General features: G+C 68.2%; 45 protein-coding genes and 1 pseudogene (1 of these 46 running past the window's edge). 25 read left to right on the top strand and 21 right to left on the bottom strand.

Annotated features, from left to right (window positions below):
• The 5 genes from HHX40_RS19660 to HHX40_RS19640 form a co-directional block, all read right to left on the bottom strand.
• Window positions 1-207 carry the start of a lytic polysaccharide monooxygenase gene (locus tag HHX40_RS19660; protein WP_182881771.1) on the bottom strand. 936 nt of this gene lie to the left of the window's left edge, so only the first 207 of its 1143 coding nucleotides appear in the window; the start codon lies at window positions 205-207; its stop codon lies beyond the left edge, outside the window.
• Window positions 208-314: 107 nt separating this feature from the next.
• Complete coding sequence (locus HHX40_RS19655) at window positions 315-2402, bottom strand: alpha-galactosidase (protein WP_182881770.1); 2088 nt, start codon at window positions 2400-2402, stop codon at window positions 315-317.
• 46 nt (window positions 2403-2448) lie between these two features.
• The gene (locus HHX40_RS19650) at window positions 2449-3288 is read right to left on the bottom strand and encodes a LacI family DNA-binding transcriptional regulator (protein ID WP_182881769.1); all 840 of its coding nucleotides are present in this window, start codon (window positions 3286-3288) and stop codon (window positions 2449-2451) included.
• On the bottom strand, window positions 3285-5732 hold the full coding sequence (locus HHX40_RS19645) for a glycoside hydrolase family 2 protein (RefSeq protein WP_182881768.1): 2448 nt from the start codon (window positions 5730-5732) through the stop codon (window positions 3285-3287). The genes HHX40_RS19650 and HHX40_RS19645 overlap by 4 nt, the downstream gene beginning before the upstream one ends.
• Window positions 5733-5796: 64 nt before the next feature.
• A complete protein-coding gene (locus HHX40_RS19640) occupies window positions 5797-7086 on the bottom strand; it encodes an ROK family transcriptional regulator (RefSeq protein ID WP_182881767.1) in 1290 nt (429 codons plus the stop codon).
• Window positions 7087-7264: 178 nt separating this feature from the next.
• Between HHX40_RS19640 and HHX40_RS19635 the strand changes: the two genes are divergently transcribed.
• The 6 genes from HHX40_RS19635 to HHX40_RS19610 all read left to right on the top strand — a co-directional run bounded on the left by HHX40_RS19635 (window position 7265) and on the right by HHX40_RS19610 (window position 16317).
• On the top strand, window positions 7265-8974 hold the full coding sequence (locus tag HHX40_RS19635) for an ABC transporter substrate-binding protein (protein WP_182881766.1): 1710 nt from the start codon (window positions 7265-7267) through the stop codon (window positions 8972-8974).
• 4 nt (window positions 8975-8978) lie between these two features.
• Complete coding sequence (locus HHX40_RS19630) at window positions 8979-9974, top strand: ABC transporter permease (protein WP_182881765.1); 996 nt, start codon at window positions 8979-8981, stop codon at window positions 9972-9974.
• A complete protein-coding gene (locus HHX40_RS19625; RefSeq protein WP_182881764.1) occupies window positions 9971-11734 on the top strand; it encodes a dipeptide/oligopeptide/nickel ABC transporter permease/ATP-binding protein in 1764 nt (587 codons plus the stop codon). The genes HHX40_RS19630 and HHX40_RS19625 overlap by 4 nt, the downstream gene beginning before the upstream one ends.
• Window positions 11731-12588, top strand: a complete 858-nt coding sequence (locus HHX40_RS19620; protein WP_182881763.1) for an ABC transporter ATP-binding protein — start codon at window positions 11731-11733, stop codon at window positions 12586-12588. Before HHX40_RS19625 ends, HHX40_RS19620 begins: the two co-directional genes overlap by 4 nt.
• Window positions 12589-12632: 44 nt before the next feature.
• The gene (locus tag HHX40_RS19615; RefSeq protein ID WP_182881762.1) at window positions 12633-14177 is read left to right on the top strand and encodes a cellulase family glycosylhydrolase; all 1545 of its coding nucleotides are present in this window, start codon (window positions 12633-12635) and stop codon (window positions 14175-14177) included.
• An 88-nt stretch (window positions 14178-14265) separates the two neighbouring features.
• Window positions 14266-16317: a beta-galactosidase gene (locus tag HHX40_RS19610; protein WP_259403752.1), complete on the top strand. Its 2052-nt coding sequence runs from the start codon at window positions 14266-14268 to the stop codon at window positions 16315-16317.
• A gap of 47 nt (window positions 16318-16364) precedes the next feature.
• Here the strand turns inward: HHX40_RS19610 and HHX40_RS19605 are convergent, their stop codons facing one another.
• Window positions 16365-17582, bottom strand: a complete 1218-nt coding sequence (locus HHX40_RS19605; protein WP_182881761.1) for an ROK family transcriptional regulator — start codon at window positions 17580-17582, stop codon at window positions 16365-16367.
• Window positions 17583-17765: 183 nt separating this feature from the next.
• Window positions 17766-18608, bottom strand: a complete 843-nt coding sequence (locus HHX40_RS19600; RefSeq protein ID WP_182881760.1) for a sensor histidine kinase — start codon at window positions 18606-18608, stop codon at window positions 17766-17768.
• A 536-nt stretch (window positions 18609-19144) separates the two neighbouring features.
• On the opposite strand from HHX40_RS19600, the gene HHX40_RS19595 reads away from it, so the two are divergent.
• Genes HHX40_RS19595 through HHX40_RS19560 form a run of 8 tightly spaced genes read left to right on the top strand, consistent with a single transcriptional unit; the run spans window position 19145 to window position 27341 of the window.
• Complete coding sequence (locus HHX40_RS19595; RefSeq protein WP_182881759.1) at window positions 19145-19612, top strand: general stress protein; 468 nt, start codon at window positions 19145-19147, stop codon at window positions 19610-19612.
• 21 nt (window positions 19613-19633) lie between these two features.
• Window positions 19634-21526, top strand: coding sequence for a molecular chaperone DnaK (dnaK, locus tag HHX40_RS19590; RefSeq protein WP_182881758.1), 1893 nt, complete (start codon window positions 19634-19636; stop codon window positions 21524-21526).
• A gap of 11 nt (window positions 21527-21537) precedes the next feature.
• On the top strand, window positions 21538-22038 hold the full coding sequence (locus tag HHX40_RS19585) for a nucleotide exchange factor GrpE (RefSeq protein ID WP_182881757.1): 501 nt from the start codon (window positions 21538-21540) through the stop codon (window positions 22036-22038).
• Window positions 22038-23027: a DnaJ C-terminal domain-containing protein gene (locus HHX40_RS19580; protein ID WP_182881756.1), complete on the top strand. Its 990-nt coding sequence runs from the start codon at window positions 22038-22040 to the stop codon at window positions 23025-23027. Before HHX40_RS19585 ends, HHX40_RS19580 begins: the two co-directional genes overlap by 1 nt.
• A complete protein-coding gene (locus tag HHX40_RS19575; RefSeq protein ID WP_182881755.1) occupies window positions 23024-23350 on the top strand; it encodes a chaperone modulator CbpM in 327 nt (108 codons plus the stop codon). The genes HHX40_RS19580 and HHX40_RS19575 overlap by 4 nt, the downstream gene beginning before the upstream one ends.
• Window positions 23341-25959 carry an ATP-dependent chaperone ClpB gene (gene clpB, locus HHX40_RS19570; RefSeq protein ID WP_182881754.1) on the top strand — a complete coding sequence of 873 codons (2619 nt, stop codon included), beginning with the start codon at window positions 23341-23343 and terminating at the stop codon, window positions 25957-25959. The genes HHX40_RS19575 and clpB overlap by 10 nt, the downstream gene beginning before the upstream one ends.
• Window positions 25960-25962: 3 nt before the next feature.
• Window positions 25963-26133 carry a hypothetical protein gene (locus HHX40_RS19565; protein ID WP_182881753.1) on the top strand — a complete coding sequence of 57 codons (171 nt, stop codon included), beginning with the start codon at window positions 25963-25965 and terminating at the stop codon, window positions 26131-26133.
• A gap of 56 nt (window positions 26134-26189) precedes the next feature.
• Window positions 26190-27341: a glutathione-independent formaldehyde dehydrogenase gene (locus HHX40_RS19560; RefSeq protein ID WP_182881752.1), complete on the top strand. Its 1152-nt coding sequence runs from the start codon at window positions 26190-26192 to the stop codon at window positions 27339-27341.
• Between the two features lie 187 nt (window positions 27342-27528).
• On the opposite strand, the gene HHX40_RS19555 is transcribed toward HHX40_RS19560, so the two are convergent.
• Complete coding sequence (locus HHX40_RS19555; protein ID WP_182881751.1) at window positions 27529-28476, bottom strand: helix-turn-helix transcriptional regulator; 948 nt, start codon at window positions 28474-28476, stop codon at window positions 27529-27531.
• A gap of 61 nt (window positions 28477-28537) precedes the next feature.
• Here HHX40_RS19555 and HHX40_RS19550 point away from each other — a divergent pair, with 61 nt between their 5' ends.
• On the top strand, window positions 28538-29479 hold the full coding sequence (locus HHX40_RS19550) for an alpha/beta fold hydrolase (protein ID WP_182881750.1): 942 nt from the start codon (window positions 28538-28540) through the stop codon (window positions 29477-29479).
• Here HHX40_RS19550 and HHX40_RS19545 read toward each other — a convergent pair.
• Window positions 29476-30135, bottom strand: a complete 660-nt coding sequence (locus HHX40_RS19545) for a TetR/AcrR family transcriptional regulator (RefSeq protein WP_220499342.1) — start codon at window positions 30133-30135, stop codon at window positions 29476-29478. The two genes, HHX40_RS19550 and HHX40_RS19545, sit on opposite strands and share 4 nt — an antisense overlap.
• 59 nt (window positions 30136-30194) lie before the next feature.
• Here HHX40_RS19545 and HHX40_RS19540 point away from each other — a divergent pair, with 59 nt between their 5' ends.
• The 5 genes and pseudogenes from HHX40_RS19540 to HHX40_RS19520 all read left to right on the top strand — a co-directional run bounded on the left by HHX40_RS19540 (window position 30195) and on the right by HHX40_RS19520 (window position 34139).
• On the top strand, window positions 30195-31163 hold the full coding sequence (locus HHX40_RS19540) for an NAD(P)-dependent alcohol dehydrogenase (RefSeq protein ID WP_259403751.1): 969 nt from the start codon (window positions 30195-30197) through the stop codon (window positions 31161-31163).
• Window positions 31164-31474: 311 nt separating this feature from the next.
• A pseudogene (locus HHX40_RS38255) lies at window positions 31475-31918 on the top strand (DUF932 domain-containing protein); the annotation flags it as partial.
• A 232-nt stretch (window positions 31919-32150) separates the two neighbouring features.
• Window positions 32151-33257, top strand: a complete 1107-nt coding sequence (locus tag HHX40_RS19530) for an IS110 family transposase (protein ID WP_310738192.1) — start codon at window positions 32151-32153, stop codon at window positions 33255-33257.
• Between the two features lie 19 nt (window positions 33258-33276).
• Entirely contained in the window at window positions 33277-33765 is a 489-nt protein-coding gene (locus HHX40_RS19525; RefSeq protein ID WP_182881748.1) for a DUF932 domain-containing protein, read from the top strand.
• A gap of 224 nt (window positions 33766-33989) precedes the next feature.
• The gene (locus tag HHX40_RS19520; RefSeq protein ID WP_182881747.1) at window positions 33990-34139 is read left to right on the top strand and encodes a hypothetical protein; all 150 of its coding nucleotides are present in this window, start codon (window positions 33990-33992) and stop codon (window positions 34137-34139) included.
• Between the two features lie 381 nt (window positions 34140-34520).
• On the opposite strand, the gene HHX40_RS19515 is transcribed toward HHX40_RS19520, so the two are convergent.
• Both HHX40_RS19515 and HHX40_RS19510 read right to left on the bottom strand, forming a co-directional pair.
• Window positions 34521-35372 carry a hypothetical protein gene (locus HHX40_RS19515; RefSeq protein ID WP_182881746.1) on the bottom strand — a complete coding sequence of 284 codons (852 nt, stop codon included), beginning with the start codon at window positions 35370-35372 and terminating at the stop codon, window positions 34521-34523.
• A 107-nt stretch (window positions 35373-35479) separates the two neighbouring features.
• Window positions 35480-41491: a DNRLRE domain-containing protein gene (locus HHX40_RS19510; RefSeq protein ID WP_182881745.1), complete on the bottom strand. Its 6012-nt coding sequence runs from the start codon at window positions 41489-41491 to the stop codon at window positions 35480-35482.
• Between the two features lie 435 nt (window positions 41492-41926).
• Here HHX40_RS19510 and HHX40_RS19505 point away from each other — a divergent pair, with 435 nt between their 5' ends.
• Window positions 41927-42757 (top strand): AfsR/SARP family transcriptional regulator, encoded by an 831-nt coding sequence (locus tag HHX40_RS19505; RefSeq protein ID WP_182881744.1) that lies wholly within the window; start codon window positions 41927-41929, stop codon window positions 42755-42757.
• A 736-nt stretch (window positions 42758-43493) separates the two neighbouring features.
• On the opposite strand, the gene HHX40_RS19500 is transcribed toward HHX40_RS19505, so the two are convergent.
• From HHX40_RS19500 to HHX40_RS36850, 5 genes are all read right to left on the bottom strand, one after another.
• Entirely contained in the window at window positions 43494-43847 is a 354-nt protein-coding gene (locus HHX40_RS19500; RefSeq protein ID WP_182881743.1) for a hypothetical protein, read from the bottom strand.
• A gap of 159 nt (window positions 43848-44006) precedes the next feature.
• Window positions 44007-45011, bottom strand: coding sequence for a C40 family peptidase (locus HHX40_RS19495; RefSeq protein WP_182881742.1), 1005 nt, complete (start codon window positions 45009-45011; stop codon window positions 44007-44009).
• 62 nt (window positions 45012-45073) lie between these two features.
• Window positions 45074-45277, bottom strand: a complete 204-nt coding sequence (locus HHX40_RS19490) for a PrgI family mobile element protein (RefSeq protein ID WP_310738191.1) — start codon at window positions 45275-45277, stop codon at window positions 45074-45076.
• Window positions 45219-46913: a conjugal transfer protein TrbL family protein gene (locus HHX40_RS37755; RefSeq protein ID WP_182881740.1), complete on the bottom strand. Its 1695-nt coding sequence runs from the start codon at window positions 46911-46913 to the stop codon at window positions 45219-45221. The genes HHX40_RS19490 and HHX40_RS37755 overlap by 59 nt, the downstream gene beginning before the upstream one ends.
• Before the next feature lie 5 nt (window positions 46914-46918).
• Window positions 46919-48205 (bottom strand): pilin, encoded by a 1287-nt coding sequence (locus HHX40_RS36850; RefSeq protein WP_182881739.1) that lies wholly within the window; start codon window positions 48203-48205, stop codon window positions 46919-46921.
• A gap of 354 nt (window positions 48206-48559) precedes the next feature.
• Here HHX40_RS36850 and HHX40_RS19475 point away from each other — a divergent pair, with 354 nt between their 5' ends.
• The 3 genes from HHX40_RS19475 (at window position 48560) to HHX40_RS19465 (ending at window position 50267) form a co-directional block, all read left to right on the top strand.
• Complete coding sequence (locus HHX40_RS19475) at window positions 48560-49555, top strand: DNA-methyltransferase (RefSeq protein ID WP_182881738.1); 996 nt, start codon at window positions 48560-48562, stop codon at window positions 49553-49555.
• Complete coding sequence (locus HHX40_RS19470; protein WP_182881737.1) at window positions 49552-49767, top strand: helix-turn-helix domain-containing protein; 216 nt, start codon at window positions 49552-49554, stop codon at window positions 49765-49767. The genes HHX40_RS19475 and HHX40_RS19470 overlap by 4 nt, the downstream gene beginning before the upstream one ends.
• Before the next feature lie 251 nt (window positions 49768-50018).
• Window positions 50019-50267: a hypothetical protein gene (locus HHX40_RS19465; RefSeq protein ID WP_182881736.1), complete on the top strand. Its 249-nt coding sequence runs from the start codon at window positions 50019-50021 to the stop codon at window positions 50265-50267.
• A gap of 56 nt (window positions 50268-50323) precedes the next feature.
• Here HHX40_RS19465 and HHX40_RS19460 read toward each other — a convergent pair whose 3' ends face one another.
• Window positions 50324-53500: a S8 family serine peptidase gene (locus tag HHX40_RS19460; RefSeq protein WP_259403770.1), complete on the bottom strand. Its 3177-nt coding sequence runs from the start codon at window positions 53498-53500 to the stop codon at window positions 50324-50326.
• Between HHX40_RS19460 and HHX40_RS36845 the strand changes: the two genes are divergently transcribed.
• The gene (locus HHX40_RS36845; protein ID WP_259403825.1) at window positions 53483-53755 is read left to right on the top strand and encodes a hypothetical protein; all 273 of its coding nucleotides are present in this window, start codon (window positions 53483-53485) and stop codon (window positions 53753-53755) included. The genes HHX40_RS19460 and HHX40_RS36845 overlap by 18 nt on opposite strands.
• A 38-nt stretch (window positions 53756-53793) precedes the next feature.
• On the opposite strand, the gene HHX40_RS19455 is transcribed toward HHX40_RS36845, so the two are convergent.
• The 4 genes from HHX40_RS19455 to HHX40_RS19440 all read right to left on the bottom strand — a co-directional run bounded on the left by HHX40_RS19455 (window position 53794) and on the right by HHX40_RS19440 (window position 56923).
• Complete coding sequence (locus tag HHX40_RS19455) at window positions 53794-54714, bottom strand: Ig-like domain-containing protein (protein ID WP_182881734.1); 921 nt, start codon at window positions 54712-54714, stop codon at window positions 53794-53796.
• Window positions 54711-55166 carry a hypothetical protein gene (locus tag HHX40_RS19450; protein WP_182881733.1) on the bottom strand — a complete coding sequence of 152 codons (456 nt, stop codon included), beginning with the start codon at window positions 55164-55166 and terminating at the stop codon, window positions 54711-54713. Before HHX40_RS19450 ends, HHX40_RS19455 begins: the two co-directional genes overlap by 4 nt.
• Window positions 55163-56026 carry a hypothetical protein gene (locus HHX40_RS19445; RefSeq protein WP_182881732.1) on the bottom strand — a complete coding sequence of 288 codons (864 nt, stop codon included), beginning with the start codon at window positions 56024-56026 and terminating at the stop codon, window positions 55163-55165. The genes HHX40_RS19450 and HHX40_RS19445 overlap by 4 nt, the downstream gene beginning before the upstream one ends.
• Window positions 56027-56452: 426 nt before the next feature.
• Window positions 56453-56923 (bottom strand): transposase, encoded by a 471-nt coding sequence (locus HHX40_RS19440; protein ID WP_182881731.1) that lies wholly within the window; start codon window positions 56921-56923, stop codon window positions 56453-56455.
• Window positions 56924-57671 lie beyond the last annotated feature (748 nt).

Genomic DNA, 57671 nt, shown 5'->3' with positions numbered 1-57671 from the left:
CGACTGCCATTCACTCGCCCAACGGGTGTAGCAGCCGTACTGGCGGGCGGGCGGGTCGCTGACCGCACCGTGCGCCGCGGCGGGTGACGCCAGCACAGGGCTGACCAGGAGCGCGGCCGCCACGGCGAGGGACAGACGCCGGATCAAGCCGCCCCCGGTGGACGTGGTGGCCAGGCGACGCAGAAAGTCGAGCACAGGTAACCGCATTTGCGCTTTCTCCCTTGATACTGAGGTGAAGGGAACCTAGCGACGGTCGCCGGAAGACGACTCTTATCGCCAGGAGTTCTACCGCCCGCCACCGACTGCACTGCCGCTCAGACCCGGAGGCAGAGAAACAGGAAGGCGGTGCCTGGTCTGTCGGCGAACCGTGGGGCGGGAAGGCCGATGGCGGCGAGGGCGCGGCCGGTGAGCCGCACCTGGCTCGACGCCCAGTCGGGATGACGGTCGAGCGGGCCGGACACCTCGCCGGGGATGGCCTCGACGACGTACTCGGCGTCGGGGTCGAGCCCCGGTAGTCGCATCGGCGCCGTCCGCTCCACGACGCCGGTCTCCAGCTGCACATAGGAGTACACGGCCCGGCTCCGGTCGCGGGCCACGATGCCGTGGACCCATGCGGCAGGGTCGGGGTGGTCGGCCCGCACCACCTCGCCGGTGTGCAGCAGTGGGCGTAGTTCCTTGTACAGGGCGATCCACTCGGCCAGCGCGGCCCGCTCGGTGAGCGCCCATGCGGTGATGTCGGCCTCGATCCCGGCATGTCCGAACAAAGCGGTGGCAGCCCGGAAACCGAGCGTGGTGACGCGCCCGGTGAGGTGGGATGGGGAGGAGCCGACGTGTGAGCCGATCAGCTCGTACGGCAGCAGCAGGCTGGTCCACCGCTGGATGTGCTGGCGTTCGATGGGGTCGATGTTGTCCGAGCCCCAGACACGGTCGGTGCGCTCCAGAATGCCGAGATCGGCCCGGGCGCCCCCGGAGGAGCACGACTCGATTTCCAGCGCGGGGAACCGGGCGCGCAGCTCGTCCAGCAGCCGGTAGACGGCCTCGGTCTGCGCATGGGTACCGGGCACGCCTTCATGCACGGGCTCGGCCAGGTCACGGTTGTGATCCCACTTGATGTAGTCGATGCCGTACTCGGCCACCAGGCTGCTGATCCGTTCCAGCAGGTAGGCGTACACCTCGGGATGCGCCAGGTCCAGAACGTGCTGGTTGCGTCGGGGTAGCGGCCACCGCCGCGGGTCGGCCAGCAGCCAGTCCGGATGGGCACGAACCAGATCGGAGTCGAGGTTGGCCATCTCGGGTTCGAACCACAGCCCGAACTGCATGCCGTGCTCGCGTACCCGCCGGACCAGTTTGTGCAGGCCGTCGGGCCAGACGGTCTCGTCCACGTACCAGTCGCCCAGGCCCGCGTCGTCGCTCCTGCGGTGGCGGAACCAGCCGTCGTCGACGACGAACCGCTCGGCGCCCACCTCCGCCGCGGCGTCGGCGAGCGCGAGCAGGCGGTCCTCGCGATGGTCGAAGTAGACCGCCTCCCAGGTGTTCATCGTCACCGGGCGCGCCGATCCCGGATGAGTCGCCCGGGCGCGCAGCATGGCGTGGAACCGGCGGCTCAACCCGTCCAGACCGGCGTCGGAGGCCGCGAAGTACACCCACGGCGTACTGTACGACTCCCCCTGGCCGAGCCGTACCTCGCCGGGTTCGAGCAGCTCGCCGGCGGCGAGCACGCTGTCCCCCTCCGGGAGCCGCTCGACGTACTGGACCTGGTTGCCGCTCCAGGCGATGTGCACCCCCCACACTTCGCCGGTCCGGAACCCGAACCCCGGAGTGCCGACGACGAGCGGGCCGGCGTCGAACCAGGTCCGGCCACGGCGGTTCTCTCGCGACCAGGCACCTTGGCGCAGCGGCGCCCGCTGCGGGGACCGCTCCCTGGCCCAGCGGCCGGCGAAGTCGAGCACCTCGCCGGCCTGCGCGGGCAGCGGCATCAGGCAGGCCAGGCGATCCAGCGTGTACGGCGAGATGGCGGTGTTGACGAGCGTGTGGCGCATCCGCAGCACACCCTGAGGCGTCAGCTCGATCTCGGTGGCCAGGTCGAGGCCACAGTCAGGGTCCTTGGCAAGCGCCTCGACACGGCTTCCGTCCACGGTGACGGCCTCGGCCAAGGCGAACCGGGACGGACGCCAGCCGCTGTCGTGACGCCCGGACAGCACCGGTCGGCCGAACCAGCCGTCGCCTTGGCCGGGCACCACATCCTGGCCGGGCACCGGCGGAAGCCCGGTGAGCGGTCCTGGGCAGACACCCCAGTACAACACCCGCGGCGGGCGCGGTCCGGCGAGTTCGAGGACGACGCCGACGCCGTCCGCGGACAAAGCGATCACCAAAGCTCCAAGCCAGGGGTGTCGGGTGGGCATGGCCCCGGAGAACCTGCGCCGGCAGGTGGGTGGGGTGACGCACTCCTCATCCGGCGCTCGCCGGTGCGGTGGTCCCTCGGGGGATGAGCGTGGCGGTCGGGCACCGGCGTTCCGTGACCGGGCCTCCCTCGACGAGTTCCAGCAGAGACGCGGCGACCAACTGTCCGAACAGGTGCACGTCGAGACTCATGGTGGTGAGCGGAGGCGATGCCAGGCGGCACATGCTGGAGTCGTCCCAGGCGATCAGGCTGAGGTCACGGGGAACATCACAACCCAGCTCCTTGGCCGCGGCCAGGCCCGCGACCCCCATGAGGTCGTTGTCGTAGATGATCGCTGTGGGAGGGTCGGGCCGCTCCAGTAACTTGGCGGTGAGTTTCGCCCCCGATTCCTCCGAGTAGTCTCCCTCCAGCATGACCGGCTCGACGCTGGCCGACCTCATGCTGTCGAGCAGCGCTCGGGTGCGGATCCGTGTGTGGATCAAGGCGGTGGGACCGCTGACCCGTGCGATGCGGCGGTGCCCGAGCCTGCTGAGGTGGGCGACCGCTTCCCGCACCGCGCCGACGTCGTCCGTACGGACGGCCGGGGTGTCTCCTTCCGGCTCGCCCGCCACCACGGCCGGCAGCCCGATCTCGCGAAGGACCGCGGGTCTGACGTCCTCGACCGTACGGTTCACCAGCACCACGGCGTCGACCATGCGGTTGTCCGCCCACCGGCGGTACGCGGCGATCTCGGCCTCGTGTGTGTTGACGACATGCAACAGGACGGAACGGTCGTGCTCGGCGAGCAACTCCTCGATACCCGCGATGAACTCCAGGAAGAACGGTTCCGCACCGAGCAGGCGTGGTGGCCTGGCGAGCACCAGGCCGACAGGGGTACCCGCGCTCACGTCGCGACCGCCGTCAGGGCGTTGGCGCTGCACAGCACGCCGGGAGCGGTCAGGGCGGACGGGTCGTCCAGCACCTCGGAGGTTCGCACGAGAAAGGTGTGCGACTGTCCGGCAGGCAGTGAGACCAGCATGTCGTCCACCAGGGCGTCGGCGGCGACCTTGTCGGCCAGCAGCGCGATGTCGCGGGTGAAGGAGACGGCTCGCACCTCGACCTCGTAGCCGCCGGGCAGCCTGTTGACGGCCGTGACGAGCGGCGCGGGCTCGTACACCAGGTCCCGATCCTCCGCGAACACGTGACAGACGCGGACGTCACCGACGGTCATCACCAGCACCTCCCGCTTCACGTCGGCAGGCTCGAGCAGGTCGCCGGGCAGTTCGACGGTACCCACCGACCTGGGCGGCACAACGAGGGCCAGGTCGGCGCCGGCCAGTACGTTGCCGGCGAGCGTCTGCCGGAGCGCGGCAACCGTCCCCGTCCAGGCCTCGTCGTGGTCGTTGACGGCGATCAGAACCGTCCGGCCGTCCCTCGGCTGAACGGTGAGCAGCCGAGGCGCGAAGGCGTGCTTGAGGGCGTAGTAGAGGGGCTTGGGCCGTCCGTCGCCGTCCACCGCCGCCCAGGATGTGACCGGCCAGCAGTCGTTGAGCTGCCACACCAGCGCCCCGGCCGTGCGCGGCCACCAGGAGCGGAAGTGCTCGACGCCGAACGCGACGGCGCGGGCCTGGTTGAGCTGTGCCGCCCAGTGCCAGTCCTCGAAAGCGGCGGGCACGGAAAGGTGCGGCTCCATCCCCCGGTCGAGCTTGACGTCGCCGTTCTCGGCCTTCTGATGGAGCAGGAACCCCGGTGAGTTCGGCGTCATCGGCTCGTCGTGGATCCACCTGGTCAAGGTGCGCCAGGTAGGCGGTGCCTGGAAACCGAACTCGGCGCAGAAGCGCGGGATGTGGTCGCGGTAGTGGGTGTAGTCGACCTTGTTCCAGACGGCCCATTCGTGCCGGGTGCCGTGGTCGTCGTCGTTCGGCCGTGAGTCGCCGGGGCTGTAGGGGCTACCGGGCGTGTAGGGCCGGGTGGGGTCGAGCTCCGCCACGATCCTCGGCAGCAGTTCCGTGTAGTAGCCGAGGCCCCAGGTGCGTCCCTGAACTGTGTCGCGCCAGCCGGGCCACTCCGCGAAAGCCTCCAGGTTCTCGTTGTTGCCGTTCCACAGTGCCAGCGAGGGGTGGGAGACCAGGCGGGTGACGTTCTCCCGCGCCTCGGCCTCGACCTCGCTCCGCAGCGGCTCCTCCTCGGCGTAGAAGGCGCAGGCGAAGGGGAAGTCCTGCCATACGAGCACCCCCCGCTCGTCGCAGACGTCGTAGAAGTCGTCGCTCTCGTAGATGCCGCCGCCCCAGACCCGCAGCATGTTCATGTTCGCGGCCACGGCCTGGTCGACTCTCCGGGCGATCCGCTCGCGATCGACTCGGGTGAGGAAGTGGTCGTCGGGAATCCAGTTGGCGCCCTTGGCGAAGACGGGCCTGCCGTTGACGACGAAGGTGAACGGGCTGCCTGCCGAGTCGGGTTCGGTGTCAAGGGCGATCGTGCGGAAGCCGACACGTCGCTGGGCGATGTCCACCGGCTGGTCGTCCTCCAGCAGCGTGACCGTCAGGTCGTACAACGGCTGGTCACCGTAGCCGACCGGCCACCACAGTCTCACCTGCGGTACCAGCACGGTGACTGTCGCCGCGCCGCCGGACACGGGCACCTGCTCGGAACGGCCTCCCACATCGGCCCTGACGCTGTAGCGGCCGTCGCGGACGCGGTCGAGCTCCACGTGTACCTCGACGCGGCCGGTGCCGTCGGCGTCCACAGTCACCAGCGGGCGTACGCGGGAGAGCCGGGCGCTGTCCCAACGCTCCAGCCCCACCGGCTTCCAGATGCCGGCTGTCTGCAGGTCGGGGCCCCAGTCCCAGCCGAATGAACAGGCCATCTTGCGGACGGCGTTGTAGGGGTGAGGGTAGGCGCGCATGCGCGAACCCAGTTTCTCCTCCACCTCCTCGGCGTGGTTCAGGGCGGAGCGGATCGTCACCACGAGTTCGTTCGCGCCGTCCTGCAGGATCTCGCCCACGTCGAAGCGATATCCGCGGTGCATGTTCGCGGTATGGCCGAGAAGCCGTCCGTTGAGGTGCACCATCGCGACCGTGTCGATGCCGTCGAACACCAGGTCCACTCGCTCGCCAGGCCGCGCGGCCGACGTCTGGAAGGTCGTCGCGTACCTCCAGTCGGCGCGGTGCATCCACACCAGTTCCGCTTCGTTCCGGTCCAGGTACGGGTCCGGGACAAGACCCGCCGCCATGAGATCGAGGTGAGAGCCGCCCGGCACCTGCGCCGGGATGTCGCAGTCGGCGACCGCCTCCGGGACGGGTCCTCCGGCCACCCGCAGACGCCACCCGTCGTGCAACATCTCGCGGATCATGAGCCCTCTTCCCTCGGGTGCCGAGTAGCCATCTGCGAGTACTTGCTTACTTAATCTATTGAAGTTAGTCAACCTCCGAAGCGACGAGGGAATAGGGAAGCGCGACGGGCTCGGCGTCCAGCCGCTCCGGCAGACGGGCGGCCTGGCTGAGGGGCACCAGTTCCGACTCCAGCACCAGCGCGGCGGCGCCGACGGCGGAAGCGGTGGCGGCCGAGCGTGAGAGCCGTACGTCCACAGGCTGCGCGGCGCGCGAGAAGGCCGTCCGCTGAAGCTCCTGCTGGACGACGGGAAGGTAGACCGAGCCCGCGATCGCGAAGCCCGGCCCGGTCAGCACGAGGACTTCGAGGTCCATGATGTTGGCCAGGCTGCGGGCCGCCGCCGCGATGTAGCGGGCCGACCTCTCCAGCAGCGCCAGGGCTCCCGGCTCGCCCCTGGAGGCCGCCCGGCTGATCGCGGCGAAGTCGGCGACGGTCGAGACGCGCCTCCGACGGTTCCCCAGGCCGACCGCCTCGGCCAGCGCGGCGTCCGCCTGCACGGCCGTCACCACCGCAGCTGTGCCGGCCATCACCTCCGCGCAGCCCCGGGCTCCGCACCAGCACTCAGGGCCGTCCATGTCGACGCAGATGTGCCCGAATTCGCCCGCGTTGCCATTAGGGCCGCGGTAGGTGATGCCGTTGATGACCAGGCCGGCGCCGATCCCCGTACCGAGATGGACGACCGCCGCCGATGTGGCGCCGCCGAAGCCGCCCGACCAGTGCTCACCCAGCGCCGCGGCGGTGGCGTCGTTGTCGAGCACCACCGGCAGGCCCGTCGCACGCTCCAGCGCTTCGCCCAGCGGGAACCCCTCCCAGTGCCGCATGGTCGGCGGAGCGAGACCCACCCCAGGAGCGGAGCTGCGCGGACCAGGAGAGACCAGGCCGACGCCGAGCACGCGTCCGCGCTGCACGCCGATGCTCTCGATCAGCCTGGAGATCTCCTCGGCCGTCCGCGACACGACGGTGTCCGGCTCCTCCGCGCCGGCGCCGCGCCGCACGATGCGGGCCACCACGGTTCCGGCGAGATCGGTCAGGACGTACGTCATGGCGCCGTGGTCGAGATGCACGCCCACCGCGTAGCGGGCGGTGTGGTTGAGCTGGAGCAGGATCCGCCGCTTGCCACCCGTCGACTCGGCGCGGCCGGTCTCCACCACCAGGCCCTCCTCGATGAGCCGGCGGACCAGCGCCGAGATCGTGGGCCCGGTGAAGCCGGTGGCGGCGACCAGCCCCACGCGGCTGATCGTGCCCGCGGCCCTGATCGCGTCCAGGACGGCGGCCTTGCTGCTCGCGTGCGGCTTCGCCCTTGCTCCTGCGCTCACTGCCACCCCGCCTTGGCCTGAATCCCGTCGGCCTAGGGCGCGCGTACAAGCCCGCTCCGAGACCCCATAGAGCCGCACATTACGCCGGAGCCGCCTGCTCTGAAATTTTCACGACCCGTTGACTTACTTAAGTCGGCAAATTAACAATGCTCAGCATCGTTCGAGAGGACTTCGCGCTATGTCCATCAAGACACCCCGCGCGGCGGCTGGACTCGCTGCGTTGATACTGGTCGCCGGATGCTCCTCGTCCGGAGGCTCGCCGGGGCAGGCGGCCGGAGCGAGGTCCGGGGCCGGCGGCTCGGCGGCCTCCTCCGAGCCTCTGGTCGTGTACACCGGCGGATCAGGTGACATCCAGCCCATCTTCAACCCGTACCTGCCGGGGGCCCTCGGCGGCGGAGGAACGATCTTCGAGCCGCTGTTCTTCTACAACACCGTGCGCAGCGAGGGCGCACCCAGGCCCCGGCTCGGCGAGAGCTTCTCCTGGAACGACGACGGTACGGAGCTGTCGATCTCGCTGCGCAGCGGCGTCAAGTGGTCCGACGGCCGGCCGTTCACCGCTGACGATGTCGTGTTCACGTTGAAAATGATCACGGAGCACAAGGCCATGAACGGCACGGGCTACCGGGGCAAGGCGACCGCCACCGACGCCACCCACGTTGTGATCAAGTTCGACGAGCCGGCCTTCGTGGACGGCCCGCAGGTGCTCGGCCGGATCTGGATCGTGCCCGAGCACAAGTGGAAGGACATTCCCGATCCCACGAAGGAGCAGCTGCGCGAGCCCGTCGGCACCGGGCCCTATCTGGTGGATGAGCTCAAGCCCCAGGCGTTCACGTTGAAGGCGAACCCGGACTACTGGGGTGGCGAGCCCGCCGTGAAGAAGATCCGTTTCCCCTCGCTGTCGGGTAACCAGTCCGGCGCCACCGCGCTCAAGGCCGGCCAGATCGACTGGCAGACCGGACCGGTGCCGGACATCGCGAACGTGGAGCAGAGCTATCCCGGGTACAAGCTGATCACCACTCCGGTGAACCAGATGGTGCTCGACACCTGCGCCAATGCCGAGCTGGGGTGCAAGGGCCCGCAGACCGACCCTGCCGTCCGCCAGGCGATCTACCATGCCGTCAACCGGACCCAGTTGAACGCGCTGGCCTTCGAGAACACCAGCGCCGAGATCTCGCCGAGCATGGCCCTGCTGCAGCGGGACCAGGCGGTCATCTCCGGCCGGCTGCAGAACAAGGTCGCGCCGATGCAGCCGGACGCGGCGAGGGCGCAGCAGATCCTCGAGAGCGCGGGCTACGCGAAGGGCGCCGACGGGATCTACGTCAAGGACGGCAGGCCCGTCAAGCTGACACTCAAGACGGTCGCAGGATGGACCGACTACATCACCGCGGCCGACACACTGGGTCAGCAGCTGGCGAAGGCCGGCATCAAGGTGACCGCGCAACAGCTGTCGTACAACGAATGGGCCGACGCGCGGGGGCGTGGCGACTTCGAGCTGATGCTCGACTCGTTGTACCAGGGCCCGGCCGCCGACCCGTTCTACGTCTACAGCTACTTCTACAGCACCGACAGTACCGACAAGGTCGGCGGGACACCCGGCGCGAACGTCAGCCGCTTCTCCGATCCTGACGTGGACAAGGCCATCGCCGAACTGAAGAAGATCAACGTTTCGGACACCGCGGCACGGCAGCCGTACTTCGACACGATCCAGACCCGCGTCGAGCAGTCGATGCCCTATGTCCCGCTGCTCACCCAGGGGACGATCAACATCTACAACGCCAGGAAGTTCACCGGCTGGCCGACCAAGGAGGACCTGTACGCCTTCCCGGCGGCCTGGCAGGCCCCGGACGCCTCGGAGATCTATCTACGGCTCAGGCCCACGGGCAAGTGAGCCGATGCGGTACTACCTCCGCAAGTTCGGTTTCTACCTGGCCGCCCTGTGGGCGGCGGTCACACTGAACTTCTTCATCCCCCGGATGATGCCGGGCGACCCCGTGAGCATCCTGATGGCGAAGCTTCAGCAGCGGGGCGGCTCGGTGAACCCCGAGGCTCGCAGAGCCTACGAACTGCTGCTCGGCACCGACACGGGCGAGCCGTTGACCAAGCAGTATCTGTCCTATCTCGGCAACATGCTGCACGGCGACTTCGGAATCTCGGTCAGCGCCTACCCGGTGCCCGTCTCGGAGGTCATCGCGACCTCCCTGCCCTGGACGGTCGTGCTGGTGGGCATCGCGACTGTGCTGTCGGTCCTGGTCGGCGCCGGGCTGGGAATGGTGGTGGGTTGGCGGCGGGGCACCTGGCTCGACTCGCTGGTGCCCGCGACCACGGTGCTGGCGGCGGTGCCGTACTTCTGGCTGGCGCTCGTCCTCGTCGCCGTCTTCGGGTCCGCGCTGGGCTGGTTCCCGCTCATCGGCGGCTACGACGTCGACTTCACCCCCGGGTGGAACCTCGACTTCCTCGGCTCGGCCGTCCACCACGGCATCCTGCCCGCGCTCACGATCGTGATCTCTTCGGTGGGCGGCTGGCTGCTGGGGCTACGCAACATGATGGTGTCCACGTTGTCCGAGGACTACGTGCTCACCGCCACCGCGAAGGGGCTGCCGGACAGGCGCGTGATGATCTGGTACGCCGCACGCAACGCGGCACTGCCGTCGATCGCCGGGTTCGCCATCTCCCTCGGGTTCGTGGTGGCCGGCTCCATCGTCACCGAACAGGTGTTCTCCTACCCCGGCATCGGCTCCAAGCTGCTTGAGGCCGTGCAGAACAACGACTACGCGCTCATGCAGGGCATCTTCCTGGTCACGACCGTGGCGGTGCTCGGAGCCAATCTGGTGGTCGACCTGCTCTACGGCGTCATCGACCCCCGAACCCGCGCGGGAGGGAACGCATGACCGATCCCGGTCCGGATTCCCCGGCGCCCCGGCGCGCCGTGCTGCCCCGGTTGTCGCCCAAACTGGTCACCGGGCTCGCCCTGATCACCGCGATCATCCTGTTCGGCGTCGCCGGCCCGCTCCTCGTCGGCGATCCGGACGCGATCAACGACATCGGACTCACCTCGCCCGGCGAAGGCCACGTCCTCGGCACCACGCAGATGGGCCAGGACGTGCTGGCCCAGATCGCGTACGCGACCAGGGGATCGCTTTACATCGGCGTGCTCGTCGGCGTGATGGCCACGGTCCTTTCGGCGCTGTTCGGCATCGTGGGCAGCTATGCCGGCGGCGTCGTGGACGAGGCGTTCTCCCTGTTCTCCAACGTGATGCTGGTGATACCCGGCCTCCCACTGGTCATCGTCATCTCCGCGTTCGTACCGCCCGAGCAGCGGGGGGCGTGGACCATCGCGGTGGTGCTCGCGATCACCGGCTGGGCCGGGTCGGCCCGGGTGCTTCGCGCGCAGACGCTGACGTTGCGCAACCGGGAGTACGTCCTGGCCGCCCGCGTGGCGGGGGAGCCGGCATGGCGGATCATCACCGTCGAGATCCTGCCGAACCTCCTGCCGCTGCTGGCCTCCCAGTTCGTCTTCTCGGTGATCGCGGCGGTCCTGTCAGAGGCCGGTCTGTCGTTCCTCGGGCTTGGCGCTTCGAACTCCTCCACCCTCGGCACGATGCTCTACTACGCCCAGAACGGCTTCGCGCTGCAACGCGGCGCCTGGTGGTGGTTCGCGCCACCGGGCCTGATCATCGCGCTGTTCGGATGCGGCCTCGCACTGGTCAACTTCAGCATCGACGAGATCACCAACCCCAAGCTGCGCGCCGTACCACGCCGGATCCGGCACCCGCGGCGCGAGCCGGCGCCGGTCGGGCGGCCCTCGCAGGACGTCGTGGTGAGTGTGCGGAACCTGTCGGTGACCTACGGAAACACGGTACGGGCGGTCAAGGACGTGTCGCTGGAGGTACGGCGGGGCGAGATTCTGGGCCTGGCCGGCGAGTCGGGCAGCGGGAAGACGACGCTCGCATACGCGATCAACCGCCTGCACCGGCCGCCGGCGGAGGTCACCGCCGGATCGGTCACCTTTCATCACCGGGACGGCGGGGACACCGACATGCTCGCCCTGCCGTCCGGCGAGCTGCGGGCCTTCCGGTGGTCGCAGATGTCGGTGGTGTTCCAGGGAGCGATGAACTCGCTGAACCCTGTCATGACGATCCGGGCGCAACTGGAGGACGTGCTCACCACGCATCGCCCCCAGCTCTCGCGGAGCGATCGCCGGGCGCGCTGCGCCAGGGCGGTGGAGCTGGTGGGCGTGGACCCCGCGCGGCTGCGCTCCTACCCCCACGAGCTGTCCGGAGGCATGCGACAGCGCGTCATGATCGCAATGGCCATGCTGCTCGACCCGCAAGTCATGATCATGGACGAGCCGACCAGCGCCCTGGACGTGGTGGTGCAACGAGGCATCCTCCGCGAGATCCTGCGCCTACGCGACGAGCTGGGATTCGGGATCGTGCTCATCACCCACGACCTCCCCCTTCTGCTTGAGGTCAGCGACCGCATCGCCGTGATGCTGGGCGGGGAGATCGTCGAGTGCGCGGCGGCCGAGGAAATCCTCGCCAGGCCCCGCCATCCCTATACCCGGCGCCTGCTCGAATCGTTCCCCAGCCTCACGGGTGAGCGCGGCGCGTTCGTCCGCACCGGTGAGGCCACCGGAGGTGCACGGTGACCACGCTCGACGTGCGGGACCTCGTCAAGGACTTCCGCATCCGGACCGGTCTGCGCGGACGACGGCTGCGGGCCGTGGACCACGTCTCGTTCACGCTCACGCCCGGCCGTACGGTCGCCCTGGTCGGGGAGTCGGGTTCGGGCAAGTCCACGATCGCCAGGATCATCGCCCGGCTGGAACGGCCCACCGCCGGACAGGTCGTCCTGAACGACGACGACGGCGGCCGGGTGTCCGATCGGGCGTACCGCGACCACGTGCAGATGGTGTTCCAGGACCCGTTCTCCTCGCTGAACCCCTTCCACACCGTGGAGCACCATCTGATCCGCCCGCTGCTGCTGCACGGGCAGGCCCGCACCGGAGCCGAGGCCCGGGAGAAGGCCGGCGACCTGCTGGAACGGGTCAACCTACCGGCACGCGACATCGTCCACCGCCGCCCGCACGAGCTGTCCGGCGGCCAGCGGCAGCGGGTCGCCATCGCCCGCGCGCTCGCGCCGGGGGCGAAGGTGATCGTGGCCGACGAGCCCGTGTCCATGCTGGACGTCTCCATCCGGCTGGGCGTGCTGAACCTGCTGGCGCGTCTGCAGCGCGAGGAGAACCTCGCCGTCCTCTACATCACACACGACCTGGCCACCGCACGGCACTTCTCCGACGACATCCTCGTGCTCTACCGGGGCCGGGTCGTGGAGCGCGGCCCGGCCGACGAGGTCATCCTCGCCCCGCGGCACCCCTATACCCGGCTCCTGGCCGCCGCCTCGCCGGACCCGGAGGCGCGTGGTCGTTCGTTCGACATCGATGCGGCGGCTGTCGTGGCCGCCGGCGAGGCCCCCGCCTACGACCATCGGATCCAGTCGTGAGGCGGCAGATCTCCGGATCCGCAAAGGAGAAAGAGGAAAGCCCCATGAAACACCGCGTCGCGTTAGTGACGGCGGCCGTCGGCCTCGTGGCCGCGGGCGCCGCGCTCGTGAATGCACCGGCCTCGGCCGCCGCCGGCGGCTGCTCAGTGAAATACAAGGTCGCAGGTGAGTGGTCGGGCGGCTTCCAGGGTGACGTCTCGATCACCAATCTGGGCGACCCGCTGACCAGCTGGACGCTGGAGTTCGATTTCCCCAGTGCCGGTCAGGGTGTGAACAATGGCTGGAGCGCCGACTGGTCACAGTCCGGCGCCCACGTCACCGCCAAGAGCCTGAGCTGGAACGCCAAGGTGGCCACCGGCGCCTCGGTGTCGATCGGCTTCATCGGCAAGTGGAGCGGGAGCAACCCGGTTCCCACCGCGTTCAAGGTCAATGGCGTCGCCTGCACCGGCCAGTCCCCCAGCCCCAGTCCAAGCCCCAGCGCAAGTCCCAGCGCGAGCCCCAGCGCGAGCCCCAGCGCGAGCCCCAGCGCGAGCCCCAGCGCGAGTCCCAGCCCTGATCCCGTTGGCCCCGCACCCCAGCTGCACGTCTCCGGCAACAAGATCGTGACGGCGGCCGGGAAGCCGTACCGGCTGCTGGGCGTCTCCCGCTCAAGCGGCGAGTTCGCCTGCGTCCAGGGCAAGGGGATGTGGGACTCCGGCCCGGTGGACCAGGCGTCGGTCGACGCGATGAAGAGCTGGAACATCCACGCCGTCCGCATCCCGCTCAACGAGGAGTGCTGGCTCGGCCTCAACGGCTCGCCCAGCGGCGCCGCCTACCAGCAGGAGGTCAAGAAGTACGCGGACCTGCTGGTCGCCAACGGCATCACGCCGATCCTCGACCTGCACTGGACCTCGGGCGCCTTCAGCAACGGACCGGACTGGCACTGCAAGGACGCCACCGCGACGTGCCAGAAGCCGATGCCGGACGCGCAGTACGCTCCCCAGTTCTGGACCGGCGTCGCGAAGACCTTCAAGGGCAACAACGCGGTGGTCTTCGATCTGTTCAACGAGCCGTACCCGGAGGTCGGCAGCGACTGGAACAAGACCTTGGGCTGGCAGTGCCTGCGAGACGGCGGCACCTGCACCGGCATTCCCTATGAGGTGGCCGGCATGCAGGACCTCGTCGACGCGGTCCGGGCGACCGGCGCGACCAACCTCCTCATGGTGGGCGGCCTGGAGTGGGCCAACGACATGCGGGAGTGGCTGGCGTACAAGCCGAACGACCCGCTGAACAACATCGCCGCATCCTGGCACTCCTACAGCTTCAACGCCTGCGCCACGGCGGCCTGCTGGGACAGCCAGGTCGCTCCGCTCGTCGCGAAGGTCCCCGTGGTGACCGGTGAGTTCGGCGCGGACAACTGCGGCTACGACTACATGGACCAGCTCACGAAGTGGGCGGACAAGAACGGCGTGTCGTACCTCGCCTGGACCTGGAGCCCGTGGGGCTGTAGCACGGGCGCGGTGCTCATCAAGGACTACGCCGGCACCCCCGAGCCCGGCATCGGCGAGGGCTACAAGGCGCACCTGCTCACCCAGAACCCGTACGCGTGATCACCTGTCCTGACCGCAGGTGACTGTGCCGGGCCCAGCCATCGGACCGCGGTGGCTGGGCCCTTAACGGCTCGCCAAGGAGCGTCACATGACCAACCCTCGTATGCACGCCTTCAGGAGCCGCCTGGGCGGCCTGGCCTACGGAGGCGACTACAACCCTGAGCAGTGGGACCGCGCCACCTGGCGGGAGGACGTCCGGCTGATGCGTGAGGCCGGAGTGAACCTGGTCTCGCTGGGGATCTTCGCCTGGGTCGCGATCGAACCGGAGCCCGGGGAGTACGAGTTCGGCTGGCTCGACGAGGTCATGGACCTCCTGCACGAGGGCGGCGTCAGCGTCAACCTGGCCACCCCCACCGCCGTGCCGCCCGCCTGGCTCACCCAACTGCACCCGGAGGTCTTCCCCATCATGGAGGACGGCCGGCCTCTCGGCTTGGGCAGCCGTCAGCACTTCGACCACGCCTCCCCTGTCTACCGCGAGTACGCCGCGAACATCGTCACCCGGCTCGCCGAGCGCTACTCCTTCCACCCGGCTCTCGCGATGTGGCATGTCAACAACGAATACGGCCCCACGTCGTACAGCGAGGCCGCCGCCGGCGGCTTCCGCCGCTGGCTCCGGCGCAGGTACGGCGACCTCGACAGCCTCAACGCCGCCTGGACCACCAGCTTCTGGGGCCAGGTCTACACGGACTGGAACCAGATCGAGGTGGCCAACGTCATGAACGTCTGGATGAACCCCGCTCGCCGCCTCGACTTCCGGCGCTTCACCTCCGACTCCCTGCTCGAGTGCTACCTCGCCGAGCGTGACATCCTCCGTTCCTTCCGCGACGACATCCCCGTCATGACCAACCTGATGTCCTTCTACCCGCACGCGGACTACTGGAGGTGGGCGCCGGAACAGGACGTCGCCGCCCTCGACGTCTACCCCGACCCCGGCGATTCCGAATCGCACATATCGACCGCATTCCACTACGACATGTTCCGCTCACTGAAGAACGGTCAGCCGTGGATGGTCATGGAGCAGGCCGCGAGCGCCGTCAACTGGAGAGACGTCAACCTGGCCAAGGAACCTGGGCGGATGCGGCTCGGCTCGCTGCAGGCGCTGGCACGTGGATCCGACTCGGTGATGTTCTTCCAATGGCGGGCCGCCCGGGGCGGGGTGGAGCGCTTCCATTCCGCGATGGTTCCCCACTCCGGGCCGGACTCGCGGACCTTCCGGGAGATCGCCGACCTGGGACGCGAGCTGAGCCTCCTCGCCCCGGTGGCGGGTACGACGATGCGGTGCGCCGACATCGCGATCCTGTTCGACTGGGATGGCCGGTGGGGGCTGGAGGACACCGGATGGCTGCCCCGTGACGACTTCGACTATGGCGAGATCGTGCTGCGCCACCATCGGCCGCTGTGGAAACACCACCACACGATCGACGTCGTGTCTCCCGGAAGCGACCTGGCGCCGTACAAGGTCCTGATCATCCCCAACGCGTACCTGATCGACGACGAGGGCGTCGCGGCCGTCACCGAGTTCGCCCGCGCCGGTGGCACCGTCGTCATGTCCTTCTTCTCAGGGGTCGTGGACGAGTGCGACCGCGTCCGCCCCCACGGCTATCCGGGAGCGTTCCGCCACCTCATCGGGGCAAAGATCGACGAGTACTGGCCGGCGCGTCCCGGAGAGCGGTTCGCGGTCCGGTTCGCCGACGGGCGCACCGCCACCGCGAGCTGGTGGCGGGAGGACATTCATCTGGAAACCGGCACCGCGCTGGCGAGATACGCCGACGCGCCGCTGGCAGAGCGCGCCGCGATCGTCGAGAACGCCTACGGCTCCGGCCGGGTCGTCTACTTCTCGACTCTCCTGGACGACGCCGCCTTCCATGCCGTCCTTCTGGACCAGATCCGGGCGGCCGGGGTCACGGATCCCTTCCCGGGCCTGCCCGCTCACGTCGAGTGCACGGTACGGGAGGACGATCGGAACGAGTACCTCTTCCTGCTCAACCACAGCCCCGACGTGGACGTCGCCGTTCCCCTGGACCGCGCGGGAGTCGACCTGCTGACGGGCGCCGCGGCAACCGAGGAGATCACATTGGCTCCCCTCGGCGCCGCCGTCATCCAGACGACACGGCAAACCGGCGGAGAAGGACCGCGGTGACCCCGACCGGATCCAGGCACCCCTCCTGATGGACGGCTGCGGCGACGTCAGGCTCGTACGTCCAGTTCGAGGAGGGCCAGCTCGCCCTGCAGGACAAGCACGGCGCCGCCGATCGCCGCCGCGTCCGAGCTGTTGACCGAGGTGACCACCCGGACCGGGTGCGCACGCCGGGCGAAGGTACGCCGTTGCACCTCCTCCTCGATCACCGACTGGTAGATCGACGCTGCGGTGGTGAAACTGGGGCCGGCGAGCACGATCAGGTCGAGGTCGAACAGGCTCGTCATCGTGACGGCGGCGGTACCCAGATGGCGGGCGGAGCGCTCGATCAAGGTCCGTGCCGCTGGGTCTCCGGCGACGGCGGCGGTCGCGATGCGGGCGAACCCGGTCATGACGTCGGTATCCGCAGGGTCGAGTTCAAGCCGTTGACCGAGGCTCGATTCCTTCAGCGCCTGCCTTATCACGGCGGCGGGTTCCACGTAGTTTCCAAGGCAGCCGTAGTTTCCGCAATCGCATGGTCCTCCGTTGAAGTCGATGGTGATGTGGCCGATCTCGACGGCGTTGGAAGAGACGCCGCGGTACACCTCGCCGTCGATGACGACGCCCCCGCCGAGGCCGCTGGCCATGTAGAGGCACCCGTAGGTACCGGACTCCACCGCCCCCAGCCAGTACTCGCCGATCGCCGCGGCCGCCGCGTCGTTGTCGAGCAGCACCGGCAGGCCCAGGAGTTCGGACAGGCGCGGCGCGACCGGATATCGGAACCACTCGGCGGTCGGCTGGTGGGTCAGCAGCACGCCCGCCTGCCGGTCCTGTGGTCCGTAGGTCGCCAGCCCCACGCCGAGCACTCTGCCGCGATCGACTCCGGCGGTCTCGATCAGGGCGTCCACACGCGAGGCCACCAGCGAGAGTGCCTGCTCGGGAGGCAGCAGCGCCGTTCCGGGGAACGCGGTCCTGGCCACCTGCCGGCCGGTCAGATCGACGATGACGATGATGCAGATGTTGCGTTCGAACAGCACTCCCACGGCGTACCGGGCGTGCGGGTTGATCTGCAGCAGCGTCGGAGGCTTGCCTCCGGTCGACGCGCCACGCCCGACTTCGACGACCAGCCCGAGGTCCATGAGCTCACGAACGACCTGGGTGATGGTCGCCGCCGTGACTCCGGTGTCGGCGGCGAGCTCGACCCGGCTGATGGTGCGTGCCTTCCGGATCCTGTTGAGCACGATGCCGCGGGTCTTCGGCCTCCCCGCCCCGATGGGGCTGGTCGCCATTCGGCCTCCCTTGAAGCCACCGATCGACCACAGGTGCGAGGCTCGGTGGGGACGTGTCTCACGTGATTCAGCGACAACGGTTCATTGATCAATGAACTATTTTCCCACCGTCCTATGGGACGCCGCGCCGTCCTCCAGGGGGTGCCGGAAAGGTCGAGCCGGGTGCGGGGCGGGCCGGGTGGGTCAGGCCGTCGACACCGGGGAGGCGAGGGGGAGCTGAACGACGAAGCGGGCCCCGCCACTGGGAGAGGGTTCGACCCACACGGATCCGTTGTAGGTCTTGACGATCTCCCGGACGATGCTCAGCCCGAGGCCCGTGCCGGCGTCGCCACGCAGAGGCTCGCTCGTGAGCTGGTACAACCGATCGAAGATGTGCTCCCGCTCGTGCAGGGGAATGCCGGGGCCGTCATCGGACACCGCCAGCCGTGCGAAGCGGTCGCCGCATCCGACGTCGACCCGCACGCTGTGCCGGGCGTGGCGCTGGGCGTTGTCCAGCAAGTTGGTCAGAATCTCGCGCATCTGCGTATGCATGGCTTCGACCTGACCACCGGAAGTGGAACTCACCTCGACGGGTATCGGGTCGGTTCGGGCAGCGACTTCCTGCCTGACCAGCTCGCACAGATCGATCATCTCGATTCTCTGGGCGACACGACCCCGGGCGATCAGCAGGAGGTCGGTCGCGAGCGCCTCCAGTCGATCCACCTCCCGCAGCACCCCCCTGAACGCGCCTGGGTGACCGGCGTGATCAGGGTCGGCGATCGCCTCTTCCACACTGACGCGTATGCCGGCCAGCGGGGAGCGGATCTCGTGGGCGACGGTGGAGGCGAACTGCCGCTCGCGGTCCAGCATGTCCAAGCTCACGTTGATGTTGCCGACCAGCTGGCTCATCTGCGTCGGATCCCGATGGTGGGTGATCTGGTCGTACTCGTCCCTGACGTTGATCCGGGCGAGGTCGTCTGAGATCACGCCGACCCGACGCAGCAGCCGGCGGACCACGATCACGCCGGCGAGCAGGGCAGCCGGCACCCCCAGCGCCTTCCGCAGACGACTCCATGAACCAGTGCCGCTGCCCCACACCGCCCGGTGCCGCCGTCCACGCAAACTCAGCATGTGTCTACATTGTCCCTCGCACTGGCCTTCGCACAACCAGATGGCCTTCTGACCAGCGAAAACAGTACGCTCATCGCGTTCGGGAATATGTAGGTCGCCGCGGCCACAACTCGGCCGGTTCCCCTGCGACTGTGGTCGCCGGGCACGGAGTTGCTTCGCATCTGACGCTCCCGCTGGGGAACTTGCCACTGCTCATGCGAGGCAGATGACGGTCGGGAAGGGGTGGTGCGAGGGAACGGCAGGCGGGATCCTGGCGTGGGAGACGAAAGTGCCGTCGGGGTGTTCCACAAGCCGACGAGGGACACGCGTCACAGGAATCGTTCTCGCTGGTAGGACCCGACACGGCCAACGTCGAAGGTGGCGTGGATTCCGGTTCTCCCGCTCGGGCCGATACGCAGCGGCGGCGGAGCGAGTTGTCTTCACGATCTGGAATAGCCGAAGGGGATGGTCCCGTGAGCGTTCCGAGAACAGCAGAGCCCCACAAGGTGGTGCTGGCCACCTACAGCGGCTACGACGCGGCCCAGCACGCCGTGGACGTCCTGGCCCGCCACGACTTCCCGATCACACACGTGACCATCGTGGGCTGCGATCTGCGGTGGGAGGAGAAGGTGCTCGGGCGATGGGGCCTCGGCAGGGCGCTCCTCACCGGCGCGGGTACCGGCGGCTGGATCGGTCTTCTCATCGGCTTGATATTCGCGATCTTCAGCCCGTGGGCCGGGTGGGCCATCGGCTCCTCGATCGCGCTCGGGCTGATCTTCGGCCTCGTCTGGGGTGCGATCAGTCACGTGGTCCAGCACCGGGCGTTCGCCTCGATGCCTGCGGTCGTCGCCGACCACTACGACATCCTCGTGGACCCCGGATTCGCCGACGAGGCCCGGCGAGTGCTCACCGACGCTCGTGAGGCCGCTGCGCTCAGGTGAGCGCCAGGAGGGGATGAGGACATGGGCAAGGCGGTGGGCATCGACCTCGGCACGACGAACTCGGTCATCGCGACCACCGAGGACGCGCATCCGACGGTAGTCCCGAATGCCGAGGGGTCGCGCACGACTCCCTCGGTGGTCGCCTTCACGGACCAGGGCGAGGTGCTGGTGGGCCAGATGGCCAGACGCCAGGCGATCCTCAATCCGAAGGGCACGATCTATTCGGCCAAGCGCTTCATCGGACGCAAGTTCGACGAGGTGCAGAGCGAGATCAAGGCGGTCTCGTTCGACGTCGTGCCGGGCCCGGACGGCGCCGTGCGGTTCAAGGTGCGCGACAAGCTGTACGCGCCGGAGGAGATCTCCGCCTTCGTGCTGCGCAAACTGGCCTCGGACGCCGGGAAGTTCCTGGGAGAGAAGGTCGACGAGGCCGTCGTCACGGTCCCCGCGTACTTCAACGACGCGCAACGGCAGGCCACCAAGGACGCCGGCAAGATCGCCGGCCTGGAGGTCCTGCGGATCATCAACGAGCCGACCGCGGCGGCCCTGGCATACGGCCTGGACAAGAAAGGCAACGAGACCGTTCTCGTGTTCGACCTGGGCGGGGGCACGTTCGACGTCAGCGTCCTCGACATCGGCGAGGGCGTCATCGAGGTCCGCGCCACCTCGGGCGACACTCACCTGGGCGGCGACGACTTCGACCGGCGCATCGTCGACCACCTGGCCGACGAGTTCCACCAGCAGCAGGGCATCGACCTGCGGCGCGATCCGCAGGCCCTCCAGCGGCTGTTCGAGGCCGCGGAGAAGGCCAAGGTGGAGCTGTCGGCGGTCACCCAGACGCAGGTCAGCCTGCCGTTCATCACGGCCGACGCGACCGGCCCCAAGCACCTGAACACGACGCTCATGCGCTCGACCTTCGAGCAGATCACCCACGACCTGCTCGAACGCTGCCGGGGCCCGGTGGAGCAGGCCATGGCCGACGCGAAGCTGACGACGAACGACCTCGACGAGGTGATCCTCGTCGGCGGCTCCACCCGCATGCCGGCCGTGCAGCAACTCGTGCGGCGGCTGACGGGCAAGGAACCGAACATGACGGTCAACCCGGACGAGGTCGTGGCCGTCGGCGCGGCTGTCCAGGCCGCCATCATCAAGGGTGAGCTGAAAGACGTCGTGCTGCTGGACGTCACGCCGCTGTCGCTCGGCGTCGAGACGCTCGGCGGCGTGATGACGAAGATCGTCGAGCGGAACACCACGATCCCGGCCCGCCGCACGGAGACGTTCAGCACGGCGGACGACAACCAGTCGGCCGTGGACGTGGTCATCCTGCAGGGCGAGCGCGAGCGGGCGGCCGACAACCGGGTGCTCGGACGGTTCCGGCTGGAGAACATCCGGCCCGCGCCGCGCGGCGTGCCGCAGATCGAGGTCACCACCGACATCGACGCCAACGGCATCCTGAACGTCTCCGCCAAGGACAAGGACACCGGCGCCGAGCAGCGGATCACGATCAGCGAGAGCTCCAACCTGGACAAAAGCGAGATCGACCGGATGGTCGCCGACGCGGAGCGGCACCGCAACGAGGACGCGCAGCTTCGCACCGCGATCGACGCCCGCAACGAGCTGGACTCGGTCGCCTACCAGGTGGAACGCCGGCTGTCCGAGCTGGGCGACGCGGTCCCGGTGCACGAGAAGGCCCGGGCCGAGCAGCTGATCATGGAGGCGCGCCAGGCCATCAAGGAGGAGGTGCCCGTCGACCGGCTGCGGGGCCTGACCGCGGAGCTGCAACAGGTCTACCACGGCCTCGGCGCGGCGGCGTCCACCGCCCAGGCTCAGGGGCAGGCTCAGGGCGGGCCCGGCCAGGCCGCCGCCGGCCCCTCGGACGAGGACGTCATCGACGCCGAGTTCACCAGCTCCGATTGACGTGGCGTGACATGACCGAGCAGAACGGGACGCCTCCTCCTGAGCCTGAGCCGGCCGATGAGGAGACGCGTAGCGCGGAGGAGAAGCTCGCCGAGCTGGAGGACCGGTGGCTGCGGGCCGTCGCCGAGCTCGACAACCTCCGCAAGCGTGCCGCGCGCGACTTGGACCGGCAGCGGATCGACGAGCGCACGCGCGTCGCGGCGGAGTGGCTGCCGGTGGTCGACAACCTCGAACTCGCGCTCAAGCACGCGGGCGCCGACGCCGACGCGGTGATCGAGGGGGTCCGGGCCGTCCGCGACCAGGCGGTCGGCGTGCTCGCGCGCCTCGGCTTCCCGCGCAGGGACGACGTGGGCACGCGGTTCGACCCCGCCAGGCACGAGGCGGTCAGCACGGTCGCCGTCCCGGACGCCGACCCCGGCACCGTCGTCGAGGTCGTACGGCCCGGCTACGGCGACGGAGCGCTGCAACTGCGCCCGGCCTCCGTCGTCGTCTCCACGAAAGCCGACGAGTGATGGCGGAGCGCGACTTCTACGAGGCTCTCGGAGTGCCGAGGACGGCGGACCAGGACGAGATCCAGCGGGCCTACCGGAAGCTGGCCCGCACCTACCATCCCGACGTCAACAAGGCCCCGGACGCCGAGGACCGCTTCAAGGAGGTCTCGGAGGCGTACGAGGTGCTGTCGGACCCCGGGACGCGGCGGCGGTACGACGCGTTCGGGCCGGACTTCCGCCGGGTGCCCGAGGGCGTCGACCCGGCGGCGTACGCGCGCGCCCGCGCCGGAGCGGGAGCCGGCGCAGGGCCGGGCTGGGCGGGGCCAGGGCCCGTCTGGGCGCGCGGACCGGGCGGGGAGGAGATCCACTTCACCACCGGCGAGGGCTTCGAGGGCATCGACCTCGAAGACCTGCTCGGCGGCGTCTTCGGCAGGCGCAGTCGCGGCGCGACCGGCCGCGGCTGGGGCCCCGTGCCCGGCGCCGACCAGGAGGCCGAGCTGCCGCTCACGGTCGAGGAGGCCTACCGCGGCGGTCGGCGGACCATCACGATTCCCGGCCCTGGAGGCGGGCGGACCCTCCAGGTGAACATTCCTCCTGGGGTGACCGACGGCCGGCGGATCCGGCTCGCGGGCCAGGGCGGCGCGGGCGGCGACGGCGCCGGTGCGGGCGACCTCTACCTGATCGCGCGGATCGCCGACCATCCCCGATACCACCTGGAGGGGCGAGACATCCACGTCCGCCTCCCGCTGACGCCGTCGGAGGCCGCGCTGGGGGCGACCGTCGCGGTCGACACGCCCGGCGGGGAGGCGAAGGTCAAGGTGCCACCGGGCACCTCGTCCGGGCGCCGCCTGCGCCTGCGCGGACAGGGCATGCCGAACCCGCGCGGCCGGCCCGGAGACCTGCTGGCCGAGGCCCGGATCATGGTGCCGCCCACACTCGGCGACGAGGAGCGCCGTCTGTACGAGCAACTGGCCAGGGCCTCGGCGTTCAACCCGAGGAGTCCGTCATGACCTTTCCGCTCGTCCGGCTCGCCCAGGTGGACGTCGGGCACCTGGACCTGGAGTCCTTCTCCCGGGCCACGGGACTGCACCCGGAACTGGTGCGTCGCCTCGTGGCGCTCGGGCTGATCGACGCCTGGACCGGCTTCTCGGGCGACCTGTGCTTCCCGCCCGCCCAGGTCGCCGCCGTGGGGCGCCTTCAGCGCCTGCACGCGGGACTCGCCGTCAACTACGCCTCCCTCGGCCTCGTGACGGACCTCCTGGACCGCATCGCGGAGCTGGAGGCGGCTCTGCGCACCCGTACGAGATGGACCGGAGACAGATCGTGGACCTGAACCGCCTGACGCAGAAGTCGCAGGAGGCCCTGCACGACGCCCAGACCGCGGCGATCCGCTTCGGACACACCGAGGTCGACGGGGAGCACCTGCTGCTGGCGCTGGTCCGGCAGCCCGACGGGCTCGTCCCGCGCCTGCTGTCCGCCGCCGGCGCCGACCCGGACAAGCTCCGGCTCGAACTGGAGCACGAGCTGGAGCGACGGCCCCGCGTCACCGGTCCCGGCGCCGCTCCCGGCCAGGTCTACGTCACCCAGCGGCTGTCGCGGCTGCTCGACGCCGCCGAGCGGGAGGCCGGCCGGCTGAAGGACGAGTACGTGTCGGTCGAGCACCTCCTGATGGCGCTGCTGGACGAGGGCGTCGACAGCGCGGCGGGCCGGCTGCTCAAGGGACACGGGCTGACCCGTGAGCGCTTCCTGCAGGTCCTGACGCAGGCACGCGGGAACCAGCGGGTGACCTCCGCCAATCCGGAGGTCGCGTACGAGGCGCTGGAGAAGTACGGGCGCGACCTCGTCGCCGCGGCGCGGGCGGACAAGCTCGACCCGGTCATCGGGCGGGACGGCGAGATCCGCCGGGTCGTCCAGATCCTGTCCCGCAAGAGCAAGAACAACCCGGTCCTGATCGGCGACCCGGGCGTGGGCAAGACGGCGATCGTGGAGGGCCTCGCGCAGCGCATCGCGCGCGGCGACGTGCCGGAGGGACTGAAGGACAAGACGATCTTCAGCCTGGACATGGGCGCGCTGGTCGCCGGGGCGAAGTACCGCGGCGAGTTCGAGGAACGCCTGAAGGCCGTGCTCACGGAGGTGACGGCGTCCGAGGGGCGCATCCTGCTGTTCGTCGACGAGGTGCACACGGTGGTCGGCGCGGGCGCCGCCGAGGGGGCGATGGACGCCGGCAACATGCTCAAGCCGATGCTTGCCCGCGGCGAGCTGCACATGATTGGCGCGACGACCGTGGCGGAGTATCGCAAGCACATCGAGAAGGACGCTGCGCTGGAGCGCCGCTTCCAGCCCGTCTTCGTCGACGAGCCGTCGGTCGAGGACTCCATCTCCATCCTGCGCGGGCTGCGCGAGCGGCTCGAGGTCTTCCATGGCGTGAAGATCCAGGATGGCGCGATCGTCGCCGCGGTCGTGCTGAGCCACCGCTACATCTCCGACCGCTTCCTCCCTGACAAGGCGATCGACCTGGTCGACGAGGCGTGCGCCATGCTCCGTACGGAGATCGACTCGATGCCTGCCGAGCTGGACGAGCTGACCCGCCGGGTGACGCGGCTGGAGATCGAGGAGGCGGCACTCGCCAAGGAGGACGACCCGGCGAGCCGGGAGCGCCTGGAGACGCTACGCAAGGAGCTGGCCGACCTGCGGGCAGAGGCCGACGCCATGCGGGCCCAGTGGGAGGCCGAGCGGCACGCCCTGCGCAAGGTGCAGCAGCTGCGCGAGGAGATCGAAGGCGTACGCCGGGAGGCCGAGCAGGCCGAGCGCATGTACGACCTGAACCGCGCGGCCGAGCTGCGACACGGGAGGCTTCCCGAACTGGAGCGCAGGCTGCGTGCCGCGGAGGAGCAGCTGGAGAGCAAGCAGGGCGGGCACCGGCTGCTGCGCGAGGTGGTGACCGAGGAGGAGATCGCAGGCATCGTGTCGCGGTGGACCGGCATCCCGATCAGCCGCCTGCAGGAGGGCGAGCGGGAGAAGCTGCTACAGCTCGACGAGATCCTGCACCAGCGGGTGATCGGCCAGGACGAGGCCGTGGAGGCGGTCGCCGACGCCATCATCCGCGCGCGCTCCGGGATCAAGGACCCCCGTCGCCCGATCGGGTCGTTCATCTTCCTCGGGCCGACCGGAGTCGGCAAGACCGAGCTGGCCAAGACGCTGGCTGAGGCATTGTTCGACACCGAGGAGAACATCGTCCGCGTCGACATGAGCGAATACCAGGAGCGCCACACCGTCAGCCGCCTCGTCGGCGCCCCGCCCGGGTACGTCGGCTACGAGGAGGGCGGCCAGCTCACCGAGGCCGTGCGGCGCAAGCCCTACTCCGTGGTGCTCTTCGACGAGATCGAGAAGGCGCACACGGACGTGTTCAACACCCTGCTGCAGGTGCTGGACGACGGGCGGCTCACCGACGCCCAGGGGCGCACGGTCGACTTCCGCAACACCGTGATCATCATGACGTCCAACATCGGCTCGCACTACCTCAGTGAGAAGGCGGCGCCGTCAGGCGAGATCGACCCGGAGGTGCGCGAGATGGTCATGGCGGAGCTGCGCGCCCGCTTCCGCCCCGAGTTCCTCAACCGCATCGACGACATCGTGCTGTTCAAGCCGCTCACCGAGGCCGAGATCGAGCAGATCGTCAAGCTGATGTTCAACGACATCAGAGCGCGGCTCGCCGAGCGCAGGATGACGCTCGAGATCAGCCCGGAGGCGGTCCGCCACATCGCCGAGCGCGGGTTCGACCCGATCTACGGAGCCCGCCCGCTGCGGCGTTACATCGCCCGCGAGGTAGAGACCCGGGTCGCGCGGGCGCTGATCGCCGGCGACGTCCGCGACGGCGCGACCATCCGGGTGGAACTCTCCGGCGGCGAGATCGTGGTCACGTACGAGAACCCGGAGGGCTGACCGATGCCGCCGAAGGTCGTGGAGTCGAGCGTCGTCCGGTGCCCGCACTGCGGGCGCAACAACCGCGTGCCCCGGGCGGGTGCCGGGGTCCCGCGCTGCGGCGAGTGCCGCGAGTCACTGCCCTGGGTGGTGGACGCGGGGGACGAGGACTTCGCCGAGGTCGCGGAGGACTGAGCAGTGGGAACGCGTGATCCGCGTTTTCGAGCTGCTGCTCTAGAAGCGAGGACATCATGAAGGCAGTCGTATACGAAGGACCCCGGCAGGTCGGCGTCGAGAACGTGCCGGACGCGCGGATAGAGACGCCCACCGACGTCTTGGTCCGTGTCACCACGACCAACATCTGCGGGTCGGACCTGCACATGTACGAAGGCCGGACCGACCTGGAGCCGGGCCGTGTCCTCGGCCACGAGAACCTCGGCGAGGTGGCCGAGGTGGGGCCGGGAGTGGTACGCGTTCGCGTCGGCGACATGGTCTGCGTGCCGTTCAACGTCGCGTGCGGCTTCTGCGCCAACTGTGAGAGAGGCCTGACCGCCTTCTGCCTCACCACCAATCCGGAGCCGGGGGTGGACGGGGCCGCTTACGGCTTCGCGGACATGGGCCCGTACAACGGCGGCCAGGCCGAGCTGCTGCGCGTGCCGTTCGGCGACTTCAACTGCCTGGTCCTGCCGGACGACGCGCGGGAGAGGCAGAGCGACTACGTCATGCTGGCCGACATCTGGCCCACCGGATGGCACGCGACCCAGCTCGCCTGTGTGCAGGCCGGCGACTCGGTCGTGATCTACGGGGCGGGGCCGGTCGGCCTGATGGCCGCCTACTCCGCGACGTTCAAGAGCGCGGGCACGGTGATGGTCGTGGACCGCCACCCGGACCGGCTGGCCAAGGCCGAGGAGATCGGGGCGATCCCGATCGACGACTCCAAGACGTCGCCGGTCGACCAGGTCATGGAGCTCACGCACGGCAGGGGCGCCGACCGGGGCTGCGAGTGCGTGGGCTACCAGGCGCACGACCCTCAGGGGCACGAGCATCCCAACATGACGCTGAACAACCTCGTCAAGTCGGTGCGGTTCGCCGGGACGATCGGGGTCGTGGGCGTGTTCATTCCCACGGATCCCGGCAGCCCCGACGACCTCTACAAGCAGGGCGAGATCGCCTTCGACTACGGGATGTTCTGGTTCAAGGGCCAGACCATGGGCAACGGCCAGTGCAACGTCAAGAACTACAACCGGCAGCTCTGCACCCTCATCCACCAGGGGAAGGCCCGGCCGTCGTGGATCGTCTCACACGAGCTGGATCTGGACGACGCGCCCGGCGGTTACGAGCACTTCGACCGGCGGGATCCCGGCTGGACCAAGGTCGTCCTGCATCCCGCCGGCATCGCCTGACCCTCCCGTGGGGGCCGCGGCCCCGCGGTCCGACCGCTGGCAGTGAGGGGGAGCCGGCAGAGGACATCGGCGACATGCGCAAGAGCCGGCTGCTGGCGTTAGCCGGACAGGGCGGGCAGTACCTTCCCGCGATCGAATCATGCTCGTCGAGCATGCTCAGCACGTGGGCTGAGCGCCCCTGCCGGCGTCAGCCGTATCGCTCGACGAGCGCGTTGCCGATCGAGGCCAGGTGGTCTCGCACACCCAGGGGGCCGGTCACTTCGAGCCATTCGACCAGCCCGGCGAGTTCGCCGGCGAGGGTGTAGTCGTCGTGGCCGCGGATCACGACGTCGATGCGTCCGTCGGTCGTGGTGCCCCCGACTTCGAGTCGGTCGCCGAACCCGATCCGGAGAATGCCTATGGCGTGGGGCGCGCAGACGGCCTGGGCCTCCAGAGGTGTTCGTCTGCGGTCGATCTCGTCGGCGATCTCCCGCCAGCTCTCGGCGAGGTCGAAGTCCTCGGGCCGGTGCACGGGATCGCCGGTCGGGTCGGCGGATGTCACGCGGTCGATGCGGAAGGTCCGTCGGCCGGTCTCGGTGTGGGAGACGAGATACCACGCCGGGCCTTTGGCGACGATGCCCAGCGGGTGGACGGTCCTCTCTGTTTCGGCACCTTTGCTATCGACATAGCCGAGCCGCACCTGGACGCCGCGGATCACCGCGTCCTGGAGGTCGTCGAGGAAGCGAGGTGGTCGGTGCTCGACCCGGCTCGACCCCCATCGTCGCGGGTCCATGACCAAGGATGATGCTGCTGCTTCGGCTTGGGCGCGGAAGGGTTCCGGCAGGGCTTGGACGAGTTTGCGCAGGGCTGCTTTCACGGCCGGGGTCGCGGCCGAGGCCGGGCCGGCGACCAGGAACAGGGCGCGGGCCTCACCCGCGGTCAACCCGGACAGGTCGGTACGGGCGCCGCCCACCAGGCGCCAGCCGCCGCCCCGTCCTTGCGAGGAGTACACGGGCACCCCGGCCATGGCCAGGGCGTCGAGGTCGCGGCGGGCGGTGCGCTCGGAGACCTCCAGTTCCCGGGCGACCTCTGCCGCTGTCACCTGCTCACGCCGTTGCAGCATGAGGAGGACGGCCACCAGCCGGTCGGTTCGCACGCCCATAAACTCCCACACAAACCGGTCATGAGGTGACCGGTTTCGGCGTCAGGATGGCGCCATGACCTCAACCGATTTCCCCAAGCCCACCCTCATTCCGGTCAACGGTGTGGAACTCGAAGTCTTCGAAGCGGGCCGAGAGAACGCGGGAAGGCCCATCGTGCTCTGCCACGGCTGGCCGGACCACGCCTTCACCTGGCGCCACCAGATGCCCGCCCTCGCCGCGGCCGGCTACCACGTCATCGCCCCGAACCAGCGCGGCTACGGCAACTCCTCCCGCCCGGCCGAGGTGACGGACTACGACATCGAACACCTGTCGGGTGACCTCGTCGCGCTCCTGGACCACTACGGATACCGAGACGCCACCTTCATCGGCCACGACTGGGGCGCGTTCGTCGTCTGGGGCCTGACCCTGCTGCACCCCACCCGTGTGGACAAGGTGATCAACCTGAGCCTGCCCTACCAGGAGCGCGGGGAAAAGCCGTGGATCGAGTTCATGGAAGACATGCTCGGCGGCGACTTCTACTTCGTCCACTTCAACCGGCAGCCGGGCGTCGCCGACGCCGTATTCGAAGACAACACCGCCCAGTTCCTCCGCAACCTGTACCGGAAGAACCAGCCGCCGCCGGAGCCTCAGCCGGGCATGGCACTGATCAACCTCGCCAGAGCGCAAACACCCCTTGGCGAACCCATCATGAGCGACAGCGAACTGGCCGTCCTCGTCTCCGCCTTCGAAACATCCGGATTCACCGGCGGCATCAACTGGTACAGGAACCTCGACCGCAACTGGCGCCTCCTGGCGGACGTGGACCCGATCATCCACCAGCCCGCCCTCGTGATCTACGGCGACCGGGACCCGGTCGCGAGGTCGGAAAACCTGGCAGAGTTCGTGCCCAACGTGGAAGTGGTCCGCCTGGACTGCGGCCACTGGATCCAGCAGGAAAAACCCGAAGAAACAAACCAGGCCATTCTCAACTGGCTGGACAAGCGGGATGACGCCTAACGTCTCGTGTTCAGGGTTTGGATCATCTGGCCGAGCGTGAGCGGCGGTGCCGGCGGCAGCGGTTCGGCGTTCCCGGCGCCGAAGGACTGCAGCAGGTACGCCACCAACCGCCGCGACGCCGCCTCCACCCCCTCCCCCGCACCGGCGACGAGGCCGCAGTTGGCCCTGAGCAGCAGCACCAGGTCCGCGACGTCGAAGTCGGCCCGCAGCCGGCCCTTGGCCTTGGCCCGCCGTACCATCTCGGCGAAGCCCCGCTCGGCCCGCAACCGCGTGCGCTCGTAGTCGATCGCGTCCGGGAACGCGGTGAGGAAGGCGTCGGTGAACCCCCGGTCGGCGACCTGCATCGCGCACACCTTCTCGATCGCCCCGCAGAACCCTCGCCACGGATCCGGGTCGGCCAGAGCGTCGTCCACGACCGACGCGCACGCCGCCAGCTCGTCCCTGAACACCTCCGTGATCAGGGACTCGCGGGACGGGAACCGCCGGTAGAGGGTGGCCACCCCGACCCCGGCGCGACGGGCGATGGCCACCATCGGCGCGTCCAGACCGCGCGCGGCGAACGTCTCCCGCGCTGCGTCGAGGATGCGCACCCGGTTGTGCCGCGCGTCCGCCCGCAGCTCCTTGGCCGACGCCAACTGAGAGGGATGATCAGCCATATTTCTCACATTAGCGTAAGTGGACGGGCCCATCCGGTTATCGAGCTAGCGTCTCCCGTATGGAGACGAATCAGATGCGCGCGGCCTTGTTCGACCGGTACGGACCGCCGGAGGAGCTGTACGTGGGCACGGTGCCGAAGCCGGTCCCCGCCCCCGGACAGGTGCTGGTGCGGGTGCACGCCGTCAGCGTGAACGGCGGCGAGGTGCACGGCCGGACGGGCCGGCTGCGCCTGGTGACCGGGCTGATGCAGCGGGGCTTCCCGAAACGGGTCGGGATCGACCTCACCGGCGAGATCGTCGCCCTCGGCCCCGGGGTGACCGGCCCGAAGGCAGGCGACCGGGTGTGGGGCGTGCTGGGACGCACGTTCGGGAGCGCCGCCGAGTATGTGGCGATCCGCCCCCGCCGTCTGTCCCCGGCCCCGGCGGGACTCGACCTGGTGACGGCCGCGGCGCTCCCGGTGGGCACGACGGCCATCACGGCGCTGCGCGACCTGGCCGCGCTCAGGCCGGGCGAACGCCTGCTCGTCCGTGGCGGCAGCGGCGGCGTGGGCGTCGTCGCGGTACAGCTCGGCCGGGCCCTCGGCGCCCACGTCACCGCCCTCGCCGGGGCGCGCAGCCTCGACCTCGTCCGCGACCTCGGCGCGCACGAGGCGTACGACTACGCCGCCGTCGCCCCGGCGGACCTGGGCAGGTTCGACGTGATCCTGGACACCGCCGGCACCGAGCACGCCGCCTTCCGACGCCTGCTGACGCCGTCCGGCCGGATGGTGGCGATCGCCTTCGACCACCGCAGGATCGCGGCGTCCCTGGCGTACATCGCCGCCTCGGCCGTTCACGGGCGGCGGCGGGTGCGCTTCTTCAGCGGCAACCCCACCACCCGGCTCTTCACCGACCTCACCCGGTACGTGGACAGCGGCGCCATCCGCCCGGTCGTGGACACGGTCTTCCCCTTCGAAGACATCGCCCAGGCACACCGGACACTGGAGGAGGGCGGCGTACGCGGCAAGGTCGTCGTACGGATCGCCTGAGAACGGTACGGCGCGCGTCGCCGGACACGCCGAACGTCCACCGCAGCGCCGCCGTCGGGAACGAGGACGGCTACTTCGATCAGATGCCGCCAGAGACTCACTTGAACGCGTCGGTGCCCGGTCGTGACGAACAGTGCGACGGTCAAATGACGGTCAAACAAGGCCAGGTCCCTGGTCTTGGGAACTGGCCTCTGAGCTGGTGATTCGTGGTGGGGCTACCAGGACTTGAACCTGGGACCTCTTATCAGGCAACGACGACAGGTGTTCGAACTGGCCCGTGGCGGGGCGGGCGCCCGCAGCTGACCGAGGCGATGAACGCCTTCCGCGGCTGCCTGGGCATCAAGGTCATCCAGTGCCGGCCTGGTGACCCGGAGGCCAAGGGCTGGTCGAGCGCGCCAACGGCTACCTGGAGACCTCGTTCTTGCCGGCAGGTCCTTCACCGGCCCGGCCGACTTCAACGCCCAGATGACCGCCTGGCTGCAGCGAGCCAACCAGCGTCATCACCGCCGCATCGAGTGCCGGCCCGCCGACCGGCTGGCCGCCGACCTCGCCGCGATGCTGGAGCTTCCGCCGCTGCCGCCGGATCGGCCGGGCTTCTCAAGGGGGGAGCGGTCGCCTGGGTCTCGGTGGAGGTACCCGAGAACATCACCACCCCTGAAGGCGTCGAGTTCCGGCCGCACCTCATCTGGGCGACCTCATTCGACGGCTCTCTGGCGACCACCTTCAAGAGAGTCGTCACGAACGTGGTGTGCGACAACTGTGAGAATCATGGGGTACCGCCTCGGATCCGGTCTGACCCGTGTGACAACTGGCCGTGGTGCCCTGATAGTGATCTGTCGACCTGGTCTGAGGTGGTGCTTGCGGTACTGCGGCCGACGGGACGTGTCCCAATAGGGGCCTTAGCCGAAGCTGGCACCGTCACAGTTCTGACCGCTCCCATCGGCCCGGTGCTACCCCCAGCCAGTGTGAGGACCAGGAGCGAGACCGGTGGCCACTACTACGCACCCTGCACAGCCCGACCACACCGATCCCCACAACAGCCCGACAGTGGTTCTGGGCGTCGACACACACAGAGACGTGCACGTGGCAGCGGTGCTGGACCACCTCGGCACCCTGCTGGACGCGCGGTCCTTTCCGGCGACGGCGGACGGCTACCGCGGGCTGCTGGCGTGGGCGCGCACGTTCGGACAGGTGAGGCGCGCCGGAGTAGAGGGCACCGGATCGTTCGGCGCCGCGCTGACCCGGTATCTGCGCGGCGAAGGCGTGCAGGTGGTCGAAGTCCATCAGCCGAACAAGGCCCTGCGTCGCCGACGCGGCAAGACCGATGCGGTCGACGCCGAGGCCGCCGCTCGCGCGGTGCTGTCCGCTCAGGCCACCGCAGTGCACAAGGCCGGTGATGGACACGTCGAGGCGATGCGCATCTACAAGCTGGCCAGGGATTCAGCCGTCAAGTCCCGCAGCCAGGCCATCAACCAGCTCAAAGCCGTCTTGGTCAACGCCGACCCCACCCTGCGCGAGTCGCTGGCCGGCCTGGGCACCAAAACGCTGATCCGCACATGCGCCGAGCTGCCCGACCCCTCCCCGGCCAGCACACCCGCCTTCGCTGCAGCGGTCCACACGTTGCGGCTGCTGGCCCGTCGTATCCGGCAGCTGAGCGCGGAAGCCTACGAGCTGGAAAAGCAGCTGCGCGCGGCAGTGCTCGAGCACACCCCACAGCTTCTGGAGCGCCCCGGCGTCGGCCCCGACAGCGCCGCCACGTTGCTCATCACGATGGGCGACAACCCTGAGCGGGTCCGTAGCCAGGCGTCGTTCGCGGCGCTCTGCGGCGTGAGCCCGGTGCAAGCGTCCTCGGGGAAGACACAGCGGCTGCGGCTCAACCGCGGCGGCGATCGGCAGGCCAACGCCGCCCTGTACCGGATCGTGCTGACCCGCCTGCGCAGGCAGGAATCCACCCGTGACTACCTGGAACGACGCACCAGCCAGGGCAAAACCCGACGCGAGATCATCAGGTGCCTCAAGTACTACGTCGCCCGCGAAGTTTACCACCTCGTTCGACCAAAGCACAATGGGGCCGAGCTGACGCAAGCCGCTTGACGAACATAGGGGCATCACGATGGCTGCCGGCCTCGCCGAGCACGGCCAGCAGGTGAAGATCAAGCATTCGAAACACTCCAAGCTGCGCCTCAACGAGGCACGGGACGCGCTCAACATCGTCTACCAGGTCGCCGACGACTTCGCCGAGCAGGTCAAGCGGCTATGTGAGACGAGCGTGAGCGATCGCCAGTGGGCCGCCTTCCTGGACGAGTTCGCGCCCATGCCCGACGAGCGGGGACGTTCCCGGAGCCTCGCCGAGAACAAGCGCCAAGTCCTCAACCGGATGTGGCGCCACGACGACCGGGTCTCGCCCTGGGCCGGCTCGGGCTGGGGTGTCATGCAGGCCGTCAACACCTACGTGCACCACGAGCAGACCGTCCGCGGCGCCTGCCGCGCGGAGCGCAATGCGCTTCGAACGGTCACCGGCGGCGTCGACGACCTCGACCGCGAGACCACCCGGATGCTGGAGAAGGTGCTCGGGCGCCCCGCCCTGTCCCCCTCCGCCTGACCGCCCACCTCGTACGGCCCGCCATCTCGCGTGCGGGCCGTACGAGACATTGCGCATCCGAGCGAGACCTCATCGGGCAGGATCAGAGATGGCGACTGCCCGGGGGTGCGAGATGAACGACAAGACAGCGGCTCTGCTCGACGACGTCGTCTCTCGGTTGGAGAAGAGCATCGTCGCTCGCGACTGCCCCGCCATCGTCGTCCCAGATGGGGATCATTCGGCTTGTGCTTAGCGACTATGACTATCTGCGCGACGAGGCGACGGCCGCCGCCTTCGAGACGCGAGCCGCCGCCAAGGCCCACGAGATCGGCGCAACGCGGTGGGTGCTCGCCGTACCGCAGGTGAAGGCGAGCAAGAAGCCATCACGTGGATGAGCTGCGACAAGGACGACGGCGTCGACTACGGCCGAGTCCCCTACGCCCGCCGCCCTAACAGGGAACCCGTTTTCGACGACCCGGAAGTCTTCACCGTAGGGGTCCACCCACACCACACCATGCCAGGCTTCACCTTGCTGCAGGCCTATCTCCACAGCGAGACCTGAAATACACCGCCAACTCAATAATGCAGCGGCACTTGTACAGGTCCGCCCCTTTTAAGCGATCATTCGTGTTTTGCGAGTATGGTCGCGAACCATACTCAATGAGCGTGGACTGCGAAGTAATGAAGGCAGCACGAGCCCATACCGCCTGGACGAGTTGTTCGCCGCCTTACCTGTCAGCGACCCCGCGTTTGCCGGGATGGCCACCTTCGGCCTTTCATGGTGTCTTCAAGCCGTCGTGCTCTACCTGGTGAACCGCCACGAGCTCATGCGCTGATCGCACTGCCCAAAGGATGCTCGCCAACACGTGCAACTGCCCCAAGGTAAAAAACGGCGGGTCTGGGAGACCGAAGTCGAATAAGTTGTCGAGGGAGAAGGCGACAGCACCCAGCAGAACCGCGACCCAACCCAGCGATATCGTGGGAGTGGACCATCGCCTGTCGCGCATCTGCGCTACGACGACCGACGCCAGCCACACGAAGCCTACGAACTGGAGCAGCTTCACCACATCCAACACCACCGGCGGGCCGAAGGGGAATGTGAGCGCACGGAGAAACGTGGCGGCTGCGGCAACCATACCTGAACCGACCAGAAATAAGCGGTGAAAACGAAATTCCCGAGGCAGTAGACGGAAGAATCCTAAGGCGAGCCACCCTTCCAGGAGCACGCCGAGCAAGACCGACACGTTGGAAGGAAGGCGCACAAGTTGGTTCAAGAATGCGGCCGCGGCGAACGTATACAGGCCCCAGCGGACGACTCGCACACCTAAATCTGTACCCGCGCCCGCCTCCTCCCCTCTCGCCACAGGCCCGCGTATCACTACCCATAGCAGCCACACCTGCGCAACGAGGGCCAACAAAAGCACAGGTACCGATATCACGGGAGAGGAATTGATCGGAAGAACATAGAAAGTCACGGCTGAGACGGGAAAGGTGAGCCGCACCAGTTGAGCGATGGCGTCCTGACCCGAGGAGAGAGCGCTGGCCACTAAGAGAAAGACGAGCAAAAGGTATATGACAGCCGCATAGACGGCCGCCAGCCCGAACCGACGTTCGCGAACGGCGTTCATGATCCTCCGAAACAGTGATATGAGGCCGGGTACGCCAACCTCGGGTCGAATTCGCCGGAACGCTCCGCCCGAGACGGGCGGAGCGTCGGCGTCATTGTATTCTTATGTCAGTCGTGGACCCACGTCCAGTGGTAACTTCCGTCACCGTGGGCGTAGACACGGAATCGGACCTGCTCATAATCGGTGCGATCGTTCATTCCCCCTCCGAGCCCACCTGGTGCGGTGATCGACCCACCCTGCGTCACGCTCGCCAGGTAGACGATCGACTTGTAGTAGTATCCACTCCCCGAGCCCCATGTGCTGAACGCATAGGCGCCGCGGCTCATGACATCCGAATTGACGATCGAGTAGCGCCTGGTACCGTAGAGAGCAATCTTGTAAGCCTTGAAACTGGTGACCTTCCTCTTCTTTTTATTGAAGTAGAACCGGAAGGACTGACTGACTTTGTAACGGTCGAACAAGAAACCAATCTCTGCGGTGACCGTGAAGTCGCAGTAGGTGTACTTGGTGTTGCATTTCCCGTCGCCGGACTCAAGACCGCTGGTGTCGTAGTGGTTCACAGCATCGCCGAACCCGTACTCGTAAGCGTTCGCGTTGCCGCCTACAACGGGATCGACGGACAGGAAACGGCCGACGGCGGGGTTGTAGAGGCGGGCACCCATGAGAATGATGTCCGCGACGGTGTCGCTGGCTCGTTGGGCTCCTCCCAGCCATTCATAGCGGTCGCTCGTGTTGCCCGTGCGATCCATGCCATATTCTGTCTGCTCCGCGTAGTTGTCCACTCCCGTGGCACTACTGCTATCAGCGCAGGTCGCAACGACATCCCCGTGCAGGTTCGTAAGCTGCAGAGTGAGTGTTCCGCCACTGGTCTGCGTCGCCGACAGGCCAGTGAACGCGGTGACGTTGCGGGTCCAGCTGCCGTTGGCCTCGCCGATCCAGGCCGGAGAGTCGCCGCCACCGGTGTAGTGGTTGGTCTGGGTGCCGGCCGAGGACGTGGTCTGGCGGATACGGCCGAGCGGGTCGAGGGTGAAGGTCTTGGTCGTGGACGCCTGGGTGAGGGTCCTGACCATGTCGCCCGCGTAGTAGCCGGCCGTGACCGCCGCGCCGTTGGCCGTGGATCCCGCCGGGACGGCGGTCGTGCGGCCGAAGGCGTCGTAGGAGTATCCCGAATCGGTGATCCGATCGGCCGAATCGAAGGTGTGGGTTGCGGTCGTCGGGGTTGTTGAGGTGGAGCAGGAGCCGTCGTCGGCGGCCGGGTAGCTCGCTTGGGAGGTGCGGTTGGTGTCCACGTCGAACCCGTAGGTGCGGGTCTCGCACGCCAGGTTGTAGGTGTCGGCGACCTTGGTCAGGCGTCCGGCGGTGTCGTAGGTGTAGCGCTGCTGGCTGCCGTTCGGCCCGGTTGTCTCCACCGTCCGGCCGTCGGCGTCCGGAGTCGCGGCGAATGCCAGCCAGGTCGTGCCCGACTTGGAGTAGGTCAGGCCGGTTTGTTTGCCGGTGTCGTCCCACGTGCTGGTGGCGGTCAGGCCGTTCGGGTACACCTGCTTGACGAGGTTGCCGCTGGCATCGTAGGCGGCGGCGAAGGAGCCGATGGTGGAGACCGCGATTCCCGTGGGCACACCGCGCCGCTCGGTCTTCCCGGCGGCGTCGGTGCCGTCGTAGGTGTAAGTGTAGGTGCCCTTGCCGTCGTTGACCGAGGCCACCCGACCGACCGTGTCGTAAGTGGTCGTCGCCATATTGCCGTCGGCGTCAGTGGTTGAGTAGGCCCGGCCCAGCGCGTCGTAGGTGGTCGTGACCGAGACCCCGCCGGCGGTGACGCCGGTTTGCAATCCGGTCGCGTTGTCGTAGGTGTAGGTGCGGTCCGGCAGCGCCGTGCTGCTCGCGCCGGTCTCTGTGACGCTGGTTTGGCTCGTGCGGCCTGCGGCGTCGACCGCGACCGTCGACGTGCGGGTCGCCGACCCCGACGTCTCCACAGTCTGGGCGGTCTGGCCCCAGTAGCCGTAGGTGACCGTGGTGACGGGCAGGGTGCCGCCGCTGGAGGGGTTGGCGGCGGCGGCCGTGCGGCAGACGAGCCCGGCCCACTGCGGCTTGCTACCGCAGGTGGGGTAGGACGAGTTGGCGGCGGCCGTGTAGTAGGTCGTCGTGTTCGTGCCCGCGTCTGTGCCGGACGAGGACGGCATGCGCCGCTCGATCTGGCGCCCGGCGTCGTCGTACCGGACCTTGCGGACGATGTCGGTACCACCGGAGACGACGGTCTTCTGGCTGGTCGGCTGGAACAGGTCCCAGCCGGAGGGGTCGCCTGACACGATGGGGTCGTAGCCGGTCTTCTCGGTGTGGGTGTCGGCCGCGCTGGCCGTTCCTGCGCCGTTGACGACCAGGGGTTTCACCGTTGTCGTGGTCACGAGGTGGTAGTCGGTGCCGGGGTCGGGTTTGCCTTCGTCGTAGGTGTAGTCGGTGTGCTGCCGGGCGGAGACGAGCGTGCCGTCGGCGAGCATCACCTGGTGGGCGGGGCCGTCGCTGCTGAGAACATCCCTGTCGTCGTTGTATGCGGTGACGTTCGCCAGCAGGTCGGCACGCTCGGCGCTGCTGACGCGCCCCGCCACATAGGCGTCCGTCGAGGACGTGGGCGCCAGGGCCTCGGCCCGGTTTCCCGCTGGCAGTTCCCAGATGATGTTGCCGTTGTCGTCGTAGCGGGTCGCCGAGACCTGCCACGCCCCCGTGCCGTACATCGCAGAGTTCACAGCGCGGCCGTTGACGTCCATGTACGTCAGCCCCGCGTACGGGTAGTCGGCCGCCACCGGGGCGTAGGACCCGTCGCCGGCTTGGGAGGGCACGTGCCATGCGGGGAAGACCGCAGCACCGGTGCGGGGCAGGCCGGTGGTTTGCGACCATGTGGCGGCGGTAGCGCCGGTGACGTCGACGGGCGAGTTGATCGGCACTCCGTAGGAGACCGCCTGAACGATGTCGGTGGCACCGGCCTCGCGCTGGACGTCCGCCAGGCGGCCGGAGGTGTCGTAGTTCACCCGCCAGGGGTTCAGGCCAGCAGGTGTGATCTGCGAGATCCGGCCCGCGGCGTTGTAGTAGTAGGTGATGGTCAGATTGGTGCGGGGGTCGGTCACCGTGCGCAGGTGCCCGGTGGAGTCGTAGGCGTAGGCGGCGAGGGTGGTGGTTTTCATCGCCGAGGTGGCGGGGTCGTAGGCGGTGTAGGAGATGGACTTGACCAGGCCGGTGTAGTCACCCCAGCCGCTGGAAACGCCGCTCGCCGTGGTGCTTCCCGCGTAGGTGAGGTCGAGTGCCTTGCAGCCGACGACCAGGGTGGTGCAGGTGACCCCGGCGGGAACGGGGGCCAGCATCCGACTCACCCGCCCGGAGGAGTCGTAGGTATAAGCGGTGGTGTCTTCGCTTCCCGCCTCGTCGATCGACGTGACAGTCCACGCGCCGCCAGAGGCGGTGAAGACGGTCTTCGTGCCCTCTGTGTCGGTGTGGGTGAACTGTGTAGCCGAGTCTTTGGTCACCGTGGAGCCGTCGGACGCGTCCGAGATGCCCTTGTAGGTGCCGTCCGGCTCGACGGTGTAGGTCTCGGTCGCCCCGTCGGTGCCGATGAAGAGCACGTACCCGGCGCCGGAGTGATCCTCGAACTTCATCCCGGACACGTCGGAGGATCCGCCGGGGAAGGACGCCCTCCAGCCGGGGCCAAAGACGCCCGCAGCCCCCGACGCGGTGCCCGGAGCCAGGGTGGTGTGGCCACGCGAGACCGACAACCCGAACGCCGACACGTCCGTGGCGGAGACCGAATAGTCACCGGTCAGCAGCGAGACCATGCCAGGGCCGAGTTGCTGGATCGCGTAGGAGGAGCCGAAGGCGGTCCGCTCCAGGGTGAACTCGACGGGGTCGGAGCATGCCTCGCCGGCGGTCTTGACGAAGCAGGCGCGCACCTGCACCGGGCCGTCGCCACGCCCGGCCGCGGCCATCGTGGCGGTCACGTCCCAGTACAGCGAGCCGAAGACCGCGCTGGTCCCGGTGGTCACGGTGGTGTACGGCCAGCCGGAGATCGGGGTCGCCGACCCCGGCACGGTGACGTGCGCCGCCGGGATCGCCGCCCACGTTCCGGAGCCGCTGACGTCGGCCTTGTATTCGTAGCGGACCCCGGTGGCGCCGGGTGCGGCGCGGGAACCCAGCGTGACGGCGGCCTGGGTGCGGTCGCCGGCCAGCGGCGCGGTGACCTCACCGGCGCCCACGCCGAAGCTGTAGGTGGTCACCGTGGAGGTGCGCAGCGCCATGTCGCGGGCCTTGACCGACAGCGTGTGCCAGCCCTGGGCGGGGTCGATCGTGATCGTCTTGGCGTCGCCGCCGCCGTCGTTGTCCTCGACCAGGCTCGGAGCCGAGGCGTCGTCCAGGCCCCAGTAGTAGCCCGCGCCGTCGGCGGAGGTGGTGTCGAGGGCGCAGGTCACCGGAGCGGACGCCTTCGCCGTCCATACCCCCGAGGCGTAGTCCGGACAGGAAATCGTCGGCGCGGCCGGAGCGGTCATGTCGACGGTGAAGTACCGGTAGGAGGAGTAGTCGCGGGAGTAGTCGGTGCCGTCGTCGCCGATCGCCCGCCACCTGTAGTGGTAGCCGTCGACCAGCTTGCCCGACGGGACGCTCACCGTGCCCAGCTCACCCTGCAGGATCCCGGTCACGCTGCCGGTCCACACACCGCCGGTGCCCTCGGCCGGGTAGCCCGGGTCGTGCTCCAGATAGAAGCTGATCGTCTCGGTGTCCCACTCCCCGTCCCCGACCATGCCGGTCAACGTCGGGGTGAGCGAGGTGACGAACGTGCCGCCGTTCGTGCCACCCGCACTCGGGTTCACGGTCAGGTGGTGCGGAACGGTCGGGTAGGAGTTCCACTGGATCGACAGCCGCGGCCCGTCCGCCCCGACGGTGTTCTCCGAGGAGCGGTACATCCGCCAGTTGGTGGCCTGGGTCTCCGACACCGCCCGGACCTGCAGGCCGTAGTTCTCGGCCGGGTGGTCGGTCCAGTACTGCACGATGTCCTCGATCGACCACAACATGTCGTGCTCGGGACAGCTGGAGTCATACCCATAGGCCTGGCTGGTGTTGTCCACCATCCCGGTCGTGGTCGAGGTCGGGTGGCTCGACTGCGTCAGCGTGGACGACGACCAGGCGGAGGTGACCCGCTTCACCCGGATGCCCAGACCGGCGGCCACGCCGCCGCAGGCGTTGGCCTTGTAGTTCGACAGGTACAGGTCGGCGTTCATGATGTGCTTGCTGACCAGGCCGCCGAGCTTGAACTGCAGGTACGTGCGCGCGGTCTTCGTCCCCGACCCGAACCGGCCCACGTGCAACCAGGTCGCAGACGTCGCCGAGTTGGGGTAGTCGTCGGAGACGAACGTGTCGGTCTGCAGGGTCATCTGCATGTACGGGTCGATCGTCACCGGGTACGTCACGTCCGGCGCGTTCAGGAAGTCCATCGACGGCTTCAGCACCAGGACCGGGCCGTCGGAACCCTTCTCGATCGCCGAGCCGACCTCCGACCGCTTACCCGCGTCCGGTGAGTCGGCCGCCGCCGCGTCCCACATGTGCGGCGGCGGCGCCGCGGCGACCAGGTCACCCTTGCCCTTGCCGGCGTTGTCGACCAGCTTCAGCCGGTTCCTGGAGTCCTTGGACAGATCGGCTCCGGCCAGCTCGACCGGCAGCCGGATCTCCACCGGCGCGGTCGGCTTCTGCTTCAGCACCACGTAATGCACGAACCCGCGCGGCTGCGCCTGCACCACCAGGTCCGCGCCGGGCGCGATGTCGGCCCACGTCGCGGTGTTGCCTGAGACCTGCGGCCTGCCCAGCGCGGTCGGCCAACGCACGCCGATCCGGTGCTCGTCCTTGCCCGACCCCGTGACCAGCTCGGCCAGCGGGCCGCTGCCCCCGGCCGAGATCTCCACCTGCGCCCCGGCCGCTGCCGCCTTCGGCTCCAGATGGCCGTTCCGCTCCACCAGCGTGGTGTCCACCGGCGTCCACGCGCCGTTCTGCTTCACCCGCACCGGACCCGCGAAGATCTCCGTCCTCGCCGACCCGTCCGGCAGATAGACCGTCGTCGAGTCCTCCGTACGCGCCGACAGGTCCTCCACCGGTGAATTCTGCAACCGAGCCGACAGCGCCGCCGACGTCGCATCGGGCCGCTCGCTAACAGGTGTCGGTGGGGCTTCCTTCGTAACTGTGGTAGCAGAGGCGGTTGTCGGAGCAACCAGGTTTGACATCGCCAGGACGGCGACGAGTACGCCGCCTGTGATTCTTGCGTGTCTGTACCTGTGCCTGACCTGCAGGAACGTCATTCTCACTCCGGCCTGTTGTCCTACTAAGGCTTACGGAGCGCACAGTACGATCGAGCAGCACATTCACGGCACATTGATAATGTGCCGGACTCCTACGCGCTTTTTTACCTGGCCATTTCCTTCTTGCAGCACGATCAGGACGATTGGTAAGATTTCAGTCAGAAGCTTCACATAGTTCGCACTCTTGCCACATGGGGGCTGTCTGTGCTATTTGAGGTGCTGGGACCACTCATGATGGAGGACACGGCCGGCCAGAGCGTCGATATCGGCAACGGCAAGCTTCGCCATTTACTGGCGCTATTCCTTCTTAATGCAAACACCTGCACACCAAAGCACTGGCTTGTCGAGCACCTATGGCATAGCCATGCACCAAGGTCGGCTTCAAGCAATCTCAAGACATACATCACACGATTGCGCCGATTTGGGGTCCCCATAGCCACTCAAACGGACGGCTATGTGATTACGGTTGCCCCCAGCCAGTTGGATGCAGACCTGTTCGAAAACTACGCCATAGATGGCCGCAAGGCGCTCAATCGGGGAGATCTCTACGAGGCAGCCACCGCCCTGGACGCTGCGACACGTCTCTGGCGCGGCGATCCCCTACATGGAATCAATCTAGACAAAGAGCTCTCCCTGTGGGCCGAGCGTCTACGTGAGAGTTTCCGACTAGTGACAGAAGATCTATTTGAAGCTCGACTATCCCTGGGGCGCCATCGCGAGATAATCGGCCCTCTTAAGACCTGGGTAGCAAAGAATCCCCTACGAGAGCGACCCCATGCACAGTTAATGACCGCACTTTATCGGGATGGCCGACGAGCCGATGCACTTGAAGTCTATCGGGATCTTCGCAACAGCTTGGTCATGCAAGTCGGCTTGGAGCCAACGTCCGCCTTGCGTGAGCTACAGCAGCAAATACTACTTGAAGATAGCAGAATCAACGCAGAATCAACCGTGCACATGATGATGGAACGTGCTAGGACGGTTATCTACGGGGCCAATTCGTCTGTTCCCCACGAGTCCAAGAACTGGAATCCGCTACGGCGCCGACTCGATACGGGATAGACCCTCAGACAACGGGCTAGGGCCGATCGGATGACCAATATCCATCATGAGGACATGGCTCGCGCCCACCACTGGAGGGCTGCCAGGCGAACTCGGCGATGGCGACGCGGCCCTGGCCCCCGCTTATCGCGGGCGTCGGTGCGCGCGGCAGGCACCAGAGAGAGGCCCGCGCCATATGGAGAGGGCCGGGCCCTGAAGGGGCCGGCCCCCGACCTGCCTCACTGAAATCGACCAAGAAAACGGTGAGAGCGGTCCTGACTAGCCTACGCTTAGTAGGACCCGGGGTCACATAGAAGCAGGAGCACCATCAGGTCCGATTCCGGGTGCCTCCTGTTGGTCCGAACGTCCTGCGGCTTGCGGTTCCTCGAAGTGCTTGCGGACTGCCGCAACCCGCGTAGTGAGGATCGCGGACAGCGCCTCGCAGTCGTCGAGGGTGAGCGGGGCGTACGGCACGAGGTAGAGCAGGCCGGTGGGGCCATCGATGAGCTCGATGGGCAAAGGACGTGCGGAGTCCTTCGGCGGGGTGCACACGATGAGAGTCGTTCTTCCAGACATAGTGGATAGATCGCGGATCGTACGATGACGGGCGAGGACTCCTCTGCGGGTTTTCAACCGCCGGACCGGCGAGGTTGCCATTCAGAGCCGCTCTCTGGAGCAGCTCCCCTCGCCGGTCCATCTCTTCCTCGCCGCTGGCAACAGATCAGCTAGCAGGACGGACCTGTAGCGGCCGCCTCAGCTACCGCTTGATCCAGACGGAGTTCTTGCAGTGGAGGCTGACGTGGTTGGTCTGGAAGCAGATCTTGAAGACGGTGATCGTCCCCAGGACGACGCTGTCCTCGCCGCACTTGCGGTCCCCGCCCTTCTCGTCCTGCACAGTGTGCTTGAGCAGGTACGTGGTGGCGTACTCGGCGTAAACGGACGTCTTGTCGGCGTAGCTGTCGCAGACGGTGATGTGCTTGCGGTCGGCGCTCACCTCAACGTAGCCGTACCGGTTGTCGCCGTCGCTCCAGCCGGGGCCGTCGGCGACGGCAGGGGACGAGACCGTGACGACGGTGAGCAGGGCGGCGTCGAGCGTGATGAATTTGGACATGAGTAACCTCCGAACTGGTGTTTTAGGGAATGGGCGACCGTTGCTGGGCCGTGGTGGGGGCGGCTCAGCAGTGACGTGGTGGTGGTGCGGGCTGATCACCGATGCCGCGAGTGGGCACCTGCGACGGGCTGTCAGCCCGGGGTGAAATAGGTAAGGGCGTCAGCGAGGGCGGACGGCTCCGGCGAACTCTCGTTCCCGGTACGGGTCTCCGGTCCAGGTATCCACCCGGACGGTGCTGCCGGTGGACGGCGCGTGGACCATCCGGGTGCCGTCCAACGCGATCCCCACGTGGTGGATGGTCGATGGATCCGCCGGATTCGTCGCAAAGAAAAGCAGGTCACGAGGCCTGATCTGGGACCGTGGTACGCGAACGCCAGAGGTCCACTGGACCGAGGTATGGCCGCCGATTCGAACGCCCGCCTTGCTCCAGGCGTACTCGGCGAGCCCCGAGCAGTCGAACCCCGAGGTGCCGGCGCCGCGACCGATGCCGTAGCTCGGCCCGTTCGGGCCGCCTGCGCCCCAGGAGTACGGAACTTTGCGCATACCGAGTGCGGCTTGTACGGCTATCGCCCCTTCGCCGGCTCCGAGATCGATACCGGCAGAGAGGTCACCCAACTGGCCGCACAGCTCCAACTGAACCGCACTGACGATTCCCTCAGCCCTCCTCTCCAATTCCGTGCGGTTTCGGTCGCCTTGCCCGAGGTGGGAGGCAAGATCGGCCACGATTGCCTCGCGCGGAGCTCCGAGCGAAGCGGCAGCCTGCACGCTGATCCTGATGTCCTCCAGTTCGCGTGGCGACAGGCCAAGCTGCTGAGTGCTGCTGGTCGAGACCTGCCGCTGCTCCAACCGGGCCACGATCTTCTCGACGAGGGGTTCGTGCTTCGCGTACTCGCCGCGCAGATCCTCCCGAGGCCGTTGGACGATCGCGGCCGCCTCGGTGAGCGGCAGCGACGACCAGTTGGGCACCTTGACCAGCCGGGAGAAGAACGCCCGTGCCGCGTAGCGGGGGTCTGTCACCTGGCCCTTGGTGCCCCACCCGCTGACGGGGCGCTGCTGGAAGAGGCCGAAGGACGTCCCGTGGTCCCCAACCACGTCGTTCTTCAGGCCCGACTCCTGCAGAGCCGCCGCAATCCCGATAACCGCGGCGCGGCGAGGGAGCTTCATGGAGTTCGCCGTGTCCAGGATGGTGCGCGCGTTCGTCGCCTGCTCCCTGGTCAGGTCGGCCTCTACCGTCGTGGTGCTCGGCTGGACCTGCGAGCGGCGAGGAGGAACCGGTCGAGGCTGCCGCCGTCGTGGGTGGCGACGGCCAGCAGGATTCCCAGCACCGCCACCGGCAGGGCGATCGCCGCGAAGACGGCGAGGGGGAGCCGCTCACCGAGCATCGTGTAGCCGAAGTAGAGAGCCACACCGATGACGGCGAGGATCGCCACCTGCCGAGCGGTGAGCCCCCAGACGATCCGGTCGGGCTGTTCCACATCGACGGGGATACGGACGACTTCGCTCCAGCTCATCGTCCGTCACCCCTCGCTGCCCACGCGTACGGCGATGAGGTGGTGGCTTACGTCGTCCGGGGTTCTCGGGCCAGTCCACGGAGCCCGGGACGGGAGCGTCCGGAGGCACGATCGGCTGCACCGGTCGTCTGGGTGCCGCCGGCGGGACGACCGTCTGACGTGGGGGAGGCGGTGAACTGGTTCCCGCGCTCCGCAGCCGGTACATCTGATTGAGCCCGGCGGCGTAGTAGTTGTCGCGCGGGTAGCCGAAGACGGGAGTGGATGGCGGAACCGGGCGTGAGGGCGCGGGCGTCGGACGGTACTTGCCTTGGACCGGCGGGGCGCTGGGAGCGTGTTTGACGACCGACGGCTGCCAGTTGGCCGGGTTGACCGGGCGCCGGGCGAAGACCGGGGCATGCTTGGCCGGTCCGGCACCTCCGCGGGCTGCGGCAGCGGCGGTTGCCGCAGTGGCAGCGGACGCGGCAGCCGTACCGGCAGGGCCTGCCACCAGAGCGGGCAGGGCCCTCGTGGCTATTGCCGTGGTCGCCGCGCGACGTGCCGTGCCAGTCCTGGAGCCCTTCCTGAGGTGCAGGACGTTGAGGAGCGGGCTGGTCAGCTTGTAGGCCACGGCGTACTTGACGATGCGGACCAGGCCGAGCCCGCGGCCGCCGGGCAGGAACATGGCGCGTGACACCCAGGTGGGGATGCGCACCAGGATGATCAGCAGGACGAGGGCGAGGAGCAGGTTGTAGAGCGGGCCCCGGCCGGTCAGCCCCATGACCTCGCGGCCGTCCTGGTTGAAGAAGACCCGTACGGCCGTGACGAGCGTGAGGGACTGACAGATCTGGATGAGCAGCAGCCCGGTGAAGACCCGCCACCACAGCCGAGCTAGACCATCGGTCTGCGGCAGGGCGTGACACGCGAGGGCCAGCGGGGCCGCGACCACCAGCAGGGTGGTGAGGGCCACCCGCAGCACAAACGTGATGAGCAACACCACGAGCAGCACCACGGCCACCAGGGCGAGCAGGATGTAGAAGATCGGCGATGTGTCGGGCAGCAGGACCAGCAGGCGGATCGCGTTGGCCGCCCTGCGCGCGTCGAAGCCCTGACCGAGCAGCGCCTGGGCGATCGCGTTGCCGAGATCGATGGCCTTGCTTGTCAGCAGGAAGCTGGCGTTGGCGCCCAGGAAGGCTACGACGAGTCGGGGCAGGATCTCTTTGATCGCGTACCTGGTCTGGACGGTCTCGTAGCTCATGGCCAGGATCCCGCCGACGGTGGCGAACAGGATGAAGGATCCGTTCGCGATGACCAGGGTCACGTGCCACAGATCCTCGATCCGTGTCTGGCCGTCGATGCTCGGCGTGGCCAGGAGGGTGGCGGCCAGGGCGTCCAGCAGCGGCTTGATCGCGGATCCGACGAGGTCGGCGAACCAGGCGTTGATCTGGTTGGTGATCCAGTCGCCGATGCCGAAGCTGATCCCGGTGGTGCCGCTCGGGAGGGGCGGCAGTTCAGGCGTGGTCTTCGGAGCGGGCGAGGGATTTGTCCACAGGATGTGGATAAGAATCTCGTTGGACATCGCCGTCACCCGCCGACGACGTGCTTGAGCACGTTGACGAACAACGGCGCCAGCACGGCCAGGGCGTAACCGAGCGCGGCAGCCTTGAAAGCGACCTTGGCTTTCTGGACCTCCCCGGGATCCCCGCCGGCGACCAGGTAACGCAGGCCACCGATAGTGAACATGAGCGTCGCCAGCGTGGCGAGCAGCCCGACGATCCAGTTCCGCAGGTTGGTGAAGACCTTCTCGAGCTGGTCCGGCCGGGTCGGCGGAGCAGCGGCGTGAATCGTGGCAGTCGCGTTGCCGCCGTCGGCCACAGCCGCGGCAACGAGAACGGCAACGATTGCCACCGCGATGCCGACGACGAGCAGCACGCGGACGATGTGCCGCCGCGGCTTCCGCAACGCCGGCAGGTGAGGGATCCGCGCGGAGCCGGTGAGGCTGCCCCGGCCTCCTTTCCTCCTGGTGGTGTCGGGTTGCGTATCCGAGCTCCGGCTCCGCGCGGAAATCATGGGGACGTCCTCCTTCACCCCTCTAGAAGGGGCAGGGGAGATCGTCAGGGACGTGGCGGCCTCGACTTCGCCGCTCAGGACGGCGTCGACGAGGATCGGCTCGCAGCGCTGGCGGCGCTTCTTGGCGGCCTCGGTGGTCAGGCCGAGCTGCCGGGCGGCGTCGGCCAGGGTGCGCTTCTCCAGACGGGTCATGCCGATCAGTTCGGCGTCGACCTCGCTGATGACGCCCTTGGCGACGGCGTCCAGGAGGACGAGGTCCGGATGCCCCCAGGGGACGGCAGGGGGCGCGGATTCCTGGAGCGGAAAGCGCCGGGCGACTCCGGCCTCCGCGTTCTCCCGCGCGCGCTCGCCGGCGCGCCTGGCCACCGCGCACATGCGGGTGAAGACGTTCGGGGTGCCGAGGTTCACCGTACGGATCGCCTCGATGAACGCGGTCAGGACCTCGGTGTCGATGTCTTCGGGGTCTCCGGCGACGTAGCCGCGGCAGATCCTGCCGCTGATGCCGCGCAGTGCCGGAACGGCAACCCCGACGGCACTCACCATCCACTGCGGCCCGTTCTGCCGGGCCCGCGTCACCAGCAACCGCCAGACCGCGTCGCGGGCGGCGTTCGAGCAGGAGGGGTGGATCAGCACATCCCGCAGCTCGATCAGCAGCATTCGCCGGCTGGGGAGGCCGTGCCCGACCTGTCTGCCGTCGACGGCGAGGCTGCTGGGCGCGCAGGCGAGCATTCGGAAGGCGCGCTCGGCGATGTCCAAGGGTGACCGGTCCGGGCCGGCCAAGTCGGATGGGTTCGTAGGCATCGGGTTCTCCACGGCGAGAGGGATTTCGCTTCGTCGAACCCGGTTGTAGGAGGCGCCTCTGGCACGGCTCCGGCGCCAATCCCCTGCTGCTTCTGGCACGCCTCTGGCGTTTGGCGGTGCGGTATGTCGGCGGGCGTCCGCCAGAGCGACGCCAAAGGTACGCAGGTGCTCTCACCAGGGCTGGCGGCTCACGCCAGAGCGATGCCGGAGGCCGCTGCTGCACTCGAAGCGCGTATCTGAGTTCCGCCCCGGAACAGAAATGAAAGCAACGAGCACGACCTGGCGAGAGGTCCCTCACCAGCCGGCCTCGGCCGGTCCTCACATGTGGGCTCTCTCCGTGCAGGGGGAGGCGTGATGAGGGTCCCGTACTGGCGAGACGACCACGCCACCCTGCACCTCGGCGACGCACGCGAAGTGCTGTCTGACATGCCCGACCGGTCCGTGGACTGCCTGGTGACCAGCCCGCCCTACTACGGGCTTCGGGACTACGGCCCCGGCCAGTACGGCCAGGAGCCCACACCCGACGACTACGTGGAAAACCTCCGCGCCACCTTCACCGAGGCCCGACGGGTGCTCGCCAACGACGGCACCTGCTGGCTCAACCTCGGCGACATGTACGCCGCCAACTCCGACGGCTACGCCCGCGGCACCACCTACAACCAGCGCCAGCCGACCGTACGGCCCCGCTCCCGTCGCATGGTGCCGCCCAAGAACCTGCTCGGCATGCCCTGGCGGGTCGCCTTCACCCTCCAGCGCGACGGCTGGATCCTGCGCAACGCGATCGTCTGGTCCAAGCCCAACGCCATGCCCCAGTCGGCCCTGGACCGGCTCTCCACCCGCTACGAGCTGATCTTCCTGCTCGTCAAGCAGCGCTTCTACTGGTTCGACCTCGACGCCATCCGCGAGCAGTACGCCGGCGACCGATCACTGTCCCGCCGGGCACGACGCGGCGGGACGAAGCCCAACGCCATCCAGACACCCTGGCCACCGACTGGCACGCCGGAGTCAGCCGGCACGTTGCACGGCGCCGCCAGCCGCCCGAACGACCGTGCCAATCATGCGGCCGACTTGAACGGCCGCAACCCCGGCGACGTCTGGACCATCTCGACCAGGCCCTACCGGGGCGCCCACTTCTCCCCGTTCCCGATCGACATCCCGCTCCGCGCCATTGCCGCCGGCTGCCGCCCCGGCGGCACCGTCCTGGACCCGTTTTCCGGAGCGGCAACAACGGCCCTTGCCGCCCGGCAACTCGGCCGGCAGTTCATCGGCATCGAACTGAACGCGGACTACTGCAAGCTCGCGGTAGCGCGGATCCGAGCGGCATCGGCAACGGCAGGAGGCATCGAATGAAAGACATCACCCTCCGGGACCTCCAGGACCTGCCGCCGACGCTCGACCTGATGACCGCCGCCCGCATCCTCGGCATCGGCCGGACCAAGGCCTACGAGCTCGCCAAGAAGGACGAGTTCCCCGTCCGGACCATCCGCATCGGTGACCTCTACCGAGTCTCTACGACAGACTTGCTCAGACTTCTGGCGGCGACACCCACCAAAGAGGTTTAGCGCCCTGCCGCCGCCGTACGGTCTGAACAGATAGGGCGAGTTGACGAAGGCGATCGATACGCTATGGGGGCAGCCTGCACACCTACCTGTGACGCAGTGGCCCACGATGGATACTACTTGAGGCCCGCTGGTGCGAATCCCCTCTTAGCGCTAACCAGCACCTGCCGGAAACTCATTTACGACGGCGCTCTCTCCCACATAGCCCGACCTTCCCGACTGATCACGGAGCAAGTAGTAGGCCTCAACCGCCGATGCCGCGCATCGACAACGGCGGCTCAACCACCGTTACCTTCCCGCCTGTTCATCTACGCCCAAATCATCGGCTGAACCTGGATCCGATTGTGCTGGTCGTTGAGGCACCTGCCCCCGCCGTCATCACAGCGCAGTGGTGGGCGGAGCGAGCAGACATCACGGATAACCACCGCGCGTGTGTTTCCGAATCGGCCACCAACGTCAAACTCATCGACAAACGCTGCTACTGCTACCGTTCACCGTCGTAATCAGCAGATGGAGCGTCTTGAAAATGCGGCCGTTGACTTCCCCGATCAGGGGCACTTCACAGCTGGTAGACCTGATACTCACATAGAAGATCGACGCGCCGCTCGTCGGGATCCTCCTGGCCGTCCGGAGTCCCTGCACCAAGCTCGCCGTGCGCTTCGACGTCGATCCGCGCGCTGGTGCCCGCCAGGTCCCGGAGGATCTTCGCGACCGCGTCGGCGCGCTTGCGCGCGAGCGCTTGGTTCTGCTGGACGGTTCCCGTGCTCGACGCTCGTCCGGTGAGTCGGATCGGCCGCGTACCCTTGCGGATCTCCGCCTGGACCGTGGCGGGCAACTCTGCGTACCAGGAGTAGATGTGCCGGATCTTGTCCTGAGGCAGCGCGGAGCTCCCCGAGGGAGCGAAGTGGACCGCCGTGGCATGCTCTGCCGTCGTTAGCCGGGGAACCGCCCCGCCGCCCGACTGCGTGAGCACGCCGTGACGCACCCACTTCTGCGACGACGAAACCCGGAGCCCTGTGAGGTTTCCGGCCGCGTCGACGATGAACCCGCCGCTAAAGCTTTCGTCGCCGCTGCCCAGCGGGTTCCAACGCCCACTGATCGAGTAGGCGACCGCCGACACCGGCTCGTTATCCGCAGTGTAGGCGGACGGGCAAAACGTGATCGAGAAGCTCGACGTGACAAGTGAACTCGAGCTGCCGCGGTCCTCAGTGACTGACACACGGCGCACGTTGAAGCCGTCGTACTCCAGCTCGACGTCGAACCAAAAGGTTTGCGTCCCGATGCCGGGGCGCGGGTGGTACGCGGTGATGGGGAAGCGGAACGAGCGGCGCTGTATCGTCAGACCGGTCGGGGTCGAGTTGTGGATGTAGCTCGCCGATATCGAGGTGACTGAGAACGACCCGTCGAATACATGCTGCTGCAGGGTGTTGAAGGTACTGAGCCCCAGCTCGACGCCGGAGATAAGCACGCCCGCGGGGGCAATGAACCCTACGTCGGGCGAGGCATCACCGTCCCAGCCGGGTTCGAGATACTCCGATATCTGCGGGGAGGCCGACTCCCAGCCGGTTGCTGGCTCGTCCCCGGTCCAGTCCTCCGCAGCCTCGAACCCGGAAGGCCTGCCGACGGCGTGCGGTCCTGAGTCCGCGTCTCCCCGCCGGAGGGTCGCGCTGAGGTCCGGATCGAGTACGGCCTCGTCGGCTGCGGTGTCGAAGGTGTCCAGCCCGTTCGTCTCTCGGTCCAGCTCCAGCGGCCGTGTACGGAGCAGCAACTGGCCCGGCGGTACGAGACCCGCCGAGTCGAGCACCCGCACCGACCGCGAACCAATAGCCGTCCCGGGGAGCGACGCGACGGCGTACCAGCCGGACGGCCCGCCGGGTCTACTACTGCGGCGGCGGGTCAGGCCGGGCTCAGCGACGACTACGCAGTCACCTCGCGGTCCGGGTCGTCCGAGAACGGCCCGGAGTATGATGTCGCCCACTTCGAGCGGGTCCACCACCTGCTGCCCGGGCCGGGCGAGTATCACGAACCGGCTGTTGAGCCATGTCGAGAGGTCCCCGGCGGGGCGGTAGAGCAGCTCGCGGTAGGCGCGAGCCGGCGCGAGAGCAAGCGCTGTGATGTGATCGTGTTCCATAGTGGTGGTCTCGGATTCGTGTGGCCAGGTCTGTCGTACGGCGGCGAGCAGGGCGGGGATGTTCAGGTAGCCCCGGCCCAGACGGTTGGTTTGGATCTGGTCGAGGGCTGGTGGGTCGGTGGTCGACAGCACGAGCCGGCGGATCTCGGCGGCGCCGAGCCGATGCCCTGCCCAGCCCAGCAACACGGCCACGGCCCCTGCGACGGCTGGTGCGGCCATGCTCGATCCGGTCTTGCGGACCAGCAGACCGGGACTGCGTTCGCTGCCCGGCGGTGCCGAGCGGGCTGCCAGGATGCCGACGCCGGGGGCGACCAGGTCGGGTTTTCCGCGGTTGTCGCGTGTCGGGCCGGCGCTGCTCGACGGGCCGGGTGGCCGAAGGGGGGAGCGGGCGTCATAGCTGCCCACGACGAGCGGCAGGTGACCGTTGGCGATGGTGCCGGTGGTGTAGTTGGGGCTGGCGTCGCCCGGCACGAATCTGGCCTGACATCTCGGACACGCCTCGTCGCGTTCGAGCCAGGCGTGGAAGCGGCCGTTGCGGACCCGCCGGCCCTCGAGTGTCACGCGCCACTCACCGGCCGGCGCCCACGGGTAAAAGAACGCGTCGACGTGGTGGTCGTGGTTTTGAGGGTCAAACGATCTATGATAAGTACGCCCTACGACCCGGCCGGCCACGACGATATCGGCCGTCTCGCCGAGCAGGACGGCCGATGCGCCATGAGTGCCCGGTGGGTCGATGCGTACGGCAAACTCGTCCGCTCCGTCGTACCAGATCTCCAACTCGTTCGGCGTGGTATCGGCAGGGTCGGTGACGAACCGCAGCACCTTGCGCTGTCCCTGCCGGACAACTCCCGTGGCATGCGTGCGGGTTTGGGCGTAGTTGCCCACGCTCTGCAAGATCATCCGGTTCGGCGCCGCCGACAGGAGCTCATCCAGTGCAAGCTCGACGAGGGTTGTTCCATCATGTGGACCACCGGTCCGCCCCATGGATAGATTTATGACAAAAGGCCGGTCACGGGCCGTCTGTGCAATGAGGTGAACTGCCTCTAGCAAGCGAACATGATCGCCCATAGTGGAAAGGTCCACCAGACCCTCGGAACGCTGGGCAGCCAGGTGGACGAACACAAGATCCGCATCGGGTGCCACGCGGCGGGCGATGTCCGTCACATGCGTCCCATGTGCACCACCGCCGCGGTCCGCGTCGGCCGGATGATATCCGAGCGTCCGGAACGGGTGGGCAGTCCGCAGTGCCCGATCGATGTGCTCCCGGGTGTAGACCGTTCCGTACCCGTACGGCTCCGGCGCAATGGGCGTCATCTCTGTCGGCGTAGTGCTGCTCCAACCAGTCCCAGGCAAGGGTGTTCCGGGGAGGTCTGCCGTGGGCGGCCGACGTTTCGGTGAACGCTGGTCCCACAATTTGATCAACCGAGTGGTTCCGTTGGGACGCCGCAGGTTTGGGTGATCGAAATCTATACCCCAGTCGACGACGCCTAGGACGACACCGGCTCCCGTGAGCGGCGGCTCGGCCGGCCGCCTGGGGAAGTCCCCCCCGATCGGACGTCTCCTGTCTGCCCGCTGCTCCTCGTCTGGGTGCTCGAAAGGCTGCATTCGAGCACCCAGACGGGCCGGATTCGCGATTTCTTGGCCCTCAACGGAGGAGTCGTCCGGACCAAGTTTCCGGGCGGCTTTCAGGCTCACCACGTCCGGGTGCGCCCGCACCTCCTCTATCGCGGCGAGAGGGAGGCGACAGGTCGCGATACAACCGAAGCGGGCCACGACCCGAACGCCGGCGACCTCGACGCGCGGCCGCCGAAACCGGATGACCGCCTCGACCACCTGGTCCTTCGGCTCACGGCGCAGTAGCTCCCGTAGGGCAGGATCCATGACCCGTCATGCCCTACTTACTGCTCGCGGCGGGCTTCGTCCGCCGGCGTGGGCGCACCATCAGTGGACTCGCTCTTCGCCGCGTTTATGATCGCGCGCGCGATGTCTATGGCGCGCGGGTCTGACGAGTCTTTGAGGACCTCAATCTCGAACAGCTGTACCACATCGTCGGCTGTCGCCGTGATGAGGGCGAATCCGGTGCCTTCGGCCTTGACCGCGCCACTGACCTCGTTGATGGAAACGACGCTTGGATGCGCCGACTTCCACGTGACCTTGACGTCGCAGGGCTTGTCTTGCCCGTCAAGGACATAGGCCTGCAACGTAGCCTCGTCGTGGAGCCTCAGCTGCGGCTTGCCCAGAATCTTGATCGTCTTCGCTGATTTGGCATCCTCACGCTGCTGGCCGAGGAACGCCAGCCCGAGCATGCCCACGCCACCGTAGACCGCCGGGTGACGGATCATGCCCTCAATCCCGCCGTGACTGCTGCCGCTCGCGAGCGCCAGCAACGGCATGGCCTGGATCCCAGCCCGGACGTAGGTGTTTTTAGGCGTGCCGAACGCCCGGAACGCTTCACCGATCAGCAGCGTGGCAACCGTCGCGAGGCCTGCGCGGTCGATCTTCTTGTTCTGCTCGGCGATCGTGCTGCGCAGGGCATCCTGCTGCACCTTGTTGCGCAGTTCCATCTCCCTTAGGGCGCTGACGACCGCACGCGGTGAGGCCGGGGCTGGCAACCTGCTGCCCCGTCCGACGGCCGCCCGGCGTCTCGCGGCCGCTCGGCGCTTCGCGGCTGCAAGCGCCTGGGCGCGCTTTCGCCGGGCGCGCGATGCAGCCGACTCGGCGTCGTCGTCGTACAGCTCGGCATCGTCGTCGTACAGCTCGGCATCGTCGTACACGTCCTCGTACTCGATGCCGGGGTCTTCCATGAATGCACTGCTCATCTGACTTCTCCTTCACCGGGTCTGTTTGTGAGGCTCGCGCCGACGGCAGCGGCTGAGCCGAGGCGATGGTTCATGACCGGGGGTTCAGCCGTGCCAGTGACTGCAGGCCCAGCCGACGAAATACGCCGGGTCACGGGGACGACATACTCGGCGTACAGCTCTGGGTCGGGCGGCACCCAGCCGGCCGACCCCTCTCCGCCGCAGCCGGGGCAACCGGCGTCCTCGCCCCAGCATTCACAGGCGCCGAGTGCCGCGGCGAGCAACGTGTTGCGGTCGACGAGCGCCTGGTAGGCCGCCGACTCGTGGGCCTTTAGGACGGCAGGGCCGTCGCCGGGCGGGGCGGTCGCGAGCCGCTCGGCGAGCTCACCGAGAACGCGTTCAGCGAACCCCATCGGGTCCGGCAGCGCCTTCACCAGGAGGGCTTCGACGGCCGCCAGCTCGGAGGTCGTCATGACGCCAGCTCCTCGTTCTCGATGTCCATGAACGCCGTATAGAGGGAGCGTCCGGTGCCGAGAGCGGGTTCGGCGTACTCGCCGCCGCTTTCTCCGAACTCGCCGCCATCAAGGCCCTCGCCGTCGAGGTATGCCAGCTCGTCCGCGTCCGCCGCCGCTTGGCCGAAGACCGAGCTGAGCAAGTTCATGACGGACGCAACCGGTACTCCACTCACCTGCCGGGCACCATGCTGTCCCATAGACAAAGCCAGCAACGCCTTGAGCACGTCCGGCTGCTGAGTCAGCACGAGCCCTTGCGCTGCCGCTGCCGAACCGTCCGCCACTGCGGGTCTTGCCACGCCGGCCCCCGGGAGTGCGCCGATTGGAGCGGGCGGCATAGCTGGTGTGCCACTACTGCTAGAAGGGATGCCTGGCGCTTTCGTGGGCTTGCCAGCCTGGGTCAGTGCGCCTGCTGCGAGGGTGCCGAGCTTGCTGCCGATCGCGGTACCGGCCGGGCCACCGATCAGCGTGCCCAAGGCACCGGCCCCGGCGGGAAGTGCCGTTCGCAGGCCCTGCCCGACGAGCGGGTTGGCCATGACATGGCTGACATCTCGCTGGCTTCGCCGCAAGGCCTTCTCGAAGCTGAACGCCTCTGCCGCGCTCATTCCGTCGAGCACGGCCTCGATCGCGTCGTCGTAGGCGTCGTCGTCGGCATCGGCATAGTCCTCGTGCAGCGCCTCCCGCAGGACATGCCCTAGGCCGGGCTCGTCCCAATCGTCGGCATCCGTCCAGCCGTCGGCCGCTTCAGCGTCCATCCAGCTGGCGTCAGCCCAGCTATCGGCTTCTGCCCAGTACTCCAGGTCTTCGAAACGGCGTCTCACGTCCCTCACCTCCACGTGCCGTCCCATCCGCGCTCGCGCACCCCTCAAGGCTGCGAGCGCGGACGACGCCATGGCCAGCAAGGCCATACGGCCCCCAGTTCAGGTCTGGTCGAGCCTGCGACTGCGCCGCACGGAGTGGACCTCGAAGGTTGTGGCCGCATCCAGCCGCGCCGCTCCTGTCAGGGTCGGATCACTGATCGAACGGAGCCAACAGGCGAAACTTCTCATGCCTCTCCGCTGCCGAGCCGAAGACGCGCCGGACCAGATCGAGCGTTTGGGCTGTCCTTACCGGCCACTACTCGAACAGAACTTCACATGCCGCCCGTGATGCCCAGGCGAGGGTGGACGCGCCGTTATTGGGGGCAGGGCGAGCATCCGATGGGTTGCCGGCGCGGGCGAAGCGCCGGATGGTGTTGCGGCCGAGGTTCAGCCGACGGGCGATCTCCGGACGCCGTGGCCTTGCTTCAGCAGAGCGTGAACGGCGGCATGCCGTTCACGGGTGCGAACAGCGATCCGGTCGTCGCGGTCGGCGGGTATCCGAGGCGGGGCGGGCGCCTGCGCAGGCGGAGCTGGTGCGGGCTGAGCGCTGAGCGCGGGGACCAGGGACGGCAGGTGATGGCGGTGCCGGGTGAGGGCGCGTTCGACGGCCTCGCCGAGGTTCCTCCATAGGTGCCAGCGGTCTGCCACCTGGAACGCCTGCGGTGCGCCGCGGGCCACGCCCTCGGCATAGACGCTGGCCCGGTCCCGGCACACGATCTCGACGCCGGGGTGATCCTGCAGCCAGGCCGCGAGGGTCTCGGCCGTCCGGTCAGGAAGCACGTCGACCACCCTGCTGGTGGAGATGTCGATCAGGATGGTGCCGTAGGAGTGTCCTCGCCGGTAGGCGAAGTCGTCCACGCCGAGCACTCGCGGGCCTGCGGGGAGGGCCGCTCGGGCAGGCCGCGGATCAATCGGATTAGGGTCGTCCGGCTGACTGAGGTGGCCAGGTGCTGGGTGAGGCGGGCCCCGGCGCGACCGCCCAGCGCCAGCGCAATCGCCGCCAACACCTTGCCCGCTGGGATGCTGCGGCGGCCGTATCGCACCGTCAGGCCGGGAATCTGCTCAACGAACGTCGCTCTCGCGCAGGTGATATTTCGGCAGAAGAATCGGTGTACCCGCAGGTGGATGAGTAGTTCCTAGCTGCCGACTGCGGTGTCGGACAACCGCCGTTCGTAGTGACTATGCCTGCGCTGCGACCGAACCCTGCAGTCCGGGCACGCGGCCTCCACGGTGCCGGTGCTGGCCCGGATCCGCACCGTTCTTCCCGCACGCAACACCTGGTCAATGCACACGCGGGCCAGGTGAGGGAACAACGCCCGGACCATCTCACTGATCAACACGCCGCAGATCGTCGCCATCGACAGGTGACCTACTGGCTAGAGCGCCCGAACCGTGACCAGCTCAGCCGGGGTCCGATCACGGAAAGTGTGCCTGATCCCATTTTCGAGCGACGTTGACACTTCGGCCGGTCCAGGGCGACGGGTCTGTCCAATCAACGGTGTAACTCGGTCTTGATTGGTTCTATCGGGCGGTTGGGGTCAGGCGGCCTTCGAAGGTGATGGCGAAGGCGTTGAGGGCGGCCTTCCATCGGGTCACCCAGCGTTTG

Origin of the sequence: Microbispora sp. H10949, from assembly GCF_014161435.1 — a bacterium.
In the GTDB taxonomy this organism is placed as follows: domain Bacteria; phylum Actinomycetota; class Actinomycetes; order Streptosporangiales; family Streptosporangiaceae; genus Microbispora; species Microbispora triticiradicis.
Note: the sequence above shows the minus strand (reverse complement) of the source record. Positions and strands in the feature narration are given on the sequence as shown.

What these genes read in the sequence shown, in the direction of transcription:
- HHX40_RS19630 (WP_182881765.1), top strand. Translation starts at nt 8,979, where the DNA reads ATGCGGTACTACCTCCGCAAGTTCGGTTTCTACCTGGCCGCCCTGTGG.
- HHX40_RS19505 (WP_182881744.1), top strand. Translation starts at nt 41,927, where the DNA reads ATGATGGAGGACACGGCCGGCCAGAGCGTCGATATCGGCAACGGCAAG.
- HHX40_RS19525 (WP_182881748.1), top strand. Translation starts at nt 33,277, where the DNA reads ATGGCTGCCGGCCTCGCCGAGCACGGCCAGCAGGTGAAGATCAAGCAT.
- HHX40_RS19585 (WP_182881757.1), top strand. Translation starts at nt 21,538, where the DNA reads ATGACCGAGCAGAACGGGACGCCTCCTCCTGAGCCTGAGCCGGCCGAT.
- HHX40_RS19470 (WP_182881737.1), top strand. Translation starts at nt 49,552, where the DNA reads ATGAAAGACATCACCCTCCGGGACCTCCAGGACCTGCCGCCGACGCTC.
- HHX40_RS19515 (WP_182881746.1), bottom strand. Translation starts at nt 35,372, where the DNA reads ATGAACGCCGTTCGCGAACGTCGGTTCGGGCTGGCGGCCGTCTATGCG.
- dnaK (WP_182881758.1), top strand. Translation starts at nt 19,634, where the DNA reads ATGGGCAAGGCGGTGGGCATCGACCTCGGCACGACGAACTCGGTCATC.
- HHX40_RS19500 (WP_182881743.1), bottom strand. Translation starts at nt 43,847, where the DNA reads ATGTCCAAATTCATCACGCTCGACGCCGCCCTGCTCACCGTCGTCACG.
- HHX40_RS19635 (WP_182881766.1), top strand. Translation starts at nt 7,265, where the DNA reads ATGTCCATCAAGACACCCCGCGCGGCGGCTGGACTCGCTGCGTTGATA.
- HHX40_RS19625 (WP_182881764.1), top strand. Translation starts at nt 9,971, where the DNA reads ATGACCGATCCCGGTCCGGATTCCCCGGCGCCCCGGCGCGCCGTGCTG.
- HHX40_RS19450 (WP_182881733.1), bottom strand. Translation starts at nt 55,166, where the DNA reads ATGACGACCTCCGAGCTGGCGGCCGTCGAAGCCCTCCTGGTGAAGGCG.
- HHX40_RS19545 (WP_220499342.1), bottom strand. Translation starts at nt 30,135, where the DNA reads ATGGCTGATCATCCCTCTCAGTTGGCGTCGGCCAAGGAGCTGCGGGCG.
- HHX40_RS19460 (WP_259403770.1), bottom strand. Translation starts at nt 53,500, where the DNA reads ATGCAGCCTTTCGAGCACCCAGACGAGGAGCAGCGGGCAGACAGGAGA.
- HHX40_RS37755 (WP_182881740.1), bottom strand. Translation starts at nt 46,913, where the DNA reads ATGTCCAACGAGATTCTTATCCACATCCTGTGGACAAATCCCTCGCCC.
- HHX40_RS19475 (WP_182881738.1), top strand. Translation starts at nt 48,560, where the DNA reads ATGAGGGTCCCGTACTGGCGAGACGACCACGCCACCCTGCACCTCGGC.
- HHX40_RS19550 (WP_182881750.1), top strand. Translation starts at nt 28,538, where the DNA reads ATGACCTCAACCGATTTCCCCAAGCCCACCCTCATTCCGGTCAACGGT.
- HHX40_RS19605 (WP_182881761.1), bottom strand. Translation starts at nt 17,582, where the DNA reads ATGGCGACCAGCCCCATCGGGGCGGGGAGGCCGAAGACCCGCGGCATC.
- HHX40_RS19575 (WP_182881755.1), top strand. Translation starts at nt 23,024, where the DNA reads ATGACCTTTCCGCTCGTCCGGCTCGCCCAGGTGGACGTCGGGCACCTG.
- HHX40_RS19610 (WP_259403752.1), top strand. Translation starts at nt 14,266, where the DNA reads ATGACCAACCCTCGTATGCACGCCTTCAGGAGCCGCCTGGGCGGCCTG.
- HHX40_RS36850 (WP_182881739.1), bottom strand. Translation starts at nt 48,205, where the DNA reads ATGCCTACGAACCCATCCGACTTGGCCGGCCCGGACCGGTCACCCTTG.
- HHX40_RS19580 (WP_182881756.1), top strand. Translation starts at nt 22,038, where the DNA reads ATGGCGGAGCGCGACTTCTACGAGGCTCTCGGAGTGCCGAGGACGGCG.
- HHX40_RS19655 (WP_182881770.1), bottom strand. Translation starts at nt 2,402, where the DNA reads ATGCCCACCCGACACCCCTGGCTTGGAGCTTTGGTGATCGCTTTGTCC.
- HHX40_RS19540 (WP_259403751.1), top strand. Translation starts at nt 30,195, where the DNA reads ATGGAGACGAATCAGATGCGCGCGGCCTTGTTCGACCGGTACGGACCG.
- HHX40_RS19495 (WP_182881742.1), bottom strand. Translation starts at nt 45,011, where the DNA reads ATGAAGCTCCCTCGCCGCGCCGCGGTTATCGGGATTGCGGCGGCTCTG.
- HHX40_RS19565 (WP_182881753.1), top strand. Translation starts at nt 25,963, where the DNA reads ATGCCGCCGAAGGTCGTGGAGTCGAGCGTCGTCCGGTGCCCGCACTGC.
- HHX40_RS19645 (WP_182881768.1), bottom strand. Translation starts at nt 5,732, where the DNA reads ATGATCCGCGAGATGTTGCACGACGGGTGGCGTCTGCGGGTGGCCGGA.
- HHX40_RS19465 (WP_182881736.1), top strand. Translation starts at nt 50,019, where the DNA reads ATGCCGCGCATCGACAACGGCGGCTCAACCACCGTTACCTTCCCGCCT.
- HHX40_RS19455 (WP_182881734.1), bottom strand. Translation starts at nt 54,714, where the DNA reads ATGAGCAGTGCATTCATGGAAGACCCCGGCATCGAGTACGAGGACGTG.
- HHX40_RS19560 (WP_182881752.1), top strand. Translation starts at nt 26,190, where the DNA reads ATGAAGGCAGTCGTATACGAAGGACCCCGGCAGGTCGGCGTCGAGAAC.
- HHX40_RS19615 (WP_182881762.1), top strand. Translation starts at nt 12,633, where the DNA reads ATGAAACACCGCGTCGCGTTAGTGACGGCGGCCGTCGGCCTCGTGGCC.